This window comes from Magnetofaba australis IT-1 (assembly GCF_002109495.1).
Lineage (GTDB): Bacteria > Pseudomonadota > Magnetococcia > Magnetococcales > Magnetococcaceae > Magnetofaba > Magnetofaba australis.
On the sequence record NZ_LVJN01000015.1, the window covers coordinates 57,672 to 114,714 of the forward strand.

51 protein-coding genes (2 of these 51 only partly in view) are annotated in these 57,043 nt (G+C 62.6%); 36 read left to right on the forward strand and 15 right to left on the reverse strand.

What is annotated here, in order from left to right; all coding sequences use genetic code 11:
* From ispH to MAIT1_RS02625, 12 genes are all read left to right on the forward strand, one after another.
* Positions 1–293, forward strand: partial view of a 4-hydroxy-3-methylbut-2-enyl diphosphate reductase gene (gene ispH / locus MAIT1_RS02570; protein WP_085440455.1) — the 3' end only. Its footprint begins 637 nt before the window's first position; the window shows 293 of its 930 coding nt (coding positions 638–930); the start codon falls outside the window, past its left edge; it ends in the stop codon at positions 291–293.
* Positions 294–296: 3 nt separating this feature from the next.
* A complete protein-coding gene (locus MAIT1_RS02575; protein ID WP_085440456.1) occupies positions 297–1,469 on the forward strand; it encodes an FIST C-terminal domain-containing protein in 1,173 nt (390 codons plus the stop codon).
* Positions 1,466–2,080, forward strand: coding sequence for an Hsp20/alpha crystallin family protein (locus MAIT1_RS02580; RefSeq protein WP_085440457.1), 615 nt, complete (start codon positions 1,466–1,468; stop codon positions 2,078–2,080). The genes MAIT1_RS02575 and MAIT1_RS02580 overlap by 4 nt, the downstream gene beginning before the upstream one ends.
* Before the next feature lie 125 nt (positions 2,081–2,205).
* Entirely contained in the window at positions 2,206–3,177 is a 972-nt protein-coding gene (locus MAIT1_RS02585; RefSeq protein ID WP_158089267.1) for a polysaccharide deacetylase family protein, read from the forward strand.
* 230 nt (positions 3,178–3,407) lie between these two features.
* Entirely contained in the window at positions 3,408–3,698 is a 291-nt protein-coding gene (locus MAIT1_RS02590; protein ID WP_085440459.1) for a hypothetical protein, read from the forward strand.
* Positions 3,691–5,382 (forward strand): HAD-IIIC family phosphatase, encoded by a 1,692-nt coding sequence (locus MAIT1_RS02595; RefSeq protein ID WP_085440460.1) that lies wholly within the window; start codon positions 3,691–3,693, stop codon positions 5,380–5,382. The genes MAIT1_RS02590 and MAIT1_RS02595 overlap by 8 nt, the downstream gene beginning before the upstream one ends.
* Before the next feature lie 219 nt (positions 5,383–5,601).
* Positions 5,602–6,636: a hypothetical protein gene (locus MAIT1_RS02600; RefSeq protein WP_085440461.1), complete on the forward strand. Its 1,035-nt coding sequence runs from the start codon at positions 5,602–5,604 to the stop codon at positions 6,634–6,636.
* 217 nt (positions 6,637–6,853) lie between these two features.
* Positions 6,854–8,296 carry an SDR family NAD(P)-dependent oxidoreductase gene (locus MAIT1_RS02605; protein ID WP_085440462.1) on the forward strand — a complete coding sequence of 481 codons (1,443 nt, stop codon included), beginning with the start codon at positions 6,854–6,856 and terminating at the stop codon, positions 8,294–8,296.
* A 126-nt stretch (positions 8,297–8,422) separates the two neighbouring features.
* The gene (locus MAIT1_RS02610; RefSeq protein WP_085440463.1) at positions 8,423–12,640 is read left to right on the forward strand and encodes a response regulator; all 4,218 of its coding nucleotides are present in this window, start codon (positions 8,423–8,425) and stop codon (positions 12,638–12,640) included.
* Positions 12,641–12,653: 13 nt separating this feature from the next.
* Positions 12,654–13,655, forward strand: coding sequence for a response regulator (locus tag MAIT1_RS02615; protein WP_085440464.1), 1,002 nt, complete (start codon positions 12,654–12,656; stop codon positions 13,653–13,655).
* A gap of 33 nt (positions 13,656–13,688) precedes the next feature.
* Positions 13,689–16,109 carry a response regulator gene (locus MAIT1_RS02620; RefSeq protein WP_158089268.1) on the forward strand — a complete coding sequence of 807 codons (2,421 nt, stop codon included), beginning with the start codon at positions 13,689–13,691 and terminating at the stop codon, positions 16,107–16,109.
* Between the two features lie 153 nt (positions 16,110–16,262).
* Positions 16,263–16,724: a response regulator gene (locus MAIT1_RS02625; protein WP_085440466.1), complete on the forward strand. Its 462-nt coding sequence runs from the start codon at positions 16,263–16,265 to the stop codon at positions 16,722–16,724.
* Between the two features lie 395 nt (positions 16,725–17,119).
* Here the strand turns inward: MAIT1_RS02625 and secB are convergent, their stop codons facing one another.
* The 3 genes from secB to rpsT form a co-directional block, all read right to left on the reverse strand.
* The gene (gene secB, locus MAIT1_RS02630) at positions 17,120–17,605 is read right to left on the reverse strand and encodes a protein-export chaperone SecB (protein ID WP_085440467.1); all 486 of its coding nucleotides are present in this window, start codon (positions 17,603–17,605) and stop codon (positions 17,120–17,122) included.
* Positions 17,606–17,777: 172 nt separating this feature from the next.
* The gene (locus tag MAIT1_RS02635; RefSeq protein WP_085440468.1) at positions 17,778–19,346 is read right to left on the reverse strand and encodes a DEAD/DEAH box helicase; all 1,569 of its coding nucleotides are present in this window, start codon (positions 19,344–19,346) and stop codon (positions 17,778–17,780) included.
* A 213-nt stretch (positions 19,347–19,559) separates the two neighbouring features.
* Positions 19,560–19,841, reverse strand: a complete 282-nt coding sequence (gene rpsT / locus MAIT1_RS02640) for a 30S ribosomal protein S20 (RefSeq protein WP_085440474.1) — start codon at positions 19,839–19,841, stop codon at positions 19,560–19,562.
* A gap of 354 nt (positions 19,842–20,195) precedes the next feature.
* Here rpsT and murJ point away from each other — a divergent pair, with 354 nt between their 5' ends.
* Together murJ and MAIT1_RS02650 are read left to right on the forward strand one after the other, a co-directional pair.
* On the forward strand, positions 20,196–21,821 hold the full coding sequence (murJ, locus tag MAIT1_RS02645; protein WP_085440494.1) for a murein biosynthesis integral membrane protein MurJ: 1,626 nt from the start codon (positions 20,196–20,198) through the stop codon (positions 21,819–21,821).
* A gap of 48 nt (positions 21,822–21,869) precedes the next feature.
* Positions 21,870–24,311: an ATP-binding protein gene (locus MAIT1_RS02650; protein WP_158089269.1), complete on the forward strand. Its 2,442-nt coding sequence runs from the start codon at positions 21,870–21,872 to the stop codon at positions 24,309–24,311.
* Positions 24,312–24,752: 441 nt separating this feature from the next.
* Here MAIT1_RS02650 and MAIT1_RS02655 read toward each other — a convergent pair whose 3' ends face one another.
* The 4 genes from MAIT1_RS02655 to trpB form a co-directional block, all read right to left on the reverse strand.
* Entirely contained in the window at positions 24,753–26,792 is a 2,040-nt protein-coding gene (locus tag MAIT1_RS02655) for a sensor domain-containing diguanylate cyclase (RefSeq protein WP_158089270.1), read from the reverse strand.
* A gap of 186 nt (positions 26,793–26,978) precedes the next feature.
* Positions 26,979–27,170 carry a hypothetical protein gene (locus MAIT1_RS02660; RefSeq protein ID WP_085440497.1) on the reverse strand — a complete coding sequence of 64 codons (192 nt, stop codon included), beginning with the start codon at positions 27,168–27,170 and terminating at the stop codon, positions 26,979–26,981.
* 94 nt (positions 27,171–27,264) lie between these two features.
* A complete protein-coding gene (gene trpA, locus MAIT1_RS02665; RefSeq protein ID WP_085440498.1) occupies positions 27,265–28,059 on the reverse strand; it encodes a tryptophan synthase subunit alpha in 795 nt (264 codons plus the stop codon).
* Complete coding sequence (trpB, locus tag MAIT1_RS02670; protein WP_085440500.1) at positions 28,056–29,309, reverse strand: tryptophan synthase subunit beta; 1,254 nt, start codon at positions 29,307–29,309, stop codon at positions 28,056–28,058. The genes trpA and trpB overlap by 4 nt, the downstream gene beginning before the upstream one ends.
* A gap of 213 nt (positions 29,310–29,522) precedes the next feature.
* Between trpB and MAIT1_RS02675 the strand changes: the two genes are divergently transcribed.
* From MAIT1_RS02675 to MAIT1_RS02720, 10 genes are all read left to right on the forward strand, one after another.
* Entirely contained in the window at positions 29,523–29,912 is a 390-nt protein-coding gene (locus MAIT1_RS02675; protein ID WP_143814613.1) for a c-type cytochrome domain-containing protein, read from the forward strand.
* 140 nt (positions 29,913–30,052) lie between these two features.
* On the forward strand, positions 30,053–30,439 hold the full coding sequence (locus tag MAIT1_RS02680) for a c-type cytochrome domain-containing protein (RefSeq protein ID WP_085440502.1): 387 nt from the start codon (positions 30,053–30,055) through the stop codon (positions 30,437–30,439).
* Positions 30,440–30,585: 146 nt separating this feature from the next.
* Entirely contained in the window at positions 30,586–31,458 is an 873-nt protein-coding gene (gene galU / locus MAIT1_RS02685) for a UTP--glucose-1-phosphate uridylyltransferase GalU (RefSeq protein ID WP_085441206.1), read from the forward strand.
* Positions 31,459–31,602: 144 nt separating this feature from the next.
* Complete coding sequence (locus MAIT1_RS02690; RefSeq protein ID WP_085440504.1) at positions 31,603–32,919, forward strand: UDP-glucose dehydrogenase family protein; 1,317 nt, start codon at positions 31,603–31,605, stop codon at positions 32,917–32,919.
* Positions 32,919–34,322 (forward strand): phosphomannomutase/phosphoglucomutase, encoded by a 1,404-nt coding sequence (locus MAIT1_RS02695; protein ID WP_085440505.1) that lies wholly within the window; start codon positions 32,919–32,921, stop codon positions 34,320–34,322. Before MAIT1_RS02690 ends, MAIT1_RS02695 begins: the two co-directional genes overlap by 1 nt.
* Positions 34,323–34,563: 241 nt before the next feature.
* Positions 34,564–35,502, forward strand: a complete 939-nt coding sequence (locus tag MAIT1_RS02700; RefSeq protein ID WP_085440507.1) for a dihydroorotate dehydrogenase — start codon at positions 34,564–34,566, stop codon at positions 35,500–35,502.
* 6 nt (positions 35,503–35,508) lie between these two features.
* The gene (locus tag MAIT1_RS02705; protein ID WP_085440509.1) at positions 35,509–36,309 is read left to right on the forward strand and encodes a thermonuclease family protein; all 801 of its coding nucleotides are present in this window, start codon (positions 35,509–35,511) and stop codon (positions 36,307–36,309) included.
* Between the two features lie 168 nt (positions 36,310–36,477).
* Entirely contained in the window at positions 36,478–36,954 is a 477-nt protein-coding gene (locus tag MAIT1_RS02710; protein WP_158089271.1) for a protein tyrosine phosphatase family protein, read from the forward strand.
* Between the two features lie 105 nt (positions 36,955–37,059).
* Positions 37,060–37,857 carry an RMD1 family protein gene (locus MAIT1_RS02715; protein WP_085440513.1) on the forward strand — a complete coding sequence of 266 codons (798 nt, stop codon included), beginning with the start codon at positions 37,060–37,062 and terminating at the stop codon, positions 37,855–37,857.
* A 213-nt stretch (positions 37,858–38,070) separates the two neighbouring features.
* Positions 38,071–39,753, forward strand: coding sequence for a hypothetical protein (locus MAIT1_RS02720; protein WP_085440515.1), 1,683 nt, complete (start codon positions 38,071–38,073; stop codon positions 39,751–39,753).
* Here MAIT1_RS02720 and MAIT1_RS02725 read toward each other — a convergent pair.
* The 4 genes from MAIT1_RS02725 to queF are packed head-to-tail and all read right to left on the reverse strand — an operon-like array spanning position 39,745 to position 42,608.
* Positions 39,745–40,167: a very short patch repair endonuclease gene (locus MAIT1_RS02725; RefSeq protein ID WP_085440517.1), complete on the reverse strand. Its 423-nt coding sequence runs from the start codon at positions 40,165–40,167 to the stop codon at positions 39,745–39,747. The two genes, MAIT1_RS02720 and MAIT1_RS02725, sit on opposite strands and share 9 nt — an antisense overlap.
* A complete protein-coding gene (locus MAIT1_RS02730; RefSeq protein ID WP_085440519.1) occupies positions 40,164–41,090 on the reverse strand; it encodes a DUF4928 family protein in 927 nt (308 codons plus the stop codon). Before MAIT1_RS02730 ends, MAIT1_RS02725 begins: the two co-directional genes overlap by 4 nt.
* Positions 41,087–42,223: a DNA cytosine methyltransferase gene (locus tag MAIT1_RS02735; RefSeq protein ID WP_198947780.1), complete on the reverse strand. Its 1,137-nt coding sequence runs from the start codon at positions 42,221–42,223 to the stop codon at positions 41,087–41,089. The genes MAIT1_RS02730 and MAIT1_RS02735 overlap by 4 nt, the downstream gene beginning before the upstream one ends.
* Positions 42,224–42,236: 13 nt before the next feature.
* Positions 42,237–42,608, reverse strand: coding sequence for a preQ(1) synthase (queF, locus tag MAIT1_RS02740; RefSeq protein WP_085440521.1), 372 nt, complete (start codon positions 42,606–42,608; stop codon positions 42,237–42,239).
* A gap of 213 nt (positions 42,609–42,821) precedes the next feature.
* Between queF and coaBC the strand changes: the two genes are divergently transcribed.
* The 7 genes from coaBC (at position 42,822) to MAIT1_RS02775 (ending at position 48,031) form a co-directional block, all read left to right on the forward strand.
* Entirely contained in the window at positions 42,822–44,036 is a 1,215-nt protein-coding gene (coaBC, locus tag MAIT1_RS02745; RefSeq protein ID WP_085440523.1) for a bifunctional phosphopantothenoylcysteine decarboxylase/phosphopantothenate--cysteine ligase CoaBC, read from the forward strand.
* 85 nt (positions 44,037–44,121) lie between these two features.
* A complete protein-coding gene (gene dut, locus MAIT1_RS02750) occupies positions 44,122–44,586 on the forward strand; it encodes a dUTP diphosphatase (RefSeq protein ID WP_085440525.1) in 465 nt (154 codons plus the stop codon).
* Positions 44,587–44,774: 188 nt separating this feature from the next.
* Complete coding sequence (locus MAIT1_RS02755; protein ID WP_085440527.1) at positions 44,775–45,236, forward strand: RrF2 family transcriptional regulator; 462 nt, start codon at positions 44,775–44,777, stop codon at positions 45,234–45,236.
* A gap of 17 nt (positions 45,237–45,253) precedes the next feature.
* Positions 45,254–45,961, forward strand: coding sequence for a HesA/MoeB/ThiF family protein (locus MAIT1_RS02760; RefSeq protein WP_085440528.1), 708 nt, complete (start codon positions 45,254–45,256; stop codon positions 45,959–45,961).
* Positions 45,962–45,976: 15 nt separating this feature from the next.
* Complete coding sequence (cysK, locus tag MAIT1_RS02765; protein WP_085440530.1) at positions 45,977–46,909, forward strand: cysteine synthase A; 933 nt, start codon at positions 45,977–45,979, stop codon at positions 46,907–46,909.
* 9 nt (positions 46,910–46,918) lie between these two features.
* Entirely contained in the window at positions 46,919–47,515 is a 597-nt protein-coding gene (locus MAIT1_RS02770) for a ThiF family adenylyltransferase (protein ID WP_143814615.1), read from the forward strand.
* 282 nt (positions 47,516–47,797) lie between these two features.
* Positions 47,798–48,031 (forward strand): sulfurtransferase TusA family protein, encoded by a 234-nt coding sequence (locus MAIT1_RS02775; RefSeq protein ID WP_085440534.1) that lies wholly within the window; start codon positions 47,798–47,800, stop codon positions 48,029–48,031.
* Positions 48,032–48,175: 144 nt separating this feature from the next.
* Here MAIT1_RS02775 and MAIT1_RS02780 read toward each other — a convergent pair whose 3' ends face one another.
* Positions 48,176–50,416, reverse strand: coding sequence for a DUF6044 family protein (locus MAIT1_RS02780; RefSeq protein WP_085440536.1), 2,241 nt, complete (start codon positions 50,414–50,416; stop codon positions 48,176–48,178).
* A gap of 294 nt (positions 50,417–50,710) precedes the next feature.
* On the opposite strand from MAIT1_RS02780, the gene MAIT1_RS02785 reads away from it, so the two are divergent.
* Complete coding sequence (locus tag MAIT1_RS02785) at positions 50,711–51,109, forward strand: DUF302 domain-containing protein (RefSeq protein ID WP_085440537.1); 399 nt, start codon at positions 50,711–50,713, stop codon at positions 51,107–51,109.
* 174 nt (positions 51,110–51,283) lie between these two features.
* Here the strand turns inward: MAIT1_RS02785 and MAIT1_RS02790 are convergent, their stop codons facing one another.
* The 3 genes from MAIT1_RS02790 to MAIT1_RS02800 form a co-directional block, all read right to left on the reverse strand.
* Positions 51,284–51,571, reverse strand: coding sequence for a hypothetical protein (locus MAIT1_RS02790; RefSeq protein ID WP_085440539.1), 288 nt, complete (start codon positions 51,569–51,571; stop codon positions 51,284–51,286).
* A gap of 694 nt (positions 51,572–52,265) precedes the next feature.
* On the reverse strand, positions 52,266–52,472 hold the full coding sequence (locus MAIT1_RS02795; RefSeq protein WP_085440541.1) for a hypothetical protein: 207 nt from the start codon (positions 52,470–52,472) through the stop codon (positions 52,266–52,268).
* A 160-nt stretch (positions 52,473–52,632) separates the two neighbouring features.
* Entirely contained in the window at positions 52,633–53,247 is a 615-nt protein-coding gene (locus tag MAIT1_RS02800; protein ID WP_085441208.1) for a GDSL-type esterase/lipase family protein, read from the reverse strand.
* Positions 53,248–53,423: 176 nt separating this feature from the next.
* On the opposite strand from MAIT1_RS02800, the gene MAIT1_RS02805 reads away from it, so the two are divergent.
* From MAIT1_RS02805 to MAIT1_RS02820, 4 genes are all read left to right on the forward strand, one after another.
* A complete protein-coding gene (locus tag MAIT1_RS02805) occupies positions 53,424–54,620 on the forward strand; it encodes an SPOR domain-containing protein (protein WP_158089272.1) in 1,197 nt (398 codons plus the stop codon).
* Positions 54,617–54,886, forward strand: a complete 270-nt coding sequence (locus MAIT1_RS02810; protein ID WP_085440545.1) for a hypothetical protein — start codon at positions 54,617–54,619, stop codon at positions 54,884–54,886. The genes MAIT1_RS02805 and MAIT1_RS02810 overlap by 4 nt, the downstream gene beginning before the upstream one ends.
* 327 nt (positions 54,887–55,213) lie before the next feature.
* Positions 55,214–56,065, forward strand: a complete 852-nt coding sequence (locus MAIT1_RS02815; protein WP_085440547.1) for a phosphate/phosphite/phosphonate ABC transporter substrate-binding protein — start codon at positions 55,214–55,216, stop codon at positions 56,063–56,065.
* Between the two features lie 47 nt (positions 56,066–56,112).
* A protein-coding gene (locus MAIT1_RS02820; RefSeq protein ID WP_085440549.1) for a HAMP domain-containing sensor histidine kinase crosses the window boundary here: on the forward strand, positions 56,113–57,043 show its 5' portion. It continues 1,991 nt past the right edge of the window; the window shows 931 of its 2,922 coding nt (coding positions 1–931); it begins with the start codon at positions 56,113–56,115; its stop codon lies off the right edge, out of view.

Below are 57,043 nucleotides of genomic sequence, written 5' to 3' on the forward strand. Positions count from 1 at the left end.
GCCTGGTGCTGGTGCTGGGCGCGCCCAACAGCAGCAACTCCAACCGTCTGCGCGAAGTGGCCGAGAAACTGGGGACGCGCGCGTACTTGATCGAGACCGCCGCCGACATCCAGGCGTCGTGGTTTGACGGCGTGGATTGCGTGGGCGTCACCGCCGGGGCGTCGGCGCCGGAGATTCTGGTGGAGGAGTTGGTGAATCGTCTGCAACACGAATTGGGCGCGCAAGCGCCGGAACTGTTGTCGGTGAGTCAGGAGCTGATCGCCTTCCCCTTGCCGCAGCCGTTGCGGGATTGAGCCATGCTGGCGGCGGACCATTTCATTCGGGCGCTGGATCTGAGCGCAGCGGGCGTGGGCGAATCTCTGGACGCTTTTCTCACGGCGTGTGCTGTGGGCGCCGGGGGCGGCGTGCTGGCGCTGCTTCCTGAGGCGGAAACCGCAGCCATTCCCGCGCTGCAACAGGCGTGTTCGGCGCGCGGGTTGGCGTTGGCGGGCGGGGTGTTCCCGGCGTTGGTGGAAGATGCGGGATTTTCACAGCAGGGCGCGTGGTTGCTGGGCTTTTGTGCGATGCCGCCGTTTGTGTTGCTGGATCCCGCAGACGCTCCGAATGGGAGTTTGGACCGGGGCATCGCAGAATTCGTCGCCGCTCATATAGACAATGGGTCGACCACGCCGTTGCTGTTTATGCTGTTTGACGCGCTGTTGCCCGACCTGTGCCCGGTGCTGCGCAATCTGAGTGAACGGTTGGAGCGGGACGACCTTGACGTTCTGTATGCCGGGTGCAATGTGGGCAGCGAGAGCTTTACCCCATTGCCCTGTCTGTTTGATGACCAGCGCACAATCCAAGGTGGCGCGTTGGTCCTGCTGGCCCCGCAGGCGGCGGGCGAGATCGCCGTGGAGCATGGTTGCATCGCCCCCATGCGCCTCTCCACCGTGACCCGCAGCGATAACAATCGCGTCATCGAATTGGATGAGGAGCCGGCGTTCGATGTCTATCAGCGCATTCTTAAGACTGACTACGCCATGGAGATGGATCGCGACAGCTTCTACCAGCAAGCGGTCCACTATCCGTTGATGCTGATGCAGAAAGGCGTCTCGCCCAGTATCCGCATTCCGGTGGCGCTGGATGAAGACGGCGCGTTGATCTGTGTGGGCGAAGTCCCCGAAGGCACGCTCACGGCGTTGATTCAGGCTCCGGGGACGCTGGAGGGGAGCCACTGCGTGGAGCGGCTGGGCGCGAGTCTGAAAGGGCGTGTGCAGGGCCGACTGCTGACCTTCTATTGTGCCGGGCGGCGTTTGCAGTTCGGCGTGGAGGCGGCGCAGGAGGAGCTGCGCATGCTGGCGCATCAGGTGGGGGCGCATCAGGTGGCGGGCGCGCTCTCATTGGGTGAGATCGCCACGGATATCAATGATGAACCCGCGTTTCACAGCGCCGTGATTCTGTGTGGCGCGGCGGGAGGAGAGACGGCATGACGCCGGAGCAGCAAGAGCAACAACAACGGGTTCAGGAGCTGGGTAAGCGCATCAAGCGTTGGTTTCTCTTCAGCTTTCTAGGGTTGATGGCGCTGGGATTCGCTTCGCCTCTGATCTTTCAATGGTTTATGTTTAACTCCTCCGGCGGAGCGATGCAGGTCTCCATTGATAGTGACGGCGTGGTGATTGGCGGCGATGAACTGGATCACCCCACAGGCGCCAATGACCCGATGAAGCAGATTGTGCGGTTGATGCGTGATGGGGTGAAGGATCCCGAAGCGTATAACGCCTTGGTGCGCAAAATGCCCCAGTGGAGTCTCTCCACAGAAGGGGAGTATGCGGTGGCCAGCCGATCGATCCCCGGTCTGTTCGCCGAGACCGTAGCGGTCAAATTTGACTCGGACGACAACCGTTTGGAAGTGAGCGCCCAGGTCTCGCCGGATGCCGAGACGTCGGAGGGGAGCGTCACGGTGTCGTTGTCGCTGGGCAAGACGACGCGCTCCAAGCGCATCAGCTACGGTTTGCAGTTGCCCGGCGCGGTGGATCCCGCCACGCTCACCCACAGCGTGGATGGCGAGGTGGTGACGGTGCGAGCGCGTATGATCGACTGAGCGGAGGGCGTCCCGCCCTTTACGCGGGCTCGCTGGCGTGCATATTGCTTGGCGTAACGGACGTCTGCGGCGCTGCATCTGCAATGCGCCGCCGACGCTGTCTGCAACGCGCCTTGGGAGCCGTTATGCGCCAGCCGCTCACCATCGTCATGTATCACTACGTCCGGCCCATCGCCCGCAGTCGTTACGTGGGCATTAAAGGGTTGGAGAAAAACGATTTTCTTCAGCAGTTGGACTATCTTCAGCGTCACTATGTGATGCTCTCCATGGTGCAGGCAGCGGCGTGCCTGCGCGGTGATGAGACGTTGCCGTCCAACGCCGCGCTGCTCACCTTTGACGACGGCTATCTGGACCACTATCTGCACGTTTTTCCCCATCTGCTGGAGCGCGGGCTCACTGCCGCGTTCTATCCCCCTGTCTGCGCGGCGCGGGATCGGCAGGTGCTGGACGTCAATAAAATCCACTACATTCTCGCCTGTCAGCCCGATAGCAATCTGCTCATCGAACAACTCGATGCGGCGGTGGAGGCGGCGCGGGATCGGTTTGATCTGCTCCCCTTGGCGCAGTATGTGGCGGAGTGGAAAAAGCCGTTTGGTTATGACACGGCGGAGGTGATCTACATCAAGCGCATGTTGCAGCATGTGCTGCCTGCGGCGCTGCGGGGGGAGATCGTCGATGCGCTGTTTGCGCGTTGTGTCAGCGCCGATGAGGCGGCGTTCGCCGATGAACTCTATATGGACGTCGCCCAGCTCAAAACCATGATCGGCGCCGGGATGCACGTGGGCGGTCACGGCGCGGCGCATGATTGGTTGGATCGCCTGAGCGATGACGCGCAGGCGGCGGACATTGCGACGGTGCGCGACTTTCTCGGCGAGTTGGGTGCGCTGGACGAGTTGTTTACCTTCTGCTACCCCTATGGCGGGCACAATGCCACTACGCGGCGTCTGTTGCGTGAGGCGGGGTGTGCGCTGGCGGTGACCACCGAGCCGCGCGTAGCGCACGTGGGCGAAGAGGATGCGCTGACGCTGCCGCGTTTGGACACCAATGCGTTTCCGCGCCAGGCCGATGCGGCGTTCGTCGAGCCCAAAGGGTGGTAGGAGGGGAATGACTCCAGGTCCTTGAATTGCGTTACTACGTAACGCGAATGAAGCTGACGATTCAGAACTAGGCTGATTGTTCGCAACCAAGTAAACTAACGGGGGTGCAGGGGAATCATTCCCCTGCCGGGTCGAGGGCAGAGCCCTCGCGGGTCCAGGGCGGCGCCCTGGTCGGGGTCTGGGGCAAAGCCCCAGTCTCTTTACTCTTCAACACTTCTCAAATCAAAACTATGAGCCAAGACGCCATTGCCGCCATCGTGCGCGAATCGATCATCGAACTGAATCGCCAACTGCCGCCGGAGTCGCGGCTGGATCCCGACGCCGCCGACGTGGTGTTGATGGGCGAGGGGGGCGGGTTGGACTCCCTGTCGCTGATCAACCTGTTTGTGGCGGTAGAGGAGCGATTGGAGGAGCAGTTGGATCTGAGCCTGTCGCTGGTGGACGCCAGCGCCGAGCCCGAGGGCGCCGAGGCGTTCCACACACTCAGCGGCCTGATCGACTGGATCGTCGCGCGTGGCTGATTCCGCTCAGACGGCGCCGAGCCATGGCGAACAGACGCCGCTGACCCTGATCAGCGACTTCAACGCGGATATTCTGGCGCGTCTGCTCAATTTCGCCGAGTCGGGGCCAAAGATCATCGCCCACAGCGCGCCGTTTGGACAGGTATATCAATCCCTCGCCGGGCTGGAGCCGGATGCGAATCGCATGGTGATGGTGTGGAGCCGCCCCGAAGGGGTGCTGCCCAGCTTCGCCGATGCGCTGGCGTTCCATCCAGTGGCCTGGGAGGCGCTGGCGGCGGAGATCGACCAGTTCTCCGCCCTGTTGCGTCGCGCTGCAGACGCCTCGCGCCATCTGTTGGTGGCGACATGGGTGATGCCGCCGGGGGATCGCGGCTACGGTATGCTGGAGTGGCGCCCTGGCGTCGGCCTGCGGCATCTGCTGGCGCGGGCCAATCTCTATCTGGCGGAGAAGCTGGACACGTCTAATATCCACCTGCTGGATGCGCAGAACTGGCTCATGGCCGCCGGTCCCAAAGCCGCCGCGCCGCGCATGGCGTTCACCACCAAAACCCCCTACGCCAACCCCGTGTTCGACGCCGCCGCCGCCGATGTGCGCGCCGCCGTCACCGCTTTGCGGGGGGAGTCGCGTCGGCTGGCGGTGGTGGATCTGGACGACACCCTGTGGGGCGGGGTGATTGGCGAGACCGGTTGGCAGGGGGTGCGCCTGGGTGGGCATGACCATGTGGGCGAGGCGTTCGTGGCGTTTCAGCAGGGGCTCAAGGCGCTCACCCGGCGCGGGGTGCAGATCGCTCTGGCCAGCAAGAATGAGGAGTCGGTGGCGCTGGAGGCGTTTGATAAGCGCCCGGAGATGGTGCTGAAACGCGGCGATCTGGCCGGGTGGCGCATCAACTGGAACGATAAGGCGGCCAATATCGCCGCGCTCACCGATGAGATCAATCTGGGGCTGAAATCGGTGCTGTTCATCGACGACAACCCCGCCGAGCGCGGACGGGTGCGCGAGGCGCTGCCCGATGTGTTGGTCCCGGAGTGGCCTAAGCAGCCCACTGAATACGCCGCCGCGTTGCGCGCGTTGGACTGCTTCGATCAACCGGCGCTGAGTGGGGAGGATCGGCGGCGCGCCGAATTAGCCGCCGCCGAACGGGAGCGGCGCGAAGCCCGCGATGGGGTGGACTCCATCGACGACTGGTTGGCGACGCTAGGCGTTACTGTGACGGTTGTGCAGGCGCATGAGTCCCATGCGCCGCGCATTGCGCAACTGTTTAATAAAACAAACCAAATGAATCTCTCCACGCGGCGCTTAAGTGAGGCGGAGTTGGCGGCGTGGACGCAGCAGCCGAACCACTGGCTGCGCGCGGTGAGCGTGCGCGATCGGTTTGGCGATTCGGGATTGACCGGGGTGGTGGCGTTGGACGTTGACGGGGCCACGGCGCGGGTGAGTGATTGGATCCTCAGTTGCCGGGTGATGGGGCGCGGGGTGGAGGCGGCGCTGCTGCATCTGGCGGTGGCGGAGGCGCGCAGTCGTGGCGCCGAACGTTTGGAGGCGCGCTATCTGCCCACGCAGCGCAATGCGCCGTGTTTGCGTCTGCTGCGGGCGTCGGGCTGGCGCGAGGAGTCTGAGCATCTGTTTGTGTGGGATGCAAAAGAGGAGTATCCAAGCCCCGGTCATATTGTGTTGGATGCGTGATGGGACGTTCGGATAAGGCGGGAGCAAAAGGGATGCGCAGAACCAGACAGGGGGAAAATCGGGACATTTATGGCCCGATTTTTCGGGGTCTGGGGGCCGCGCCCCCAGCGGGTGTGGGCGGAGCCCACGGTGTGGAAGTTGATCTTCAGGGGAGTTTGAGGGCGCAGCCCTCAATATCTTTCCTCTTCCGACAACAGCCATCCTACCTGGAGCAAATTCATGAGCGGCGTTGAAATTCGCCTGTGCGCCGCCCATGAGCGTGAGCGTGTGATGGCGTTCCTGCGCCAATATTGGTCGGCCAAGCACGTTCTGGCGCATCATAAGGGGTTGTTTGAGTGGCAATACCGCTCGGTGGAGCGGGATGGCTATGACTACTTTCTGGCGTGGCGCGGGGAGGAGCTGCTGGGGGTGCTGGGCTTCATCGACAGCCGCCGCTACGACCCGCAACTGACCGGACGCAATGTGGCGTGGCTGGCGCTGTGGAAGGTGCGCGATGACGCGGGGGTAGCCGGGCTGGGGCTGCAACTGCTGCTCACCATGATGCGGGAGTTGTCCGCCGCCTGCTTCGGCGTGGTGGGGATCAACCCTACGCACCCACCCATGTATCGCGCGCTCCGTTATGTGAGCGACGAATTGACGCAATATCTGTTGCTGCGTCCCGATGCTCCAACGGTGCTGACCCACCGTCCCGACGACTTTGTGATTCCGCCCGGCGCGCCCGGCGCTGCGCAGTTGCGTCTGCTGGACGCCGCCGCCCTGGCGCAGTTGGATGTGAGCGCCATCGACGATGGGCAGATTCCCGCCAAGAGCGCGCGCCATTTTCACACCCGTTTTCTGGAGCATCCGTACTATACCTATCGCGTGTATGCGGTGGTGCGAGCGGACAAGCCGGTGGCGCTGTTGGCGGCGCGTCGGGCTGAACATGCGGGGGTGGGCGCGCTGCGGCTGGTGGACTTCTGGGGCGATATCGCCCATCTGGGCCAGTGCGGCGACGCGCTGCGCGCCGAGTTGGCCGAATTGGAGTGCGAATACGCCGACCTGTGCGCCGCCTTGCCCGATGACGCCCCCCTGGCCGAGGCGGGCTTCTTCGCTCTCGACCCCGATGGCGCATTCATCGCGCCCAACTATTTTGAGCCGTTCGAACAGCGCAATGTGCGCATTCGTTACGCCTTCAAAGGGGAGGCGGCGCCGTCGATCTTCCGTGCCGATGGCGATCAGGATCGTCCCAATCAGTTGTCAGCAGAGAACATGTGATACGCTCTGAATTCCAATGAGCGGCTGATTGGGGGAGGAAAGAGACTGGGGCTGTGCCCCAGACCCCACGAGGGCGCCGCCCTCGACCCGCAAGGGCTCTGCCCTTGACCCGCCAGGGAAATGATTTCCCTGGACCCTCATTAGTTTGCCTCTGAGCACGCAATGGATTGAGTGCGCGTTTCTTATAGTCTCAGTGTTATGCAGTATTGGAAAGTAAATGAGCGTTACGTTATCACGCCAATTCAGTCTCGATGATCAACAGGCGTTCGCAGAATTCTCCGGTGACTTCAATCCGTTGCATGTGGACCCGGTGGTCGCTCGGCGCACTCCTTATGGGGCGATCATGGTTCACGGGCTGCACCTGACGCTGTGGGCGCTGGACCAGTTGGCGGCGCATCGCGGCGCCGCGTCCTGGCGCACGGTGCGCGCCGCGTTTCATCAGCCGGTGTTTTTGGATGATCCCGTCACCCTGGCCGAACCGCGCCAGGAGTCCGACGGGGCCTGGTTGGCGCAGGTGGTGGGCGCTGAAGGGACGGCGCGCGCCAGCATCTGGCTGGAGCCCAATGCGGCGTTGGCGCGCTTAACGGCTGCACAGCCAGCCAGAGGGGACGCCTCCGCCACGCCGGAAGATCCGCCCTTCGCCAGCCTCAAAGGGATGCGCGGCGCCACGCCGTTGTTTCTGGATGCGCAGCGCTTGGAGGCGCTGTTCCCGCAATTGGCGGTCACCGCCGAACCGGCCTGGATCGCCGTTCTGCTGGCCACCACCCGGGTGGTGGGGATGCTCTGTCCGGGGCTGCACTCGCTCTTTTCCGGGCTGGAGCTGCAACGCGATGAGAGCGCCGAGGGCGCTTCACCAGCGTTGGAGTATGTGGTGAAACGCGCCTCTACCCCGCGCGCGCCCATCAAAATCGCCGTCTCGGGCGCACAATTGCGCGGAACGCTGGCGGCGTTCCATCGTCCGCCCCCCGCCGCGCAACCCAGCGCGGCGGAGATCTTCGCCGCCCATGGGCACAATCGCTACGCTGGACAGCATGCGCTGATTCTCGGCGGCGCACGGGGACTGGGCGAGATCTGCGCCAAACTCATCGCCGCAGGCGGCGGCGAGGTGATGATCACCTACGCCCATGGCGCCGACGACGCCCAGCGCGTGGCCGATGAGATCGGGCAAGCGGGCGGCCGCTGCGGGGTGATGGCGTGGGATGTCACCGCGCCGCCCGAGCCCGATGTTCTGGCCAATTTGACGGATGTGACCCATCTTTACTACTTCGCTACACCGCCCATCGGCGGCGGCGCGCATGGGGATGTGTTTGACGCTGATCGTTTTGCCATGTTCTCACAATTTTATGTGGTTGGGTTCTCTAACACCGTTACGCTATTGCGCCATGTTATCGGTTCAGACAAGCCGTTAACTCTATTTTACCCCTCGACGGTGTTTATTGAAGAGCAGCCCGAGGGAGTGGCGGAATACGCCGCCGCCAAGGCCGCCGGAGAGTCCCTCTGCGCCCATCTGCAGGCCCGCAACCCTCTCTTGCGCGCGTTTGCGCCGCGCTTGCCGCGGCTGCGCACCGATCAGAACCTGAGTTTATTAGGCCCAGCTCCCGCCGAGCCCCTGGAAACGCTCGCGCCCTGGGTGGAGCGACTGCACGCGCCCGTAGTCTGAAAACCTGCTCGTCGCATCGCTGTTTGCATTTCCCGGCGTCTCGGTTTAAGTTTTTAATCACATTCTGTAACGGGGGTTTGCGGCAGCAAAACCCACCAATGCGGTCTATTCGCCGCCCGGGTCGAGATGATCTCCAATTCCAACACCGCCGACCCCTCCTCGGCTCGGGTGCTGTTCAGCGCCCTACGGCGCGCCCTCCTGGTATGGGCGCCAATGATGGCGCTGCTGGGCGTGGGCGCCTGGTATCTCTACGACAGTGAAGTGGAGAAGCAGCGCAGCGATGTGCGCGTGCGCGCCCGCATCGCCATGAGCAACACCTTCAACGCCATGCGATTCCGCTTGGCGTGGATCGAAAAAGACACCCTCTATCTGTCGCACCTTGAACAGATGATGGAGGGCTTCACTGATGATCCCGTTGCGCGCAACAAGCTGATTACCGAAACCTTCCGTTCCTTCGTCTTCTACCGCCGCAATATCTATGACCAACTGCAGCTGCTCGATGGCGACGGACAGGAGATGGTGCGCATCAACAACCGCAATGGCCGCATCGACGCCGTCACCGCCGACCAGTTGCAGAACAAAGGCGATCGCTACTACGTCAAAGAGATTCAACAGCTCAACCGCGAGCAGATCTACCTGTCGCCGTTTGACCTGAACGTTGAACGGGGACAGGTGGAGATCCCCTTCCTGCCCATGATCCGCTTTGGCGCGCGCACGTTTGACGGCCAGGGCAAAACCAAGAACATGGTGGTGGTCAACTATAAGGGCGCGGATCTGATCAGTCGCCTTTCCAACAACTTTCGCGATGCTCTGGGGGAGTTTTGGATCATCAATCAGAATGGCTATTGGCTCAGCGGCGCCAGTCAATCCGACGAGTGGGGCTTTATGTTCCCGGAGCGTCGCCATTTGACCGTGGCCAACCGCCATCCCGATCTGTGGCGGATCATCCAAGAGAATCCCCTGCGCGGCCAGCGTGAGATCAATGGCGCGCTGCTCACCTATCGCACCTTCCAGCCCACCCGCGAACTGGCCGTCAACGGCGTGGCTCTGCGCGCCGACGCCAAAGAGCAGTGGACCTTGGCGCACTACATCCCTGCTGAGGTCTACCAGGAGTTGAGCGCCTCTTTGCGCAGCGCTTTCATTGTCGGTTACCTGTTGATTGCGCTGATGCTGGGCATTCTGGTGTGGTACAACGCGCAGATCTGGGCGCGGCGTCAGATCACCATGGGCGAGTTGCAGGAGTCGCAAGAGCGCTTCCGCTCCCTGCTGGAGTCCACCCCCGACGCCATTGTGGTGAGCGACGCCCAAGGGCGTATTGTGCTGGTCAATAATGAGGTGGAGTCGCTGTTTGGCTACAGCCGCGAGGCGCTGCTGGGCGCGCCGGTGGAGATCCTCATTCCCAAGCGTCATCAGGGGGGGCACGTCGCCCTGCGCAGCGAGTTCCTGCAACATCCGATTAAACGCGATATGGGCCGGGGCCGCGACGATCTCTATGCCTTGCGCCGCGACGGCACCGAATTTCCGGTCAAGATCAGCCTCAATGTGAGCGGCGAGGGCGATAAGAAACTGGTGATCAGCGAAATTCGCGACATCACCAGCGAACGCGCCGCCACCAACGTCATCCGTAACCTCAACGCGGAGTTGGAGGCGCAGAATATCAAGCTCAACCAGGTCAAGGAGCGGCTGGAGCTCTCCACCCGCGCCGGCGGCATTGGCATTTGGGACTGGGAGATCGGCGTCGACCGTCTGCACTGGGATACGCAGATGCTGGAGCTGTTCGATCTGACCAGCGACGCCTTCGATGCGCGCCAGGGGGCGTGGACCGAGCGCATTCTGGAGGAGGATCGGCGCGACTTTTTGAACGCCATCGAAGCCGCCCTTAAGTGGGGCGCGCCGCTGGATGAGACCTTCCGCATTCGCCTGGATGACAGCGCCATCCGCCACATCAAGACCCACGGCGTGGTGTTCCGCGACGACTCCGGCAAAGCCTACCGCATGCTCGGCGTCAGTTACGATGTGACCGAGCGCATGTTGCTGGAAAAACAGCTTATTGAGCACAGGGATGAGCTGGAGTTACGGGTCGCCGAACGCACCGCCGAGCTGGATGCCGCACGCCGTAACGCCGAGCGATTGAACAAAGTGAAGGGTGAGTTTCTGGCCAATATGAGCCACGAAATCCGCACCCCCATGAACGCCATTCTGGGCATGGCCTATCTGCTGCAGAAGCAGGAGCTGCCTGGCGACGCCAACGCTATGGTGCGCAAGGTGGTCAATGCCGGGCGCACCCTGTTGCTGATCATTAACGACATCCTCGACTTCTCCAAACTGGAGGCGGGGCGTTTGGAGATTGAGCGCGCCCCCTTCCTGCTCAATGATGTGCTGGAGAATCTCTCCACCATCATGGCCTCCAATGTGGGCGAAAAAGATTTGGAGTTGGTGATCTCACCGCCGCCCACCCAGGCCAATCTATTGTGTGGCGACGCCCTGCGCTTGGAGCAGGTGCTGATCAACCTCACCGGCAACGCCATCAAATTCACCGAGCGCGGCCATGTGGCGTTGCGCATCACCCTGGAGGATCGCACCGAGCGCTCCGCCACGCTGACATTCTGTGTGGTGGACACCGGCATCGGCATCTCCGAGCAGGCGCAAAAAGAGATCTTCGCCCCCTTCTCCCAAGCCGACACCTCCACCACGCGGCAGTTTGGCGGCACCGGGCTGGGGCTGGCCATCAGCCGACAACTGGTGTCGCTGATGGGCGGTGAGATCACTCTGACCAGCGAATTGGGCAAGGGTAGTCAATTTTGCTTTACACTGACATTCGAATGCGCCGAAGATATTCAACTATCGCAGCCGGATATGTCGGAAATAGACATGGTGGTGGTGGATGATAGCCCCGAAGCGCGGGAAGCCATTGCCCAGACCGCGCAGGGGTTGGGGTGGTCAAGCACGATAACCGCCAGCGGCGAAGAGGCGCTGGATGTGGTGCGCAAGCTCGCTGGCGGCAAGGAGCAGACCGACGTGCTGGTGGTGGATTGGCGCATGCCGGGCATGGATGGTCTGCAGGTGGCGCAGCGGGTCCACGAGATGTGCGCTGTTGAGCGCACGCCCATTGTGGTGATGGTGACCGGTCATGCTCTGGAGTCGCTGAGCAACGCGCCGGAGTTGCGTTATGTGGATGCGGTGCTGAGCAAACCGGTGACGCCGTCCACCCTGTATGACGCCGTGGTCAAAGCCAAGAAGGCGCAGAATCCGGCCAACGCCACGCGCACCGCGCCCTCTGGGGCGCCCAGCCGCCGCTTGACCGGTTTGAACCTGCTGGTGGTGGATGATAGCGAGATCAACCGCGAGGTGGCGCAGCGCATCTTTGTGAGCGAAGGCGCCGAGGTGACGCTGGCCAACGACGGTCTGGAGGCGGTGCAGAAGGTGCGCCACGCCGCGCGCGCATTTGACATCATTTTGATGGATGTGCAGATGCCGGTGATGGATGGCTACGCCGCCACCCATGAGATTCGCGCGCTGCCCGATATGGAGTCTCTGCCGATTGTGGCGTTGACGGCGGGCGCATTCAAAAATCAGCAGGATAAAGCCAGCAAGGCGGGCATGGACGCCTTTATCGCCAAACCGTTCGATGTGGAGATGGCGGTGGGGCTGATCCAGCGGATGACCGGCTGGGAGCCGCCGCAGCGCGAGCCGGAGGGAGCTGACGCGCAGACGCCGCCGCCCGAGACGCCCACCGCGTCGGAGCCGGAGGAGGAGCACAGCGATCTGGCGGGACTGGATGTGCAGGGGGCGCTGCAGGTGTGGCGTGACAAAGCCGTCTACCAGCGCTACCTCACCCGTTTTGCAGCGGACTACAAAGATGTGGTGACGCAGATTGAGGACGCTTCTCCAGAGCAGGGCTCGGCGATTGCCCACAAGCTCAAAGGGGCGGCGGGCAACCTGGGGTTGCGCGATGTGGCGCGCTATGCGGGCGAGGCCGAGGAGGCGCTGCTGGAGGGAACAAGCGCGCAAACGATTTTGTCCAATCTTGGCGAAGCAATCACCATAGGATTGGACTCAATTTCACGCTACGCGCCGTCGGCGGCGGACGCGAATGCGCAGGATCTCGGCGCAGCGGCTGATGCGGTGGACGCCAAGGCCGTGGAGCCGTTGTTGCGCGACATGTTGGCTGCGCTGGCCACACATGATCCAGAGCCGGCCGAAGCGGTGCTGGAGCGCATCGCGCAACTGGCTCCAGAGAGTCTGTTGAAGGGGGTGCGCGAAGGGCTGGAAGGGTTTGACTTCCAGGCTTGCGCACAAGCTGTGCGCGATTTGGCCGACACATTGAAGATTTCGTTGGAGTGAATGGAGCGTGGGCATGCCGTATGGCGCCTTACTAATCGTCGATGATGAACCGCAAAATCTTGCGGCCATGCGTCAGATTCTGTCGTCCAAATACCGTCTGCTGTTTGCCCGCGGCGGCAATGAGGCGTTGGCGGTGGCGCGACAGCAGCGTCCGGCGATGATTCTGCTGGATATCAAAATGCCGGATATGGATGGCTATGCGGTGTGTCGCGCCCTCAAAGCCGACCCCGAGACCGAGCATATTCCGGTCATCTTTGTCTCCAGTTTATCGGACGTGGGCGATGAGGCCGAAGGCTTTGAAGCCGGATGCGTCGACTACATCATCAAACCGCCGTCGCCGCCCATCGTCCTTGCTCGAATCAATACGCATCTATCGCTGGTGCGCGCCATCCGCTTGGAGGATAGCCACCGCGACGCCATCTTCATGCTGGGCGCGGCCGGGCACTATAATGACTCCGACACCGGCGTGCACATCTGGCGCATGGCCGCTTATGCTGGCCTGTTGGCGCGCGAATGTGGTTGGAGCGAAGAGGAAGCCAAGCAGATCGAGCAAGCCGCACCCATGCACGATACCGGTAAGATCGGCATTCCCGACGCCATCTTGCGCAAACCGGCCAAGCTGGACGCCGATGAGTGGCGGGTGATGCGGACCCATAGCGAGATCGGACACGGCATCCTCAAGAACAGCAAAGCGCCGGTGTTCCAAATGGCCGCCCAGATCGCGCTGTATCATCACGAAAAGTGGGACGGCAGCGGCTACCCCAACGGGTTGGCGGGGGAGGATATCCCCGAAGCGGCGCGCATTGTGGCGCTGGCCGACGTGTTCGACGCTCTGAGCATGAAGCGGCCCTATAAGGATCCGTGGCCTATTGATCGCATCATCGACGTCATGGGTGAAGGCTCCGGCTTGCACTTTGAGCCGCGCTTGCTGGAGGCGTTTCTGGGTCTGATGCCGCAGTTGCTCGAGATTAAGCAGAAATGGGATAGCTTCGAACAGCGTCAGAATGTGGCCTGAGCCGCATCTTCATGCGCAGTACAAGGGAGCATGATGAATAGCGCCCATCGCAGTGACGCCGAAGATAACAAGAGCCTGATTCTGGTGGTCGATGATGAGCCCAGCAATCTGCAGGCGTTGCGCGGCATTTTGCGCGACGACTATCGCCTGATCTTCTGCTCCAACGGCAATGAGGCGCTGAAGCTGGCCGCCGAGCGGCAGCCGGACATAATCCTGTTGGACGTCATGATGCCCGGCATCAACGGTTACGACACCTGCGCCCGCCTCAAAGAGAGCTCCAGCACTTTTGAGATTCCGGTGATCTTTGTCACCGCCAAGGATGAGGATCTGGAGCAGGAGCGCGGTCTGGAGTTGGGCGCGGTGGACTACATCGGCAAGCCCTTCAGCGCCGGGATTATCCTGGCGCGCATCCGCACCCACCTGGGCATTCGCAACTATCAGCGCAGTTTGATGCGCGCCATGGACGCGCTGCAGAGCGCCAAAGAGGAGGCCGAACGCGCCAACCACGCCAAGAGCGCGTTTCTGGCCAATATGAGCCATGAGATCCGCACCCCGCTCAACGCCATCCTCGGTCTGGCCAATCTGCTGGCCGACTCCGGCCTGCCGGAAGACGCCAGCGGCATGGCCAGCAAAATCTGCACGGCGGGCCAGTCTCTACAGTTTCTCATCAATGACATCCTCGATTTCTCCAAATTGGAGGCGGGGCGACTGGATATCGAACAGGCGCCGTTCTCGCTCTACGCCATGCTCGATAATCTGGGGGTGATCCTCAACGCCAATCTGGGCGACAAGCTGGTGGAGGTGACCATCACGCCGCCGCCCCAGTGTGACAAGCTGATTGGCGACTCTCTGCGTCTGGAACAGGTTCTGATCAATCTGGCCAACAACGCCATCAAGTTCACCGCCGAGGGACATGTGGCCGTGGTCATTGAGAGTCAGCCCGCCGAGCCTGGGCGCTGTGTGTTGAGGTTCGCTGTCAGCGACACCGGCATCGGCATGACGCCGGAGCAGCAATCGCGGATTTTTGCGGCGTTCTCCCAGGCTGATAGCTCCACCACGCGCCGTTTTGGCGGCACCGGACTGGGGTTGACCATCAGTCGCGAGTTGACAGGCTTGATGGGCGGCGAATTGTCGGTGGCCAGTGAAGAGGGCAAAGGCAGTGAATTCTTCTTCACCCTGGATTTGGCTTGCGACGCCGACTTGGAAGAGGCGCCCCCGGCGATTTCGGACGCGAAATTGCGCGTGGGTCTGGCGATTCAGACGGCCCACTCCCAATCGGCCATTGCACAGTGTGTAGCGGCCTTGGGCTGTGATGCGGTGGATCTGACTCCGTGTTTGACCAGTTCCAAGGATCCCGCCGCCACCCCCGCCATCACCCTGGATGAGGGGGTGGACGTGGTGTTGGCCGACCAGTGCGTGCTGGATGGCGAATATGGCGATCCGGCGCATGCCGAATGGGCGGCGCTGGGGCGGGAGCAGAGCGATGAGCCACCGCTGCTGATTCTGCTCACGCGCCGCGAGACCGGTCCGCTGTCGACCACCTTCAACGGCTCTGCGCCCGATGCGCGTTTGGGTAAGCCGGTCACTCCGTTGGCGCTGGCGCGCGCCATAGAGCAAGCGCGCCGCCGTCGCTCTGGGGAGGAGCCCGCATCGGGAGCGCCGCCGCGGGTTGAGCGTCTGCAGGGAATGCGCATCCTTGTGGTGGATGACAACCCGGTCAACCGGGAGGTGGCGCAACGGGTGTTTCACCGCGAAGGAGCCCATGTCGACCAGGCCGATGGCGGTGAGAACGCCATCGCCATGGTGCAGGCCGATCGCGGCTATGATCTGATTCTCATGGATGTGCAGATGCCCGGCATGGATGGCTACGCCGCCACTCAGGCGCTGCGCGCGCTGCCCGGTGGCGAGAAGATCCCCATCATTGCGTTGTCGGCGGGGGCGTTCAAGAGCGAACGCGGCATGGCGCTGGATGCGGGCATGGATGGGTTCGTCGCCAAGCCATTGGACGTGGAGCTGGCGGTGGCGCTGATTTTAAAACTCACCAATTGGCGGGTCAGCGCGGTGGATTCTGCGGAGGTGGAGAGCGATGCGCCGAAAATCCCTGAGAAAATTGCGCTAGCAACCAGTGAACTGAATGTTGCGCGCAGTCTCAAACTGTGGGGAGATGACGAAGTTTATCGTCAGTTCCTCTCGCAGTTCCTGGTGGATCATGACGGCTTTGTCGACAGCGTGGCGCAGATGCCGCCGGAGGCGGCGGCCTCGGCGCTGCACAAGCTGGCGGGCGTGGCGGTGAATCTGGGTCTGGATGAACTGAGTGAAACGGTGCGCGCGGTGGAGATGCGTTTGCGTGAGTCGCCCTCAGCGATGACATCCCAGGAGCAGACGCAAGCGGCGCAGGCTCTGCGCGCAGCGTATGCGGCGGTACAAGCCTATTTGGATGCGGGAGCGCAATGAGTTTCGTTCGCTTCTTTTGCAGTAAAAAACTGAATTATAGCGTTGATTTCTTAGCTGTTTTTAGCGCAGTATGAAACTATCGTTTTGGGGGAAAATAACCGGGAAGGTCGGTCGATCCGTCGCCGACTTCCCGCTGGCGCGAAAGGGCCTGACATGAAGCTCGATGATTTCGTCAACCGTCTGAAACCGCGTATTAAGCAGGGCGCGCGCGTGTTGTACGCGGAAGATGATACCGGCACCCAGTACATCTGGCGCAAGCGGATTTTGGAGCCGCTTGGGTTCCATGTGACGGTGGTTTCCGATGGCCAGGAGGCGCTGGATAAACTCAGCAGCGAGTCGTTCGATCTGATGATCACCGACTTCGACATGCCCAAGGTGACCGGCACCGAGCTGCTCAACCAACTGCGCGCGGCCAACAGCCGTATGCCGGTGCTGTTTCTGACCGGTTTGGCCACCCTCAAGGCGATCAACACCCTCAACGATCCCCATGTTTCGGTGGTGGCCAAGCAGGAGATCCACCGGCTGGTGGATGAGGCGCAATGGGGCGAGGAGCAGCGCGATAAAGCGGTGGCCGATATGGAGGCGTTCTTCCGCAAGGCGGGCGTGAGCGTCTAACCCTCTGCGCGATGTGCGGGACTCCCCCCTCGTCACAGAGCGTGGGTTAGAGCCGTGTGGCTGATGACAGGGCTCAAAAGGTGATGAGAATATATAGTCGCTTGAATCCAGAATGACACACATCCAAAGCGCTCAATGTTTGCGTGACGCAGGCTGAACTTGCGCTGACTATGGGACAAATTTCCAACGGAAATTTGTCGGGATTCTTAAGGGTCTGTGACCCTTAAGCTGGTGTGGGCGGAGCCCACGGTTTGGATGTTGACCTTGGGAGCTCGAGGGCATAGCCCTCGATATCTTTCAGCGCCCAAATGTTCACTATTGAATGCTAGCGACTATAAAAAAAGGCGCGACCCTTTGGGGTCGCGCCTTTTTTGTGCGTGTGTGCGAAGCAGCGCTTAGTTGGCGGCCTGCTGCGCGGCTTGCTGCTGTTGTGCTTGCTGGAACAGAGCAGCGAAGTTGATGGGGTCCAGCACCATCGGCTTGAAACCGCCATCCTGCACCACCGAGGAGACCAGCTGACGCAGGTAGGGGAAGAGGATGTTGGGGCACTCAATGCCCAGCACCATGGGCAGATGCTGCTCAGGGATGTTCTTGATCAGGAACAGACCGGCATACACCACTTCCGCCAGGAACATGGTCTTCTCGCCGCTGGCGTCTTTCACCGTCACCGTCACCTGCAGGGTGACTTCATAGTGATCGTCGGACTTGCGCGCGGCTTTGGTGTCGAGGTTGAACTCCGCTTTGGGCTCGCCGGTTTCGCCAAACGCGTCCGGGGCGTTGGGGCTCTCGAAGGAGAGATCTTTCAGGTAGAGTTTGGCGACGTGAAACACCGGCGGTTCCTGTCCGGCGGCGGCGTCTTGCGGGTTCTGGACTTCAGACATGATTGCGCTCCTTGGTTGGCGACCCCGCAGCGGGATCGTGTTGGCGTCGTATTTGACAGGCTGTGGCGAAACCGCCGTGGGCGGCGGTGCGGCCAGCAGCGATCAATGCGCGGCGGCATTGAAGGGCGTCGCACAGAGGTGTTCGCCCCCGGCGCGACGCCAATATCTGAGATTATTCGCTTGAACCCGCGTCGTTGGACGATTCGCGGGGGGAACTGGCGGATTGATCCTCGCCCTGGCCACCGCTGTTGGTGGTTTGCGCCTGCCCATCGGCGGGTTTGCGCCGCCGTCTGCGGCGACGTTTCTTCTTCGGCGCCTCGCCGTCAGGCGCCGCTTGCGGCGCGCCCTGGGGGGTGGAACCGGCGGCGCTCTGCGCCGCCTCTTGAGCGGGTGCGGCGGCTTCGCCTGAGGCGTCATCGCTCTTCTTGGGGCGACGTCGGCTCTTACTGCGCTCGCCACTCCCGCGCGAGGGGCCGCCGCTGCGCTTGTCATCGCGGCGTTTGCCGCCGCGCTCGTCACGCTCCTTGCGCGGCGGTTTGGGCGGACGCTTGAGCTCCGCCATCAAGGCGTCTTCGGCCCAGGCGGTCTCGATCTTCATGCCGATGTACTTCTCAATCGCCTCGAGATTGTAGGCGCCCTCCTCATCCACCAGGGAGATGGCGTCGCCCTGGGCGCCAGCGCGCGCGGTGCGGCCGATGCGATGGACGTAATCCTCGGGGTTCTCCGGCATATCGTAGTTGATGACGTGGGTGACGCCATCGATGTGCAGACCGCGCCCGGCCACATCGGTGGCGATGAGCACCGCCAACTCGCCCTCTTGGAAGCGGCGCAGAACCTTCAGGCGTTTGACCTGGGGCACGTCGCCAGAGAGATAACCGGTGCTGATGCCGTTGAAGTCCAGCCAGCGTTTGACCCGCTCGCCGGCGCGCTTGGTGTTGACGAAGATCATCGCCCGCGAGCCGGTGATGCCCTCTTCGTCGTCGTGCTGCATCTCCTGGCGCAGGATGCCCGCCAGCAGGGAGATCTTGTCGCTGCCCATCACATGGTAGAGCGCCTGGGTTACCCGTTCGGCGGTCTTCACGTCCACCGTGGTGGAGAGCACCTCGGGCATGTCCATGTATTCGTAGGAGAGCTCCTGGGCGCGATAGGAGAGGGTGGCCGAGAACAGCATCGACAACCGTTCCTGGTAGGGCGGCATGCGTTTGAGCATGTAGCGCAGGTCGTCGATGAAGCCCATGTCGAACATGCGGTCGGCTTCGTCGATGACCAGCACCTCGATGCCTTTGGCGATCCACGCCTTCTGCTTGAAGTAGTCGATCAAGCGGCCTGGGGTGCCAATGAGGACATCTACACCGCCATCGGTGAGCGCATCGCGCTGCTTGTCGTAATCGATTCCGCCATACACCGCCAGGATATTGAACTGGGTGTGGCCATTGAGGCCGATGGCGTCCTGTTCGATCTGCGCCACCAGCTCGCGGGTGGGGGCGATCACCAGCACGCGCGGCGCGCTATGATGGCCCGCTTTGGCCTCCAGCTTACGCGGTTCGTTGACCAGGCGGGAGAAGGTGGCGATCAAAAATGCGGCGGTTTTGCCGGTGCCGGTTTGCGCTTGTCCGGCCACGTCCTTGCCCGCCAGCGACAGCGGTAAGGTGGCGGCTTGAATGGGGGTGCATTGGGTGTATCCGCAGTCGCGGATGCCGGCTTGCACCAGCTCGGGAATGGGGAGCTTGGCGAATTCCATGAGGTCTCAATTTTCCAGCGCGACGACGCAAGCTGAACACGCAAAAAGCCGACCGGGGAGTTCCCGGTCGGCTCATGCGCTTGGTTCAGATCACAATGCGCTCCGCGCTCTGGGCTTGTGCGCGTTCACGGATGAGGCGCAGTAAGCGGCAGGGGGAGGGGTTGGGCGCGCACGGGCCAATAGCCTGTGGCGACCACACCGGCGCATGGTCGATCAGGCCGCGGCTCCGGCGGTGACCATCTTCTTGACGCGGGCGTTCAGACGCTTGACCCGACGCGAAGCTTGGTTCTTGTGGATGATGCCCTTTTTGGCGGACAGATCCAGCACCGAGATGGCGTCCTGCAGGCTGCTCTTGGCCTGGTCCACGTCGCCAGCTTCCACCGCAGTGGCCACACGCTTGGTGATGGTGCGCATATGGGCTTTGGCTTGGCTGTTGCGCTCGGTGCGCTTGGCGGTTTGACGGATGCGTTTGAGGGCGGATTTATGATTGGCCACTTGCGCGGACTCCTCTGGTATACAAACGGTAACGTTCGGTCTTTGATCGTATTTTGACAGGCGCGCGCAGGTCAGGGGTCGAAGCGGTTAGCCTGAGTTCCCAACTTCCAGACGATTTCAACGCCTGGCCTTGCGCGCGCATGGCGGTGAACCTACTCTGTGCGTTCATTTGAACGGACAGATCCGTGCGCCCATTGGGCTGCGTGACTTGATGTTCCGCGCAGGGCGAAAACCAAACCTGCGCGCATCCCAGCACAAACCGGCGCCACGGAAACGCGCAGACTAGGCGATCATGACCCCATTCGTCAACACTTTTCTCCCAACGCCTTGCGCTTGTGGTCGAGGCGACCGTCCATGAACGACGCACAGGAGACGACCGAAGAGGCGTCCGGCGGCGCGGCGCGGGCGCTGCGCCGCAACCGTTTGGTGCGGGCGGTGGGCACCATCAGCTTCTTTACCCTGTTGTCGCGCATCCTCGGTTTTGTGCGCGATATCGTCATCGCGCGGGGCTTTGGCGCGGGCATGGGCGCCGACGCCTTCTTCGTTGCGCTGAAGCTCCCCAACTTTTTGCGCCGTCTGTTTGCTGAAGGGGCGTTTAGCGCCGCCTTTGTACCGGTCTTCTCCGATTATCTGGCGCGGGGCGACGAAAACGAGACCCGCCGCGTGGCGCAGGCGGTGTTCACCACCCTGCTGCTGGTGCTGGCTGGGGTGGTGCTGATCGGGCAGGTGGCCATGCCGCTGCTGATTACGGTGGCGGCGCCGGGCTTCTATGATGATCCCGAGAAGTTTGAACTGACTGTGCTGCTCACCCGCATCACCTTCCCCTATATTCTGTTTATCTCATTGTGCGCGCTGGCGGGGGGCATTCTCAACAGCCACCACAAATACGCCGTGCCCGCCGCCACGCCGCTGCTGCTCAATGCGTCGCTGATCGGCTGCGCCACGCTGTTGGCGCCGCGTCTGGAGCAGCCTGCGGTGGGGTTGGCCATCGGCGTGTTCCTGGGCGGCGTGTTGCAACTGGCGCTGCAGTGGCCTGCGCTCAAACGCATCGGCCTGCCGTTTCGCCTGCGCTTTGACTTCAAGCATCCGGCCATCAAGCGCACCCTCCTGTTGATGGGACCGGCGATTCTGGGGGTGTCGGTGGCGCAGATCAATCTGCTGTTCGATGTGCTGCTGGCCTCGCTGCTGCCCGACGGCTCCATCTCCTATCTCTATTACGCCGACCGTCTGGTGGAGTTTCCCCTGGGACTCATCGGCATCGCCATGGGCACGGCGATTTTGCCCGCTCTGTCGGCCCATGCGGCGCAGAATGACATCGACGGGCTGCGCCAGGACCTCTCCTTCGCTCTGCGCCTGATCGTGGTGATCAACATCCCCGCCGCAGTGGGGCTTATCGTGCTGCGCGAGCCGATTCTGGCGCTGCTGTTTGAGCGCGGCGCGTTCACCCCCGAGACCACCGCGTTGACCGCCCAGGCGCTGCTGGCCTACGCCACCGGCTTGGTGGCGTTCTCTGCTGTCAAGGTGGCCGCGCCCGCCTTCTATGCGCGCAAAAACACCAAAACCCCGGTGCGCATCGCCATGTACTGCATGCTGGCCAACATGGTGTTCAATGTCATTCTGATGTTCCCTTTTGCCCACGCCGGGTTGGCGTTGGCCACGGCGCTGGCCTCCTATCTGAACATCGCCCTGCTGCTGCGCGCGCTCAAGAAGGATATCGGCTTCTCATTGAATGCGGAGATCTGGCGCGCGGCCTGGCGCGCGGGGTTGGCCTCCATCGGTATGGCGGCTGCGCTGGCGTGGGGTGTGGAGCGTTTTTGGCGGGCCGGTGAATTGAGTGGCGCTGAGCGCGCGATTGTCTTGCTTCCCCTGATTATCGGGGGCATTCTGGTGTTTGCGCTTTTGGCCAAAATCCTGCGTTTGCAGGAGATTGAGCAGTTGTGGGGCTTGCTGCGGCGCAAACGGAGTCGAGGGGCGTCATAACGCCCGATGAGGGGATTTGCGCGCTACTGGCGCCGGAACGGAAGGACGATGGCGGAGCCCGATTACCATGCCATAGCGCTCAAGCCGGCCATTGGCCATGCGTTGCTGCAACGCATGGCCGGGTTGGTGGGCGTCTTGTTGCTGGCGTTGGGCGCCCTGTGGGTGCGCAGCGAGTACGTCGATTTCCAACATCAGACCCACTCCCTGCGCGATGATCACCTGCTGCATCTGCGCACCGACCTGAAAAACCGCGTCGAGCACGTACTGTCCCACATCCGCTACACTCGCCAGGGGTTGGAAAACGGTGTGCGCGAGCGGCTGAGTTTGCGCGTGGATGAGGCGGTGACCATCGCCAGCCATCTCTACGCCATGCGCGATCAGGATGCGCCGGAAAACCAGATCCGCTTTGATATCCGCCAGGCGCTGGATCCCCTGCTTTACAACCGCACTCGGGGCGAATTGTTTCTCTACTCTCCTCGCGAGCAGAACGCTCTGGTGCTGCCGTCTCAAATCAGCGTGAGCGAGCAAGAGCACTTTCTGCGTCCGGATCAGGACGCCGCGTTTCATGTGATTCCCAACGCCAACTCGTCGTTGGGCGAAAGGCTGCTCTACGCCAAACGTTTCAAACCCTTTGGTTGGGTCTTCGGGGCTGGCGCGCGCATGGCCGAGGAGACCGAGAAGCTGCAGCGGGAGACCATCGAACGGGTGTTTGCGGCCAATATGGAGCAGAGCTCGGTGCCGTTTTTCCTCATCTCCGATTTGGGCGAGAAGCTGCTGCGCGATGGCGCGGCGGACTTCCTGCCGGATCTGCAGCGCCCGTCGGGCAAACGCATGCTCGAGCGGCTGATGCACTTTGGCGACTCTGGCGGCGGCTTTCTGTTCGATCCGGAGTTGCCGCTGCACGATGACTCGTTGGAGAGTTTGCATCAGCGCCGCCTATTTTACGTAGCGCGCGCGCCCGGCTGGAATTGGCTGGTGGGCGCCAGCGCCTCCCTGGCCGCCAGCGAGCGTGAAATTCGCCAATTGGAGTCGGAGCTGACGCTGTCAATTCTCAAAGGGTTGGCCGAGGGCGCTGCGGCGTTGCTGCTGCTGCTGCTGGGGCTCTCCTGGGTGGCCAAACGCTTCGCCGAACGGGTGCAGCGCGACAGCGACGAGTTCCGCGCCTTCCTGCGCACCGTGGCGCTGGGGGAGGCGGCGCACTTGGATCCGCTGAGCCTGGGCTTTCGCGAGCTGAGCGAGATGGCCGCCACCGCCAACAGCATGTCCCAGGCGCGCGCCAAGATCGATGCCGAGTTGCGCGAGGCCAAGGAGGAGGCGGAAGCCGCCAGCGAGGCCAAGAGCCGCTTTTTGGCGGTGATGAGCCATGAGATCCGCACCCCGATGAACGCTATTCTGGGGCTGGCGGAGTTGATGGGCGAGGCCGACAATCTGGCTCTGGGCGAACGCGAGCATGCGCGGGTGATCCATCGCAATGGGCGCGCGTTGCTGACGCTGCTGGATGATATCCTGGATGTCTCGCGTCTGGAGTCCCATCAACTCAAACTCAGCGCCGAGGAGTTCGACCTGCGTCTGTTGCTGGAAGACGCCCTCTCCACTTTCCGCCATCTGGCGCAGGAGAAGGGGCTCTCCATTAGCCTGGAGTGGGATGAGCAGGTCTCGCCCTATCGGGTGGGCGACCCCGACCGCCTGCGTCAGGTGCTGGTCAACCTGATGGGCAATGCGCTGAAGTTCACCCCCAGCGGCGGCATTGTGCTACGCGCTTCGCTACAGGAGCGCCAGGCCGTGCTGTTGGAGGTGATCGACACCGGCGTGGGGATTCCCGAGTCTCACCAACAGGCGATCTTCCAACGTTTCCACCAGGTGGATGGGTCGGCCACCCGGCGCCAGGGCGGGGTGGGGCTGGGGCTGTTCCTATGCCATCAACTGGTGGCGGCTATGGGCGGGGAGCTGCGTTTACAGAGCGAGCCGGGGGTGGGCAGCCGCTTCTACTTCACGCTCAATACGCCGTTGGTGGAGAAGTCCGCCGCCGTCGAAATGGAGCGCGCCCACCAGCCGATTCCTTCATCGCCGGAGCATCACTCCGCAGGCCAGAGCGCTTTGAGCCATCGCCGCATCCGCCTGCTGCTGGCGGAGGACGCCGAGGACAATGTGTTGCTGGCGCGGGCCTATCTGAAATCGCGACCCAACGTGGAGTTGACGGTGGCCCCCAATGGCCGCGAGGCGGTGCGCTATATCGAGTCTGAACGCTTTGATCTGGTGTTGATGGATATTCAAATGCCGCTGATGGACGGCTTGAGCGCGGCGCGTTCGGTGCGGCGCTGGGAGGCGGACATGGGGGTGACGCCCACGCCCATTGTGGCGCTGTCGGCCCACGCCATGCGCGGCGACGCCGAAAAGAGTCTGGACGCCGGCTGCGACGCCCATTTGAGCAAGCCCATCAGCAAGCGGCAACTGCTCGACGCCATCGATCGCTACGCGCGCCATCTCTAGCAATACGAAACCAAAATTGAACGGAACGGCCAATGTTTGCGTGACGCAGGCCCCGCTTGCGTTGACTATTGGCCGCCGACTGGTCGGCGGCGGGGTCTGGGGGCCGCGCCCCCAGCGGGGTGTGGGGCGGCGCCCCACGGTGTGGTCTTTGTCTGTTGGGGAGTTTGACGGCGCAGCCCTCAATATCTTCTCGCTTCAACGGTCTATTTCTATTTTGCGGCGACTAGATAACCCCTTTAATCTCAAATTTCAGGCAAAAAAAAAGCCCATCCGTGGGCTTTTTCCCCCTGTTGCGGGCGGGTCATCACGCCGCCCTCTGATCCCCGGCCCGAGGGGCTCCCACCCTCGGACCAGTGTTGCCCCATCCTGGGGCCAGACATGGGTGTGCTTCCACACCCTGCTCATGCGAACCTGCTGTTTTTGTTATTCTGTGCGCGCTGATTACGCCGCAGTGCGCTCCTTGTCGTCCCCGGCCACGCGATTGCGGCCGCGGGACTTGGCCAGATAGAGGGCCTGGTCGGCCTGTTTGACCAGATGTTCGGCGTCGGGCAGCTCGCCCTGACAGGCGGAGACCCCCACGCTGATGGTCAGCGGGCGCCCCTGGTAGCGCCGTTTGCCCAACGCGCGCCCCATGGAGGCGACGCCGCTGCGAATGCGCTCGGCGTACTGCATGGCGTCGGCCATCTGCGCGCCGCGCAGAATCACCATGAACTCCTCGCCGCCGAAGCGACCGGCCACGCCATCGGTGCGGGTGAGCGCGCCCAGGGTCCCGGCCACCATTTTCAGCACGTGGTCGCCCTCCTGGTGGCCGAAGTCATCGTTGAACTTCTTGAAATGGTCGATATCCATCATCACCAGCGCCAGCGGCGCGTTCTGTTTGCGCGCATAGGCGAACTCCTGGGCCAAGCGTTTATCCATGTAGCCGCGATTGTTGAGGCCGGTCAGGGCGTCGCGCTCGGCGCTTTGCCGCATGCGGGCGTACTGCCGCGCATGGTCCAGCGCCGCGCCCATTTCACGACACACCGCGCCCAGCGCGCCCAGCTCCAGCGCCTCCAGTGGGCGCCCGCGTTTGCCGTTATGACATAACATCACGCCGTGGGCGGAGCGGTCGCTGTGAATGGGCGAGACGCCCAGCTCGCGCGCGCCCAGGGCGTCGAGCATGCGCCGCTCCAGGGCGTTGGCGCCTTGAATCAACCAAGGGCGGCGGCGGCGTATGGCGGTGAGCAGCGACTCGGCGCCCTCCTCCAGCGGGATCGACGCCAGTTGCTGTTCATTGGCGTGCTCCTGCGGGCCGTCCTGGGCGAACAGTTTGAGAGTCTTGCGATCCGAGGCGATGCGATAGAGCAGCACCCGGCCAAATTGGAAATCCTTGCGCACCGCCTTGGCGGTGGAGCGAAAGATTTCGCGGAAGTCGAGACTCCGGTGCGGCGCCAGAAGACTGGCGCGCGGGGCCGGGTTGGCGAAGGTGTCCGCCGACGGCGTATGGCCCTTGTGCTGGGCGGCGTGCTTGAGCTGCGCATTGACCCGGCCCAACTGAATGTTGGCTTTGAGCAGATTTTCGCGCCAATAGCCCGGACCCGGCAGGTCGATGGGGTAGAACCCGGCCAGCCGCGTCATCTCGCCATGAATGCGTTGCAGCAGTCCGCTGGTGGCCAGCCGCTCCGGTTGCATCAGACGCGTGACCGCCTCCGATAGCGTCGGGTGACGGCGCTCGGGCACCGAGCCCATGCCCAGAATCCAGGCCAGATAGTCGCTCAGTTGCAGCACGGCGGTGAGGCGCAGAGTGGGCTCGTCGGGGCCTGCGTCCTCCTCTTTGTCGTCCAACTCGTGACGGTCGGCGATGGCGTCCACCACATGCGCCGGGAAGCCCCACTGGTCGGCCATGAAGGCGCTCAGTGCGCCGTGACTGACGCCGCCGAGGAGGCGTTCGGCTTCATCCACCTCCCACGGGGTGGCTTGCGCGATCTGTTCGATCATCACCGCATCGGCGCCCAGGCCGATGTAGAGCGGCGTCTTGCCGATGTCGTGCAGCAGTCCGCTCATCCACGCTTCGCGCGGGTCGGCCAAGCCGGTGCGTTCGGCCAGGGTTTGCGCCGCCACCGCAGTGGCCAGCGCATGACGCCAGTGCTTGAGCCCCTGGTGAAAGCCGCCGGGGATGTCGTTGACGGTGATCTCATATAGCAGCGCCTCAATGGCCAGTCGGGTGAACTGGGTGCGGCCCAATGCGTCGGCGATCTGGGGAATGCCGTTCTCCGGCTTCAGGCTGGCGGGCCAGTCGTAGAGCAGGCGCGCCTGCAGCCGTTCGCCCAAAGTGGCGGTGTTGGCGAATTGCGCCGCGCAGTCCGCCGCTTTGGCGTCGGGGCTGCGGGACAGTTTGTTCAGCGCGCTCAGTTGCGCTTTGTACAGCGGTTCGGCGTCGCCGTAGGCATTCTGCAACGTCTGACGCGCTGCGTTTTCTGTTTTGTCGAATGAAGCGTTCATGGCTTGCATCCTGATGCGACTCTTGGCGGTCGTCGGAGTGTAAAAATTGTGTGCAAACTCTCGTGACGCCAAATACTAACGCAGGATATGGGCCAATCAGTTAATCATAGTAAAAACAGCATGATGAGGTTTTTGTGGAGAGGTTTTGTCAAGGAGGGTTTACGCTTGTGCGGAAAAGGCGATTGACTACTTGTCGCGTTTGAGGCGGCTCACGCCCCAACCGGCCAGGAGGATGGCGATAAGCGCGTAGAGGGCCGACATGGGGTTGATGTGGCTGACCAGATTGCGCGCAATCTCGAACGCTTGATCCCCCATCAGCGCGGCGGCGGCAAAGGTGATCGCGAGGAAGAAGATGACGCCGGTGATGATCATGCGCATGGGCTGAACTCCTGCTGAGAGGGCGAATCGGGTCGGCCTGCCTGGGCGGCGCCGGGCGCCTGCATCAGGCGTCCAGGCGGCGCAGGTGACGGGTTCAGTCTGCCGGGCGCAATCCGCGGAAGAAGCGGCCCACGGCCTCGGCGCCGCCTTCGCGATGGGCGGCGATGGCGGCGGTGCCGACCACGGCGATCTCCGCTTTGCCTTGCAGATAGGCCACGTCTTCGGCGTTCTTGACCCCGAAGCCCACCGCCAGCGGGGCTTTGGTTGCGGCGCGACAGCGGGTAACGAATGCGCCCACGCTGTCATCAAAAGAGGTGTTCTTGCCGGTGACGCCGCGTCGGGCCACGCAGTAGACGAAGCCATCGGCCTCGGCGCCGATGGCCGCCAGGCGGTCGTCGTGGCTGGTGGGGGTCATCAGTTGAATCCAGTCCAACCCGGCTTCGCGGCTCCAGGCGATGGCTTCCCCGGCCTCCTGCAGCGGCAGATCGGGCACGATGAGCCCTTTGACCCCAGCCTTGGCGGCGTCGCTGATGAACTGACCCATGCCGCGCGCGTGCAGAATATTCACGTAGGTCATGATCAAAAACGGAATGTCGTGGGTCAGGGTGATCTCGGCGATGGCCTCCAGTCCGGCATCGACGCGGAAACCGGCGTCGATGGCGGCCTGGTTGGCCTGGGCGATGACCGGACCGTCGGCGATGGGCTCGGAGAAGGGGATCTGCAATTCGATCAGATCCACTCCGGCGTCGACCATCTGTGCGATGACCTTTTTATTCTCCTCAATGGAGGGGTAGCCGAGCACCAGATGCGCCATCAGGAGAATCGGCTTCTCGCTCAGCTTTTCGCGGATGATGGGCTCGATGGCGGAGGTGTGGGCGGCGGCGCTCATGAGGCGTCTCCCGGGTTGTTCGCCCGTTTGGCGTACTGGTCGGCCTTCTCCTGAATGAAAGCCTCCCATTTGGGGTCGTGCAGGGCGTCGGCGATGGTGAAGATGTCCTTGTCGCCGCGCCCGGAGAGGTTGATCAGAATCACTGTATCCTCGGGGGTGTCGGGCAACTCGCGCAGCGCCCCGGCGACGGCGTGGCTGGACTCCAGCGCGCCGATGATCCCTTCGGCCTTCATCAGCCGCTTGAGCGCCTCCACCACTTCGGCGTCGGTGGCGGCGATGAAGCGGGCGCGACCGGTTTCGTGCAGATTGGCCAGAATCGGCGACACCCCCACGTAGTCGAGTCCGGCGGCCACCGAGTGGGTGGTCTTCATCTGGCCGTCGTCATCCTGCAGGAAGTAGGTTTTGTAGCCTTGGGCGATGCCCACCTCGGCGTCGGCGCTGGCCAGACGCGCGGCGTGCAGACCCGTGGCCAGACCCAAACCGCCCGCCTCCACGCCGATCAGCTCGACATCAGGCGCATCCAGGAAACCCTGGAAGATCCCCATGGCGTTGGAGCCGCCGCCCACACAGGCATAGACGCGGTCGGGCAGGCGTCCGGCCTGTTTGAGAATCTGCCCACGCGCTTCGCTCCCGATCACCGATTGGAACCACGACACCATCTCCGGGAAGGGGTGGGCGCCGCAGGCGGTGCCCAGCACATAGTGGGTGCCGTCCATACTGCCGACCCAGTCGCGCATGGCCTCGTTGACGGCGTCTTTCAGAGTCTGGTCGCCGGAGGTCACCGGGATGACCGTGGCGCCCAACTGCTCCATCCAGAACACGTTGGGGCGCTGGCGGGCGACATCCTTGGCGCCCATGTAGATGGTGCACTCCAGTCCCAATCGCGCGGCCATGGTGGCGGTGGCCACGCCGTGTTGACCGGCGCCGGTTTCGGCGATGACGCGGCTTTTGCCCATGCGTTTGACCAGCAAACCCTGGCCCATCACATTGTTGGCTTTGTGCGCTCCGGTTTGATTCAGGTCCTCTCTTTTGATATAGATGCGTCTGCCGCCGAACGCCGCAGAGAGGTTTTCGGCATAGGTCAGCGGCGTGGGACGGCCGGAGTAGTTCTCCATAACCGTCAGATATTCGGACCAGAAATCGGCGTCGGCGCGCGCCGCTTCATAGGCGGCGGTCAACTCGGCGAAGGTCTGATGAAGGATTTCGGGAATAAACGCCCCGCCAAAGGCGCCGAAATAACCCTGGGACATGGCATCACCTGCTGGTCGTGTTCGGATTGCTTTCCAAAAAAGGGCGCGCAATAGAGCGCCTGCATAAGGCGTGCGACGCGCTTGCGCAGTGTAGTCGCACAGCGATTGCGGCGCCAGGGCGGGCGTGGGCGAACAGGGCTTGGAGATGACCTTGACGCCATTCACCCCGCCTCCGGGCGCCGCCGAATTCATCATGAAGAGGAGTTGTTGGAGATGAACGTGAGCAAATACATCGTGCGCTTTCTGGGCGCTGTGGGCCTGTTTTTGGGCCTGACCGGCGCCAGCATGGCGGCCGGAGCGAACAATATGGTGAGCTATAAGGAGGACGTCTACCCCATCATCCAGTATCGCTGCCTGGGTTGCCACAAGGCGGGCGGCGCGGGCGAAATGGCCTCCGGCTTGAATATGGAGACCTATGAAGGGCTGATGAAGGGCACCAAGCATGGCGCGGTGATCATGCCGCACAACGCGCTGGCCAGCACCCTGGTGCGTCTGATTACCGGCGAGGCCGCCATTCGCATGCCGCACAACGCCAAGCGTTTGAGCTCTTGCGAAATCAGCACCTGGAAGCGCTGGATTCTGCAAGGCGCCAAGGATAACTGATCAATGCGTCGATGAATCCGCTCGAGAGGGCGGCGCGCGGGGTCGCAAGGCCAGGGGGGCGGCGCGTTCATGCGCCATGTTGCGGCGCAAAAATCCATGGTATAGTACAAGAAATCTCTACGCTAAAGGAGGATGTCGCCATGCGCAATTCCCGTCAATTCGCCCGCACCCTGGGCGCCGCCGCTCTGGCCCTTGGGCTGTTTAGCGGCATCGGTTCCGCCAGCGCCGCCACGGTCACCTATGTGGAGGACGTGGAGCCCATCATCCAGTATCGCTGTCTGGAGTGCCATCGCGCCGGCGGGCCGGGCGTGGTCTACTCGGGCCTGAACCTGGAGTCCTATGAAGGGCTGATGGCCGGCACCCGCCATGGCCCCGTGATCACCCCGGGCAGCCCCATGACCAGCAACTTGCTGGTGCTGGTGGATGGCCGCGCGGGCATCCGCATGCCGCACGACCGCAAGCGCCTGACCAAGTGCGAGATCGACATCCTGCGCAAATGGATCGCTCAAGGCGCCAAAAAAGAGTGATCGCCTCGCTGTGATCAAACGCCTGGAGCGGTTTCGCTCCAGGCGTTTTTGTCTGACGCGCAATGCGCCAGACAGGAGATTGGTGCAGAACGACAGACCAAACGGAACGCCGCAGGCGTCCGCACGATTCTGAAGGAAAGCACATGATGAAAGTTCGTAAAGCGGTCTTCCCCGTAGCGGGATTGGGCACGCGCTTCCTGCCCGCCACCAAAGTTGTCGCCAAAGAGCTGCTGTCGGTGGTGGACAAACCCCTGATTCAATACGCCGCCGAAGAGGCCTTTGCCGCCGGGATTGAAGAGATCATCTTCGTCACCGGGCGCGGCAAGAGCCTGCTGGTGGACCACTTCGACCACGCGTTTGAACTCGAGCACACCCTGCGCGCCCGTAACAAGGATGCGCTGCTGGCCATGGCCAAGGCGATGGTGCCGGAGTTCGGCTCGGTGGTGGCCACGCGCCAGCAGGAGCCCCTGGGGTTGGGCCATGCGGTGTGGTGCGCGCGGCAGATCGTCGGCGACGAGCCGTTTGCGGTGATGCTGCCCGATGACCTGTGCCACGGCGCCAAACCGGTGCTGCAGCAGATGACCGAACGCTTTGCCGAGCTGCAATCCTCCATGGTGGCGGTGATGGAGGTTCCCCGCGAGGACACCTCCAAATACGGCGTGCTGGATGCGGGTCCCGAACAGAGCGGCGTGTGGCCGGTGAAAGGCATGGTGGAGAAGCCCGATCCCGCCGATGCGCCGTCGAATCTGGCCGTCATTGGGCGTTACATCCTCACGCCACAGGTGTTCGATCTGCTGGAGAACCAAAAGCGCGGCGCAGGCGGTGAAATTCAACTCACCGACGCCATGGCGGCGCTGCTGGACACCGAGAATATCTACGGCTTCCGTTTCGACGGCGTGCGTTACGACTGTGGCGATAAAGTGGGCTTCCAACAGGCCAATCTGGCGTTGGCGCTGGAGCGCCCGGAGCTGCGTGAGAAATTGATTCCCTATATGCGCCAACTGCTGGAGGCGTACTGAGCGCGGCGCCATGTGACGGCGCGCGCGTTCGTTATCTGATTTGTGGCAAGACATTGTGGCGGGCGGGCGTCCTTATGCTCCGGGTGACGGGGTTTGGGCGCGCGCCCTTTTCATCACACCCTTTGCAAAACGGTAGCAATCGCCATGCGCATCACGCTTATTGGCGCCGGATATGTGGGACTGGTCTCCGGCGCGTGCTTCTCCGAGTTCGGTGTTGACGTCACCTGTGTGGATCTTGACCAAGGCAAGATCGACGGCCTCAACAACGGCAAGATCCCCATCTACGAACCGGGCCTGGATCAACTGGTGATCCGCAACCATCAGGCTGGCCGCCTGCACTTCACCACCGACACCGCCGCCGCCGTCAAGCAGAGCGACGTGGTGTTCATTGCGGTGGGCACCCCCGAACGGCGCGGCGACGGCGCAGCGGATTTGAGCTACGTGTTCGACGCCGCCAAGACCGTGGCGCGCAACATGGACGGCTTCACCGTGGTGGTGACCAAATCCACCGTGCCGGTGGGCACCGGCGCGCGGGTGGCGGAGATCATCCGTCAGGAGAATCCCGACGCGGACTTCGCCATGGCCTCCAACCCCGAATTCCTGCGCGAAGGCTCCGCCATCGAGGACTTCATGCGTCCGGACCGGGTGGTGATCGGTTGTGAGAACGAAAAGGCGCGCGCCATTCTCAAGGAGCTGTATCGCCCCTTGTATCTGATCGAAACGCCGATTCTGTTCACCAACATCCCCACCGCCGAGCTGACCAAGTACGCCGCCAACGCGTTCCTGGCCACCAAAATCATGTTCATCAACCAGATCGCCAATCTGTGTGAGGCGGTGGGCGCGGATGTGCATCACGTCTCCAAAGGGATGGGGCTGGATCGTCGCATCGGCGGCAAGTTCTTGCACCCCGGTCCCGGTTACGGCGGCTCCTGCTTCCCCAAAGACACCGCCGCTCTGGCCAGCACCGCCCGCGAGCATGGCGAATCCATCTCCATTGTGGAGAACGTTATCGAAGCCAACCGTTGGCAGAAGCAGCGCATGACCACCAAGGTGCGCACCGCCCTGGACAACCAGGTGCGCGGCGTCACCATCGGCGTGCTGGGGCTGACCTTCAAGCCCAACACCGATGATATGCGCGACTCGGCGGCGCTGACCATTCTGCCCGCCCTCATCGCCGACGGCGCCACGGTGCGCGCGTACGACCCCGAGGGGATGGAAGAGGCCAAGGAGAAGATGCCGGATCTGGTCTACTGCCAGGACGCCTATGAGGCGTGCCAGGGGGTGGACGTGGTGATCATCCTCACCGAGTGGAACCAGTTCCGCAATCTCGACCTCAAGCGCATTCAGGCGGGCATGAAAGCGCGCCCCGATGGCCGCTATCTGTTCTGCGACTTCCGCAACATCTACGAGCCGCCGACCATGGTGGCGGCGGGCTTCCACTACGTGGGCGTCGGTCGCTGATGAACGCGCCGGATCACATCTTCCGCGCCTATGACATCCGCGGCGTGGCGGATGAGACGGAACTCTCCGAGCCGCTGGCCGAGAAGTTGGGGCTGGCGTTCGCCGCCGAGACCCGGCGACTGAGCGACAAAGCGGGCGAGCCGCCCATCATCGCCGTGGGGCGGGATGGGCGCCTCTCTTCGCCCGGTTTGGCGGCGGCGTTGTGTCGGGGAATCCAACAATCCGGCGCCAAAGTGCTGGACGTGGGGCTGGTCCCCACGCCTGCGCTCTATTTTGCCGTGCCGCATCTGCAGTGCGATGCCGGCATTATGGTGACCGGGAGTCATAATCCTGGTCATTACAACGGCTTGAAAATGACCGTGGCGGGGCGTCCCTTCTTCGGCGACGACATCCAGCGGTTGAAAAAACGCGCCAACAGCGGCGATCTGCCCACCGCCCCCGGCGGCATGGCGCTGCAACGCCCCATCATCGATGATTATGTGGCGCGTCTGGCGGCGGATCACGAGCCCGGACGTAAGCTCAAAATCGTCATCGATTGCGGCAATGGCGTCTCCGGCGCGGCGGCGCAACCGCTGCTCAACGCCCTGCAGGGGATCAGCGGCGAGGTGCTGTTTCCGGAGATCGACGGCTCCTTCCCCAACCATCATCCCGATCCCACCCATCCGGAGAATCTGGTGGATCTGCGCAATCGCATGTTGCAGATTGGCGCGGATTTGGGCATTGCCTTCGATGGCGACGCCGATCGCATTGGCGTGCTGGATGAGACTGGCCGCGTGCTCTGGGGCGATCGGCTGATGGTGCTGTTCTCGCGGGAGATTCTGTCGCGTCACCCGGGTGCGGCGATTCTGGGTGATGTGAAGTGTTCCGACGTGATGTTCGACGCCATCAATGCGGCGGGCGGGCAGGCGGTGATGTGGAAGACCGGCCATTCGCTGGTGAAGACCAAAATGCGCGAGACTGGCGCGCTGCTGGCTGGGGAGATGAGCGGCCATCTCTTCTTTGCCGACCGCTATTACGGCTATGATGACGCCCTCTACGCCATGGTGCGTCTGCTGAATATCGCCGCCGCCACCGATCAGCCGCTGTCGGCGCTATTGGCGGATTTACCGGAGGTGTTCGCCACCCCGGAGCTGCGCATTGATTGCGATGACGCGCGCAAGTTCGCCGTGATGGAGAGCCTGAAGGCGCAGGCGGCGCATTTGGGCGACCATCGGGTGGATATCGACGGGCTGCGGGTGCACTACCGTGACGGCTGGTGGTTGATTCGGGTTTCCAATACGCAACCGGCTTTGGTGGCGCGGGTGGAGGCGCACAGTTTCGACCGTTTGCATGCGCTGGCCGATGAGCTCAATGGCCTGCTGAAACAGCAGGGTGTGGCGCTACCCAAGTGGGAATTGGCGTAAATTCAGCCGTTACCGAATAACGCCAACATTCAGGTGTTGGAACGGCGATGAGCGCGTAGAGTGAGACAAGCGCACAAGGGTTCATGCGCTGCGCCGAAGCCAACTCACCGAGGTCCAGGAGGGCGTCCCTCCTGGCGGGTCCAGGGCGGCGCCCTGGCGGGTTGAGGGCAGCGCCCTCATGGGGTTTGGGGCGAAGCCCCAATATCTTCAATCTTCCAAATTTTGTCATAGAGTGCGCGTGATGACCGAATCCGCCAATCCGCTGGCCGTAGAGATCGCTGGCATCGCCATGCGCACCCCGTTTGTGCTGCTCTCCGGCTGCGTCGCTTTCGCCGAAGAGCTCCTACAGATCGAGGGGTTCGATTTTAACGCCGTGGGCGCCATCTGCCTGAAGGGGACCACCCTGGAGGCGCGCAAGGGCAACGCCCCCCACCGTCTGGCGGAGACGCCGTGCGGCCTGCTCAACGCCATCGGCTTGCAGAACCCCGGCTCCCGCGTGGTGGTGGAGGAGATTCTGCCGCGTCTGACCGCGCAGATCGACACCCCACTTATCGCCAACATCTCCGGCGCTACGGTGGAGGAGTATGGCGAAGTGGCGCGGGTATTCGATAACAGCCCGGTCAAAGGGATCGAAATCAACATCTCCTGTCCCAATGTCAAAGAGGGCGGGGTGGCGTTCGGCTCCGACCCGGAGATGGCGGCGCGGGTGGTGGAGGTGGTGCGCGGCGCCACCAGCAAACCGCTCATCACCAAACTCTCGCCCAACGTCACCAGCATCGAAGCGGTGGCGCGGCGGGTGATCGAGGCGGGAACCGACGCGCTGTCGGTGATCAACACCCTGATGGGCATGGCCATCGACGTGAAAAGCCGCAAGCCGGTGTTGGGTAATATCCAGGGCGGGCTCTCCGGCCCGGCGGTGAAGCCGGTGGCGCTGCTCAAGGTGTGGCAGACCTACCAAGTGGCGCGGGAGAAGAATATTCCCATCATCGGCCAGGGCGGCTGCGAGAGCGCCGAGGATGTGTTGGCCTTCTTCCTCGCTGGGGCTTCGGCCACCGGGCTGTGCACCACGCTCTTCTCCGATCCGCTGGCGCCGCAGCGTCTGCTCAAGCAGACCCGCGAACTGCTGGCGGAACAGCAGGTGGCGCAAATCGCCGAACTCACCGGCGGACTGCGGGTTTGAGCGGCCATGAAGCGTCGCCTGCAACCGGTTGTTGCGGCGCTCATCGCCTCTCTTCTGACGTTATCTCCTAACGCCATGGCCGCCTCTGCGGGCAAACCGTCGATGCCGGACCAGTCGGTGGTGGTCAAACAGGTGTGGGATGGCGACACCCTGCGCACCACGGATAACGTCAAAGTGCGTCTGCTGGGCATCGACACGCCGGAGTTGGGCGACGCCAAACGGGGCGAGGCGGCCGAGCCGTTTGGCGAGAGGGCCCGCGAGCGCGCCAAAGAGCTGGTTGAGGGGCAAGCCGTCACCCTGCATCATGGCGTGCGTAAGACCGATGACTACAAGCGCCGCTTGGCCCATGTGATTCTCTCCGATGGGCGCAGTCTGGGCGAGATTCTGGTCGCCGAGGGGTTGGCGCTCACCTATGTGCGTTGGCCCGACATCGCCCACGTCAAGCGCTTCATGAAGGCGGAGAAGCGCGCGCGCAAGAAGCGTCTGGGCGCGTGGAAGAGGGCCCACTGGCTCATCGATCATCTGCAGGCGCGCAAGCAGATCGGCGCGTTTCGCATCGTCACCGGGCGCATCCTCAGCGCCAATCGGGTCAACGACCGCATCTATCTCAATTTCGGTGAAGACTATCGCAAGGATTTCACCATCCTCATCCGCAAACGGGATTGGAAGGCGCACTTCAAGCCTGCCGGGTGGAGTCTGAAGAAGCTCGAAGGCAAGATGGTCGAAGCGCGCGGGCGGTTGCTCAAAAAGGGCGGTCCGGCGCTGTGGGCCTCGCATCCGTTGCAGTTGACCTTTATTGAGAAGTAAGTTCACGATTTTTGGCTGATGTTAAGAGACTGGGGCTTTGCCCCAGATCCCACCAGGGCTTTGCCCTGGACCCACGAGGGCTCTGCCCTCGACCCGGCAGGGGAATCATTCCCCTGCACCCCCGTAGTTTTGCTCCGAGTTTGCATCAGGTTCTCTCGGGGTTCTGTGATGCTGGGTTCGACAGAGATGACCACATCGATCTCCTCCTTGCCGGGGTATCTTCTTTTGGCCGCTGACCTCCACACCAGCGGCCAGCCCATGGGCGCCGATCTGCACGCCGCCGCCCAGGCCGGGGTGGCGGCGGTGATCAATCTGGCGCTGCCGGAGTCGATCCCCCATCTACCCGGCGAAGCGCAGATCGTCGCCGAGCTGGGTATGGACTATCACCCCATTCCGGTCCCTTTTGACGCCCCCGAAGCCGCCCATCTGCAACGCTTCTATCGCGTGATGCAGAGCTGCAAACGCCCGGTGCTGGTTCACTGCGCGCTCAATAAACGGGTCTCGGTGTTCACTGCCCTCTACCGTTATCAGGTGATGGGCCTGCCATGGCCCGAGGCGTGCGCCCACATCGCCCAGATCTGGCGGCCCGACCCCATCTGGGAGGAGTTCATCGAAGAGTCGATCGGGCTTGCGTACCCCCCGTGAAGATTTCCTCTCCCACCTGCAAAAAGTGATGGCGAAACCCCGCGCAAAGGCGTAATGTGCGCGGCCAATGGAACTCCCCTCTCCCTGCCTGCAAGGCTGCCTGCCATGACCATTCCCACCCTGCCTCAACGTGACCGCATTCCGGTGACGGCGCTCTATCTGGGCGAGCGTCTGGAGCATCGCGAGATGGAGCGCGAGGATACCGAACTGGGTTGGGGGCGTCACATGTTGCCGGTGGGCGAGGGCGGCTGCGCGGTGCTGTTCCGCTTCGGCGTGGTGGTGCTGTTCGGCGTGGAGGAGAGGGATGAAGCAGCTTTTCTCGAGCGTGTTCAACCGCTTTTGCGTAAATCGTTCGAAACCCCGTGGCGTGAGGAGATGACGCTTGTAATCGGCGCGCTGGACCAGTTGGGGCCGTCCAGTTCGGTGCAACTGGCGGGCGGCGATGTGGCGCGCCTGGCGGTGGTGGCCGACGCCCTGGCCAAGAGCGTGGTGCTGGAGCGCTATGAGAGCGAGGTGGAGGACGCCTTCGAGCAGATCGAGCCCATGGCCGAGGCGCTGCGTCACGGCGGACGGGTGCGCGCGGGCAGTCGCGAGCTGTTACGCCACATTGGCGATGTGCTGCTGGCTGAACAGCGCACCGTGGGGCGCGCGGCGGTGAGCGAACGGCCCGATTCACTGTGGGAGCATCCCGAATTGGAGCGGCTGCACCACGAGCTGGCCGAGGAGCTGGAGCTGCGCGAGCGCGATCATGCCCTGGAGCGCAAACTCTCCACCATCTCCCATGCCTCAGAGCTGTTGCTGGAGTTGCAGCACACGCGCAGTTCGCTACGGGTGGAGTGGTACATCACCATTCTGATTGTGGTGGAGATCGGCCTGACGCTTTATGAGATGTGGTGGAAATAAAGCGCGCGCGTTTCTATAACGGCGGGGCAGGTTGACTCGATACACGTGGGTTGATAGCTTCTGTGACGATTTTCAATTCAGTCTGCGGCTTTTGCTCCATTCTCAGGCGGGCGGGTAGCGACGGTTTCGCGCCAGTTCATCAGAGTGCGCGCTCTCTCCCAGGTTGCCGATTCAGGTGACGACGCTCAAGTTGCGCCACAGGGGATAATTCAAGTGATTCAAGCTCTGCGCGGATTGGTGATCAGCCTCTTTCTGGCGACTCTGGTAACGTTTGTCGCCTATAAAATCGTTACGCCGTGGAATCTTCATATCGCGCAGGATACGTGGTTCTATACCGATGTTCAGCACGTGCTCAACGATGAGCATGCAGGCTGGTTCGAAAAGTATGTTGACCCGTTCTATACGGCGCGGATTCTGACTTTTCCGGAGCCGGACAATGCGCGTCCGGTTTTTGTTGTCCTGGTGCGCGCCTGGAGCGAGTTGTATGCATCGCTGTTTGACGTGGATGTTTTCCCGGATCGGGACGCCTATTTCAGCGGAATCTTTTTCAGCTTCTGGCTGATGTTTCTCACCATCTGCTACTTGGGCTATCGGGGCGGAAATCTCACCATCGGCATTGTCGCCGCCACCCTCTCCGTGGTCAGCCCCTGGGCGCTGATCTATCTGTACTATCCAAGCTATACGCCGATATCGATTTTTCTGTTTACAGTCGGTATTTTATTTATTCTCAGGCGCACGCTCCCCAGTTACTTCCTGGCGGGCGTCATGTTCTGGATGACCATTCTGGTCAACTCCTCGCACATCGTCTTTATCGCCGCCGCGGGCTGCTTGATTCTCTATTACGAATTCTCCAACAAACGGCGCTTGATCTATGCCGGGTTGTCCTGCTTTGCCGGTTTCATCCTGCCGTTTCTGCCGTTTGATCTCTATCGCGTGCTGTTTTGTGAAAACAAGGATCTGTTGGATGGGCCGTTGTTCACGTTGGCCAAATACTACCGACGCTCCATTCTGCATAATAAATTCGGCTCAGTCGTCACGCCTTACTATACGTTCTATTTATGGACCCTGCTGAAGTACGCGTCCTGGACGGCGTGGGCCTTCGTTACAGGCGGCTTGGCGTATGCTTTGACGGCGCTGGCGCGCAGAAAGCTGGGGGAGAGAACATTCGATCTTCCCAAGGCGCTGCTATTGGTCAGCTTTGTCGGGATCTTCCTGATCGAAGTTCGTCACAGCGTCCAGTTTCCGCGTTCGTACTATATCGTCTACCCGATGATTTTGTTGGGGCTACTGCTGATTCTTCAGCAGAAATTCGGCGCCAAACGCTATTTCCCCCATTTTTTGGCGGCCTTGATGGCGATCCATCTGGTCGAAGCCGGGGTGCGAATCCAGGAGCAACATACGGCGTTCCACCAATTTTCTCAGGATATGCAGGAGTTGACCGCGCCGGATGAGATGGTCGCCATGCTCGATCAAGATCTGTATGGCCATTACGAGCTTCTGCAACAGGTCCTGGAAGATGACTATCTCAAGCCGACCGATCTGGTGGATCCGCTCAGGCATTCCAATAACATTCAGAAATTCATCTTTCTTGACTCTCTGGATGAACTGGCTGACTTGCGCGAGGTGCGTTACTTTCTGACCGGGCCGCGGGTCATGAATAAATTGGCCGGGACCATTGAGGATGTGGATAAACTGATCGCCGACTTCAATGCGCGGCAGAACCGTGTGCGTCTGGTCCTTGCGCATGAGTCGCCCTATTTTGAGATCTACCCGCTCTATCTGTTTGAAGATGAGATGCAGCAATATCGCATGCTACAGAAAAAGTTGTGGGGACCGGACGCCTATAAGGGCAAGGCTGGCGCGGTCTCCATCTGGCGGATTGAACATCTACAGTAGTTTTGTCAGCGACTTGTCCGCCGCCAGGAAAGCGGCAAGACGCGCCGTCAGTTGAGTCTCCGCTTTCAGTTCACACTCCCACACCACCAGCACGCGCCAGCCCATGGCGTCATATTCGGCCAGATGCCGCGCATCGCGGGCGATGTTGCCGCCAATCTTCTGTTGCCAATATTCGCGGTTCTCCTTGGGTATGCGCGCGCCGCGTTTGCAGCTGTGGCCATGCCAGAAACAGCCATGCATGAAGATCGCCCATTTGCGCGCGGCGTTGGATAGATCCGGCTTGCCGGGCAGACCTTTGCGATGTAGGCGATAGCGTACGCCTAAGCCATGCACGAGGCGGCGGAGCTGAATCTCCGGCTTGGTGTTCTTGCCGCGCACCGCGCGCATGGTCGCGCTGCGCGTCGGAGTGGTCATGCGACGTCGATCTTGAGGCTGGGGTCGGTCTCCACGGCGTCGATGATGGCGTTATAGCGTGATGCGATTTGGGTCACGGAGGCGGCGGCGCTGGCGGCGTTGAAACCGCTGAGTAGGGTGACGCAGATGGCGCAGAACTGCTCGATGTCCCAGATATCCAGACGTTGGCGCAGGGCGGCGTTGTCGGCCAACCCCTCGGCCAGGGCGAGCTTCTCCGGCAGGGTGATGAGTAGCGGGCGCAATCCGGCGTCGCAATTCTCCCGACAACGCGCCATCACCGCTTCGGAGGGGGTGGTGGTGACATGGATGGCGATGCCGCCGATGAGAAAATCCCCGGCGCGCCCGCTCTGGGCGTCAGAGGTGGAGAAGCTGTGGTGATGCAAACTTTCAGGATCGGGCAGGTGGCTGGCGATAATGGCGCCAGTGAGGTGTTGCAGCACCGCGCCCAGATAGTGGGTTCCGCCGCTCTCTTTCTGCCGCGCGCGGGCTTGCTCCAATAGCCCAGCGACCCAGGCGCGCAGGCTCTGGGCCGGGTCCATGCGCAGTTTGAACGGTTTGCCGGCAAAGAACTCCCGCACCCGTGCGATCCAAAACGCCTCCACCGCGTCCAGGTCCGGTGCGGGCAGGCTGTTGAGAAACTGCACGTAGTCGAGCATGCGTCCCAGGCTGCCGCGACTGGTGCGCCCGCCCTCCGCAGCCAACACGCGGGTGATGTCGTGACGCGCCAGAATCGCCTGCACCGCGCCGCGTCCCAATCCCAACACCTGTCCGCCGCCGTCGGTTTTCAGGGCCTCGGGATCCAATGGCAGGCCCAGTTTGCGCGCGTGCTGGGTCACCACCAGCGCCAGCGCCAGCGGCCCCTTGCCGCGAAAGCGCTTCTCCTGGGCGAATTGGGTCAGAGCGGCGTGCAGGGCGTCGCTCATGGCGTGTTGGAGAGCAGCGGCTCCAGCAGATGCGCCGCCAGATGGCGAATCAGCGGCGCCACCAGGCCGTCGCCGGTGAGATGGTAGGCGTCATTATAACGCGCAGGCAGGCGGTAGCTGTCGGGCAGCCCCATCAGACGCGCGGTCTCGCGGGGTGAGAGCAGGCGGGTGCGCACCTTGTCGCCATCGGCAATGAGCAGGGTTTGGCGGCTGGAGCCTCCTGCCGGGGTGCGCAGGCAGCCGGCCACATCATCCTGACGAATCTCCGTTCGCACATGGCGACCGCCATCGGCGTCGGGGCGGGTGCGGCGATAGAGGGTGCGCGCCACCGGATGACCGGCTTGCTGCATCTGTTTGAGTTTGGCGCGATTGACGTCGCTCATCTGGGCGATGAGTTTGGCGGTTTTCTCTGGCGCATCCCACGTCACCCCGGTGGGGGGATCCTGCAGAATCGCCGACAGCGGCGGCGGCGGCGCAGACGGGGCGGGCACGCGCCACCAGCGCCATACCGCTTTCAATTCAGCGTGCAATTTATTGTGCGCAGTAATCAAGGAGGCGCTGTGCCATAAGGGGTTCGGCCCCGTCTCCAACACGCTTTTCGGCGTTATGACATCACCCGCGGCGGCGACGATGAACAGGCGCGGACGCGACTGCGGCACAAAGTGGATGGCGTCCATCACCAGCGCGCCAAAGGCGTATCCCAGCGCGTGGAGGGCCTTGCCAATGGCTTGAAAATCCCGCCCGCCATGGGAGGTGAGGGCGCCGCAGACGTTCTCCAGCACGATCAGGCGCGGCGCGCGCTTCTGGCCATGCAGCGCCGTCATCAGATTATAAAACGGCCAGAAGCTGCCGGAGCGCTCGGCCTGGAGTCCGCCGCCCAGGCCCGCCAAAGAGAGGTCCTGACACGGAAACGACGCCCACGCCAAGTCCGCCCGGGTCGGGATGCGCGCGGGGTCGATGGCGCGCACGTCATCGACGATAAGCGTCTCATCGCCCCAGTTCTCGGCGTAGCTGGCGGCTTTCTTGGGGTCGATGTCATTGGCCAGCAGACAGCGCCAGCCATCGCCCAGCCCCGCCCGCGCCATGCCGCCGCCGCAGAAAAACTCCAGAAAGGTTGGCGCCGCAGCGCTCACCGTGCGGCCAACGTCACTTGTCAGGGTAGCGCACGGTCACCGTGGTGGTGATGCCGCCGCGCACTTTGAACGCCCCTTCCACCGTCATCTGACGCGGCGACGTGGCCGCCACCAGATCGTTGAGAATCTGGTTGGTCACCTTCTCATGGAAAGCGCCGCGATCGCGGTAGCTCCACAGGTAGAGCTTCAGAGACTTCAATTCCACACAGGTCTGGTCCGGGGTGTAGATGATGCGGATGTCGGCAAAATCGGGCTGGCCGGTTTTGGGGCAGACGCAGGTGAACTCCGGGCACTGCATGTCGATCTCATAGTCCCGTTCGGGATTGGGATTGGGGAAGGTCTCCAGCAGGGCGGCTTGATTCTCCACCGAGGCGGGGCTGGTCATGGCGACGACTCTCTCTTTAACAGGGGGAAACGGGGGTGTGTCAGCCACTCTCTTTACCTTCCGCAGCGGGCGTTTGTCAAAGGCGGTGGGGCGGTTGGGGGTTTGTCCGGCTAAATTACGCAAAAAATCGTAAAAACTATTCGGCAAACTGATTGACATACACAAAAATCAGTGGATAATCAGACGCTGAAAAAACAGCAGGGGAGGAATCCGTTGGGATTCTGGCGCAATAGACGCATCGTGGTGGGGGTTTGCGGCGGCATCGCCGCGTATAAGACGTTGGATCTGATCCGCCGTCTGCGCGATGCGGGCGCGACCATCAGCGCGGTGGTGGCCACACACAGCGCGCTGGAGTTTGTGACGCCGCTGACCCTGGGCGCGCTGGCCGAAGCGCCGGTGCACACGGAGTTGATGTCGCTCACCCAAGAGCGCGAGATGGGACATATTCGATTGGCCCGCGAGGCCGATCTGGTGGTTGTGGCGCCGATCACGGCGCATACGCTGGCGCGGCTGGCGAATGGATTGGCTGACGATCTGCTGACCGCCATGCTGCTGGCGCGGCGTGGGCCGACGCTGCTGGCGCCCGCTATGAACGCGGGCATGTGGGAGAATCCGGCCACCCAGCGCAACGTGGCGCAGGTGGTGGCCGATGGCTATCTGCTGGCGGGGCCGACCAGCGGCGCGTTGGCGTGTGGCGAGAGCGGCGTGGGGCGCATGGCCGAGCCGCTGGATATTCTCGAGGCGGCGCGCCGGGCGTTGAGCGACAAGCCCCTGGCTGGACGACGGATTCTGATTACCGCCGGGCCCACCCGCGAGGCGGTGGATCCGGTGCGCTATGTGAGCAATCACTCTTCCGGGCGTATGGGTTTCGCCATCGCCCAGGCGGCGCTGCGCTTGGGCGCCGAAGCGGAGTTGGTGCATGGTCCGGTGAGTCTGCCGCCGGTGCTGGGGGCGCAGATGACGGCGGTGACCTGCGCCGAGAAGATGCAGGCGGCGTGTCTGGCGCTGTGGCCGCGCTGCGATGCGGCGGTGATGACGGCGGCGGTGGCGGATTTCCGTCCTGAGTCGGCGCCGACGTCGAAGATTAAGAAACAGCCGGGGCAGGAACGCATGACCCTGGAACTGACGCGCAACCCGGATATCCTCGCCGCCGTCTGCGCTGCGCGCCGCCCAGGCCAGGTGGTGATGGGGTTTGCCGCTGAGACCGACGATCTGTTGGCCAATGCGCAGGCCAAGTTGGCGCGCAAAGGGTGTGACCTACTGGCGGCCAACGATGTGTCGGATACGCGCATCGGCTTTGGCTCCGAGCGTAACCGCATTACGCTGTTGGCGCCGGGAGCCGAGCCGCAGGCTTGGCCGGAGATGGACAAGGAGACGTTGGCCGAGAAGCTGTTGCTGGCTCTGGCGCAGCGTTGGGACGCCGCATAACGCGTTGAGGGTTTGGGAAGGCCTATTTCGCCCTCCCTGTTTGTGTGATTTGAGCAACCAATAGGACTGGAAAAGGGGAGTTCCCATGCCGCTTTCGGTTACCCGCGTCAGTGTTGCGTTTTCGGCAATGCCGCATGGTCAGGATCTGGAGCCGCCCGCCTATGCGAGCAAATTCGCCGCCGGCATGGATCTGCGCGCGGCGGTGTCGGACTCGGTCAAACTGTTCCCTGGCGAGCGCAAGCTGATCCCGACCGGCTTCGCCATGCAGATGGAGCCCGGCTATGAGGCGCAGATTCGTCCGCGCTCGGGGCTGGCGCTCAAGCACGGGGTGACTGTGTTGAATGCGCCGGGCACGGTGGATGCGGACTATCGCGGCGAAGTGGGCGTGCTGCTGATCAATCTGGGCGATCAGCCGTTTACCATCGAGCGCGGCGATCGCATTGCGCAGATGGTGATTTCGCCCATGTGTCAGGCGCGTTGGGAGATTGTGCCGACGCTGGAGAGCAGCGGTCGCGGTCGCGGCGGCTACGGCCATACCGGGGTGCGGTAGGGTTTCTTGAGTTTAGCATTCAGTTAGGTTTTCCATAGCGGCATGCAAGCGGGGGCGTGGCCCGATTGCATGGCGACGGGTCGGTCGGCTGCGTTGGACGCAGGCGCTGACGAAAAGCGGTAAGGCGTTGGACGCGCGGGGATGATCGGGGCGGATCGCCCACAAGTGCGTCTTTCAGGAGAGAAGCGGTGTTGAAGTTCTCCAAGAAATTGCTGTACGCCATCGAAGCGGTGGTGGATATCGCCTATAACTCCGGTGGCGAGCCGGTGCAGATTCGCGAGGTGACCAGCCGTCAGGGGGTGCCCCAGCGCTATCTGGAGCAGGTGATGCAGCGTCTGGTGAAAGCGGGCATCCTCAAGGGGATTCGCGGCCCGCGCGGCGGCTATCTGCTGGCGCGCGAGCGCGCCAAGATCACCGTGGGCGATATCGCCCGCGTGGCCATGGAGGTGGGCGATGGCGAGGAGTCCGGGTTGCCCTCGGATGTGGCCACCGGCCCCATCGGTCAGGCGGTGATTCGCCCGTTGTGGACCGAATTCCAGGAGCAGATCCTGGTGATGATGGATGAGATCACGGTGGAGGAGTTGACCACCCGGGCGTTCCGTAACGGCGTGCCCAGCGAGGTCTACAACCGCATCACCTACACCATTTAATTCGCGCGCATTGGCTTATGTCCGCGTTCATTGCGCAGCAGAGCGATTCGCTCGCCTATGACGCCGTTCTGATCGGCGCGGGCGGGTTGGGCTCGGCCACGGCGCAGGCGCTGCAGCGCATGGCGGTGGATGCGCGCGTGCTGATTGTGGATGACGACGATATCGAGCGCTCCAATCTGCCGCGGCAGACCGCCTACCGCAGCGGCGATGTGGGCGCAGGCAAGGCCGAGACGCTGGCGCAGCGCGTCAGTGGCGGGACGTTGCGCGCGCAGGCGGCGCGCATCCGTCTGAGCGATGTTGAACAGATACGACAGTGGGCGCGCGGGGCGCGTCTGCTCATAGATGGATCCGATAATTTTACCACCCGTTTTGCCGCCAATGACGCCGCTGTGGCGCTGGGGATTCCCCTCGTTCATGGCGCGGTGGTGGGGTGGATGGGGCAGGTGATGCGCATCACGCCGGGGCGCAGCGCCTGTTTGCGCTGTCTGTTTGGCGGCCCGCCCAGTGACGAGGGCCCCACCTGCGCCGGCGCCGGGGTGATGGGGCCGGCGGTGGCGGAGATCGGTTGGCTGATGGCCATTGAGGCGTACAAGGCGCTCAGTGGGCAGGGCCAGGCGGTGGAGAACGGTCTGTTGACCATCAACATGCTATCCGGCAAACGGCGCATTGCGCCAGCGCCGCGCCGTGGCGACTGTCCCGGTTGTGGCGTAAGCGGAACCATTTGAAGGGGCGCAACCCATATGAGCGGCAGAATCTACGATAACATCACCGAGACCATCGGCCATACGCCGCTGGTGCGTCTGCACCGCATCGCCGAGGGCCTGAATGTGGAGATTCTGGCCAAACTGGAGTATTTCAACCCCATGAGTTCGGTCAAGGACCGCATCGGTCTGGCGATGATCGAAGAGGCCGAAGAGGCGGGGTTGATCGATCGCGATACCCTCATTGTGGAGCCCACCTCGGGCAACACTGGCATTGCGCTGGCCTTTGTGGCGGCGCAACGCGGCTATCAGTTGATCCTTACCATGCCGGAATCCATGTCCATTGAACGGCAGAAGCTGTTTGCTCTGCTGGGCGCGCAGGTGGTGCTGACGCCCGCTCTCGACGGCATGAAGGGCGCTATCGACAAGGCCCATGAGATCGTCAAAAGCGCGCCCAAGGCCTACATGCCCAATCAGTTCGACAACGACTCCAACCCCCGCGCCCATGAGAAGACCACCGCCGAGGAGATCTGGGCCGACACCGAGGGCAAGATGGACGCTCTGGTGTGCGGCGTGGGCACCGGCGGATCGCTCACCGGCATCGGTCGGGTGCTTAAGCAGCGCAACAAGGATATCCGCATCGTCGCGGTGGAGCCGGAGGAGTCGCCGGTGCTCTCTGGCGGCATGCCCGGACCGCACAAGATTCAGGGCATCGGCGCCGGGTTCATCCCCCGTGTGATGGATCGCGATCTGGTCGACGATGTGGTGCGGGTGGGCAATGAGTGCGCGTTTGAGATCGCCCGCCGCATGGCGCGGGAAGAGGGCATCGCCTGTGGCATCTCTTCGGGCGCGGCGGTGCGCGCGGCCCTGGAGTTGGGCAAGCGTCCCGAGTATGCGGGCAAGCGCGTGGTGGTGATTCTGCCCAGTTTTGCCGAGCGCTATCTCTCCACCGAACTGTTTGGCGGTTTGTGATTGTCCGCCATGTTGGACGCGGCGCGCATTGATCGCTACAGTCGCCAGATTCTTCTCAAAGAGGTGGGCGGCGGCGGTCAGGAGCGTCTGCTGACGGCGCGGGTGGCCATTTATGGCGGCGGCGTGGCTGGACATGAGGCGGCAACGGCGCTGTTGGCTGCGGGGGTGGGCGCGGTGGCGCTGACGCCGGCGCCCGGCGCGACCCACTGGGATCTGGCGATGCTCAATGGCGTCAATGAGGATGCCCGCGCCACCTTGCATGCCGATGGTGAGCAGGCGGCGGACCTGCTGCTGGTTTGTGGCGTGAGTCTGGCCGAACTGTGCGCTTGGGATCGTCAGGAGGCGGGACGCTCGCGCTGGCGTTTTGCCAGCTTGGGTTGTGGTGTGCTGTTAGGGCGTAACGGTGAAATGGCGCCAGAGCCGTTGTATGACGCCGCTCTGCGCGCAACGCCGCTGGCGCCCACTTGGGAGCGCGCCGCCGCCGGGACGCTGGGCGCGGTGATCGCCACCGAGGCGTGCAAGGCGCTATTGGGCGTAGGCGAGCCGCTGTTGGGGGCGCGGCAGTTCGACCCGGCCAGCGGCGTGTGGATGAATCTGACTGCCTGATAGCGTTGCGAATTCAAAACTGCACAGAACGGCCAATGTTTGCGTGACGTCGGCGCCGCGAGTGCTGACTATTGGCCGCCGACAGGTCGGCGGCGGGGTCTGGGGTCTGCGACCCCAGCGGGGCGTGGGGCGGCGCCCCACGGTTTGGCTTTTGACCTTTGGGAGCTCGAGGGCAAAGCCCTCGATATCTTATAGCGCCCCACTTTTCACTTCAAAAACCTAACGATTCCAAGCGGAACGCTCTTTCTGTCGTTTCTCTGTAGGTACGCTTCTGAGATCCCCATGTCCGACGACGCCTTTCTCGATATCACCGCCGACCACTGCCCCATGACTTTCGTTAAGGTGAAGCTCAAACTGGAGAGTCTGCCGCCGGGCAGTGTCCTGCAGGTGCGTCTGAGCGATGGCGAGCCGTTGCACAATGTGCCGCGTTCTCTGCTGGAGCAGGGCTTTGAGTTGGTCAGCCCGCCTGCGGAGGATGGGACGGGGGCTTATCTCCTCAGCGCTCGTCGGGCGTAGTTAGGGCCTGTTAACACTCCCCGTCTTTTCGCCCCTGGCGTCGTTGAAATACGATTCGAAATGCTCACGTACTTGATGTACGCTCCGCTTTCTCATCGAATTTCGCCTAGCCAGGAACGAAAATCCGGGTAGTGTTAACAGGCCCTAGAGACCCAGTGGACGATAGGTCAGCGTCAGGCGATGTCTTCCCGCCGGGATCGCCGCGCCGGTGAAGAGGTGATCCACCGGGAACAGCGCCACCGGAGCTCCGTCCAGTCGACCGCGCCAACCCGGATGAAACGCTTGCGCCGCCAGTAGAATCCCCGCGCCGCTAAACTCCAGATCCAGCTCGATTCTATTCGGCGAATAGCGCAACACCGTGACGTTCGCCACAGCTCCTGATTCCAGCTTGAGGTCGGCGGGGGCGTCCCCGGCTTTGAGCAGCGCCACCTCCTGCAACATCTTCTCCGGGGCATGCCCCAGCGCCGTCAAGACATTCTCCTGAGTTGCATATGTCCGCTGCGCAAACACCCCGCGAAAACGCGGTTGGAAGGTATCCAGCGCATAGATGTAGAGCGTTTCCAGGCGAGGAAGATCGAAATCCAGTAACCGATTGGCAAGCCACGCGCGTCCCGGCGTGGGCGGTTGCAGATAGGGCGTGGTCTCCCGCAGTTGCAAGTGGGGATCGCTGAGCGGATAGCGCGACAGCACATAACGCACATTGCCCAATCCCAATAGGATGGCGTTGGCGCTGTGGGCCAGCGCATAAGGCTTGAGCGGTTGGAAAGAGGCGCGGCGCCACAGGGCGTCCAATCCCATGATGGGGTAGAGATAGCTCTTATGGACGCCATGTATAAAGTCAGCCTGGGGTGAATTCAACGCGCGAGTGGTCTGCGCCCAGTAGTCGTTGAAGCGCGCCGTGTGCATCGCCGAGTAGCCGCCAAAGGTCTCCATCCCCAGGCTGTTGACGAAGGCCGGGTGCAGCAGCAGGGGGAAGGCCTCCACCCGATAGGGTTGGCGCGCCTGGGCGTTGGCGGCGTCGAAGAAACGGCGCAGGCTGGGGTTGTCCAGAATCTCCTGCATGGTCCCATAAGCGGCGCTCTGCTTGAACTCTTTGATGGCGTACCGTTCGGCCCCGCCCCACAGGGCAACCAGCGCCAGGGCGGCGACAAAGCCCCGCCGCGCCCAGGCCAATCGGGTCACGCCGCGCGCTTCAGGCGGGTCGTCCAGCGCCCGCGACAGATGGCGTCCCGCCACCACAATCAGCGCCAGATTGAACGGGAACAGAAAGCGCAAAAAGCGAAACGCCGAGAGCGCATGGAGCGGGAACAGATAGAGAACCAGAGCGCTGAACAGCAGCGGCGCAACCACCAGAAACAGGAACACGCTATCCATGACGGGACGGCGCAAACGGCGCCAGCCGCGCATACGATAAGCCCCGCCCGCCATGCCCGCCAGCATGCCGCCGGTGAGCAGCGCGCCAAAAGTCGTCAGCGCCTCCTGCGACAGCAGAGGGCGCGATTTGACCGCAAAGCGCGGCAACTCCTGAATAAAGGAGAGGGTGTTCCAGTAGCCGAATTTCAGGTTGCTGATGAGCGCCGCGATGAGGGCGGACCACTGGTTCTGCGCCATGTGGCCCAGTAGCGAAATCGTCTCTCCCTGCGCTTCATGGGCGGCGCGTGATGACAGCGGTAGGTTGTTCAGTAGAGAGATCAGATGCGGCAGCATGGGCAGAACGCTGGCGCCGCAGAAAAGCGCAAATACCGTGATGGCGTGACGGTGATATTGGCGCTCGAACACAAACAGGTAGAGCAGTAGGAACCAGTAGCCGGGGACCAGCGTGGTGGTGGGACTGACAAACAGCGCGCCGAAAACCAGCCCGCCAAGGAGACTCAATAGCGCTGCGCGGCGTGTGGAGACCGCTCCGTCAGCCAAGCGTTCGGAGAGTGCGGCCAGCAACCCCGCCGCCGCCGGCAGCACGGCGAAGAAATCGTTGTAGTAGAGATTATTCAGACCCGAGACGAGCACCCCATAAGCGCCCGCCAGCCCTATCGCCAACAGCGGCTCGCAGCGGATGCGGCGGCGCAGCAGCAGATAGGCGAAGCCCATGGCGGACAATAGATAGAGCAGCTCATGCAGGGGGTAGGCGAAGGTCGTGGGCAGGGCGGCGAATAGCAGATCCGCCAGATTGAGGGAGCCCTCCTGCGCCAACTGATCCGACCCAGCCATTTTGACGCCGTGCCAAAGGGGGATCTCCCCATGCGCCAACAGGGCTCCTTTCCAGACATGGTAGGGAATATTGCTGTCTGCGGCGTCACCCAAGGGAATGGCCGACTGTGGCCAAAACAGCCAGTAAGGGGCGCTAACGACCAGCGCGCAGCCGAGCAGGATAAACACAATGCGCATAGGGAGCGCTCTCTGTTGGTCAAGCAGGCGCACACGCTGCGCTTGACGCCAATATCAATGGGGTTTAACGTGGCCTCGTGCGTTGGCGCAAACCGCAATCATCGCGCGCCACGCCGGGGCGGAAAAGCGCATTTTCAATGGGTTTGCGCATCATGAATGGCTTGAAGTTTGTATCGCGCCACGGCGCCGACGACAATGCTGTTTTCTGAACATCACCCCACCCATCTTGATGGATGTCGCCGCTTGTTTCTCTTCCTGCGCACCATTCGCCAAAACACTATTTGGAGATAACTGATGAACCTGGTCAATAGCGTCCTGTTTGATGGCGCCTTCGATGACGCGGTCAGCGCCGCGCGTGAAGCGCTTGCCGCCAATGGCTTTGGCGTCCTCACCGAAATCGATGTCGGCGCCACGTTGAAAAAGAAGCTCGATGTGGAGCATCCGGCGACGCTGATCCTCGGCGCCTGTAACCCGCCGTTGGCGCATCGCGCCTTGGTGGCCGAACCTGATGTGGCGGCGGTGCTGCCGTGTAACGTGGTGGTGCGGCAGTTGGCGTCGGGTCAAATTGAAGTCGCCGCCATGGACCCACAGATCATGGCGCAGATGGTCGATAACGACGAGATCAATGCGGTGGCCAAAGAGGTGGACGCGCGCATGCAGAAGGTGCTTGCCGCCATCCAAGGCGCGCAATAAGGTCATGCGCCGGGGCTTGCACAAGGCCCCGGCGTTGCTCTTCCATCGTCCTGCCCCGCCCACAACAGCGTCGTTCTGGCGCGTGGCCTCCTCAGGCAGAGCAACCCGTCAATAAATTGCGTCAAGGATTGGCCATCTCCAGGGGGCGCTGCGTTGTAACCTCCGCAATGCCCGTTAGAGCGGGGTGCGCCAATCGGCATCAACTTCCGCGTCAATATCCAGCAGCAACTCCTGATCCCAGGACTCCCACTGCGCCGCCAGTTGCAGCAGCGCAAAGCGCGCAGCGTAGGCGCTCTCAAAGCGGCGTAACAGCGGCGTTTGAGTGGTGTCGCTCAGCAGCGCCGCCCAGCCGCCGCTGGATAGGGGTTGAATGTGCCCGATCATGCGCCCGTCGTGCATAACGGCTTGGCGCTGCGGGTGAAGCGGGTCCAAATTGGCGAATGCTGGGGGGTGTGTGCTCATCGCGGCGACCTCAAAGACAGAAATATATGTTCAGCCTGATGTCGCGACAGCGCGGAAACGCGCCGCCGTCGCTGTTGCTGGATGTTTTGCTGCTTCCTTACCGTTGCAATAATTGTGCAATAAAAGCTTGTCGAGCCCAGGGCGTCAACCTACAAAAAAACCGCACACACTACGTAGTACGTTACGTTCGGTTGGTTTGGTTGGTTTAGGTTAGGTTAGGTTAGGTTCGGTTACGGTCGGTTACGGTACGGTACGGTACGGTACGGTACGGTACGGTACGTACGTACCGTACGTTACGTACGTTACGTACGGTTCGGTACGGTTACGGTCGGTTACGGTTACCGTCGTTCGTTCGTTCGTCGTCGTCGTCGTCGTCGTCGTCGTACGTACGTCGTACGTACGTACGTCGGTACGGTCGACGGTACGACGACGACGACGACCGTCCGTACGTCGTCGTCGTCGGTCGTACGGTCGTCGTCGGTCGTACGTACGTCGTACGTACGTCGTACGTACGTAGTACGTACGTACGTACGTACGTACGTACGTACGAACCGTAACGTAACGTAACGTAACGAAACCGCACAAACATTGTGTGGTTTGCGGTTTTTTTGTGGTGTTGGGAGTATGCCGACGCGTTATTGGGAACAGGCGCGCCGATCTTCCCATTATTTGCTGGGCGTCCGGGACGGAGGTTTTACTCCTCGCTTTTGACGCTGCGCGGCTCCATGTAGCCAATGCCGCGAATGGGGTCCAGACGCAGCACCACCGGTCCTTGATGGGGGTGCAGCGCGTTGTAGACGATCAGGTCCTCATCGGCAAAACGCTCTTCCAACAATCCTGTTTCATAGAACGTTTTGACCAGGAGTTCGAAGTCGGACCGGCTCAGCTCAAGGCTCTTCATCAGAATGCTCCTTAGCGTTGGGGCGCGTCTTGAGAAGAACAGCAGATTCGACTCTATAACAAACGTAACGGCATTGGAAATGGGAAAAGCGATGTTACGTTTTCCCTCACCGCGTCGTCATGGTCATCTGGTCTGGGTGAAGCGTCGTGTGTGGACGCCTTTATGCGCCGCACGCCAGGGCGCTGTTGCGCCAAGCCCGCCACTGTTCGCTGGCGGCAATATGCTCCGTCCACGCGGTATAGCCGGACGCCCCCGGGTGCGCGCCATCCCAGGCCGCGACCTGTTGCCTCCATGTGGCGTCTTGCCCCAGCGTCACAAAACATGACAGGTAGGGGACGTTCAGCCGAGCGGCCAGCGCCGCATAGAGACGGTCTAGATCCGCCGTGCGCGCGGCGATGTCCGGCTCGGCGATGGGCGGCGGGCCGATCATCAACGTCGGCGCCAGGGCATGCGCTTGGCTCAGGATCTCCTCAGCGGCGGCCAGGGAGTCCTGCGGGGCGACGCGGACGCCTGCGCCATCGGCGGCGGGGCAGCAGTCGTTGACGCCAAAGCTCAGAAGCAGCGCCGCCTGTGGCCGCAATGCCGTGCGCGCGGCGTATTCGGCGCGCCAGCGCTGGCGGATATCCACGCTGGTATCTCCGCGCACGCCCAAATTATACAGGGTCAGATCGCGTTGAGCGTTACGCGATTGCGCCGCCAGCCGCCCCACCCAGCCCAACCCCTGCGGGTCGCCCACTGCGGCGACAAAACTGTCGCCAAACGCCAGCCATGCCATTGATCTCGCCTCCTGGAAACCGCCTTTGTCGCATCATAGCCGACCTGCGTGGCGGCTCCAATGCGCCACGCCTTGACCGCGCCCACTACGCGCCTCAACATCACTCTTTTGCCCTATTGATTTTTCGTCACGCCCGTCTCACTGGCGGAGCGATGGAAGAGATTGAAGGACGCGCAATGAGCCGAGCAGTGAAAACAGGGGGCTTGAACCCATATCGCGCTCTTGTTGGCGTGCGGCGTCGCAGTACGCCCTGGGTGAAGGTGTGCGCCGCGCTGTTGGCGATGTGGCTGGGCGGCTGCGCGGAGCCGGGATTGGCGCCGCCCAGCGAGGATGCGCCGTCGCCGCCGCCGCCGGAACCCATGCGTCTGATGCTGCTGCCGCTACAAGCCGAGCAGCCAAGTCCGGAGGATGAGCAGGCCGCCGAGATCGTGCGTCGGTTTGTGGCGGATCGCTCCATCAGCACGATGACGCTGACGCAGTCGCAGCCGCCTGATGCGCGACTCGATCCTTCCGCTTTGGGCGGTGCGCGATTGCTGGCGACATTGGGGGCGCAGAGCGCGTTGCAGTTGCGTATTGAGAATGTTGGCGGGATCAAAAAGGCGACCCTCTCCCTCTATGAGCCACCGGGTTTAACGCCGGTGTGGCGGCAGAGCGGGCGCTATGTGGCGCAGCGCGATATGAGCATCGTTCTGCGCGTGTTGTTGGACCGTCTCAATCGTCAGTTGGGGGATGCGGTCTGGGTGCAGTTGGCGTTCCCGGCGGGGTCACAGCCCATGGCGCGCGCCCAGGGCGAGGAGGATGCCGTCGAACAGGGCGGCGTGGGCGCGGCGCTGGGGCGGGTGGAGCATCTGAATGAGAGCGTGAATACGCTGCCGTTGCCCGCCTTTCTCAACGCCAAGTTGGCGGGTTCATTGCCGCCGCCGCAGAGCCCTGCGCCAGCGGCGAAAACTCCGCAGCAAGGCGTGCCGACGACGCAAGCGTCGGAGTCGGCGGCATCTTCCCCTGCCCACAGCGCAGAGCCTCCGGTGGACGCGGCGCCGCAGAATCTGGCGCAGATAGTGAGATATGAGGCGCAATTGGGTGCGTTCGCCTCCCCGGCTGGGGCTGAACGGATGGTGACGGCGCTGGGAAAGCTGGGGCTCAAGGGGCGCATCCGTCCGCGTGAGGATAGCCGCGGCAAAGTGTGGCAAGTGGTGTGGTGCGGACCCTACCGTCAAGCCCAAGAGGCGCATGTGGTGCGCAAGTTCGTCGCTGCGAAGTTGAAAGCGGAGGGCTATGTGCGGCGGATTAATGAGCCGACACTGCTACGTTTGCCGATTCAACCCCCCTTCGTTACGCCAGCCGCCGCCGCTATCAAGGGGAGCGCGCCATGATTCGCTTTGCTCTGCTAGCCCTGTTGGTTTGGCTGCTGTGGCGGTGGGGCGGCCAGCTCCTGAGCAAACAGCGCGTGCGCCGCGCCCAGCAGCGCGACGCGGCGGCGCGTGGCTCGGATCGACGCGCGCACCCGCTATGCGCTTGCGCCCAATGCGGCGTGATGATCCCCCTGGAGCGGGCGGTGGTGGATCAAGCCGGGCGCCCCTATTGCGGCTCCGCCTGTCGCGCTCGCGGGGCCAAGCGTACGGCGGCGCGGAAAAAGTAACCTGCCTGTGGCTATGCGCGTCGCGATCAAAACTCTGTGGAACGCATCCGTAACCTCATTTCGCGCTGTTGTTGTGTTGACGAAGTCTCCCCGTTCAGCGCGACCGCCGGGCTGTGAGTATAGGGCCGCCCGGCTCAGTTCTCGGGTGGGAACAAAAAACACCCAAATCCTCTCTTTTGGGGAGTTTTCTTCCAATAAAACGACGGATTGCGCTATCGTGGAGCAAAGTCTGCGAGTCGCTTATGCAGTTTGCCTGGCCGAGGGTGCGGCGATGCGTTAACTCAGCGCGCGCCTTCCCAGAACACGCTTCCAATGCACGGAGACGGCATGTTTTCAAGCCCATCGCGCAAAGTGCGGGTTGCCCTGTTGGGGCTGTGCATGGCGCTACTGCTGGCAAGCGCGGGCGCCCATGCGGCCCCAGTCGGCTTCTCGTTTGGCGTGGTGCCGCAGTTTGAGCCGCGCAAGCTGGCCAACATCTGGTTGCCGATTCTGCGACGTCTGGAAGCGCGCACAGGGTTTGCCTTTCACCTGGATGGCGCGGCGCGCATCCCGGAGTTTGAACAGGACTTCATGCGCGGCGACTTCGATTTCGCCTACATGAATCCCTATCACGCCTTGCTAGCGATCCGCGCCAACCAATACAAACCCTTGGCGCGGGATTATGCGCGCCAGTTGTATGGCGTGTTGGTGGTGAAAAAGGGCAGTCCCATTACGGAGTTGAGCCAACTCCAGGGCAAGAGGCTGGCGTTTCCCTCGCCCAATGCGTTGGGCGCTTCGCTGCTGATGCGCACGGAACTGATCCGTGAACACGGTTTGGATTTTAAGCCGATCTACGTCAAGACCCACTCTTCAGTCTATCTCCATGTATTGCTGGGTCGGGCTGATGCAGGGGGCGGCGTGATGAGTACGCTGCAGCGTCAAAAACCCCAGGTGCGCGACAACCTGCGCGTGCTGTATCGCACCCGCAGCGTCAACCCCCATCCCATCATGGCGCACAACCGCATCTCCGAGCCGGTGCGTCAAGCGGTGCAGCGCGCGTTGTTGGCCATGGGCGAAGATGAGAAGGACCGCAAACTGCTGTCGCGCGCGCCCATTTTGCAAATTGGTCCGGCAACTTTGTCCGACTACGCTCCGCTTGGCGACTGGGGGCTGGAATCCTTTTATGAACGCCCGTTCTGACTCGCATCCTGTGATGCGCGCCATGCGGGGGCGGGAGTGATCGCCGGATGCGTCTATCTCATCGGCTGATACGCGCCAATGCGCTGGGCGCCAAGTTGACCGTTCTGGGCATCTTTATGCTCATCGGTCTGCTGCTGGCGCTGTTTGTCGGCTGGAGCCCCATCGCCCATGAGCGCGCCGCGCAGCGACAACGCGACCAGCTGGCGCAGAGTCTGGCTGTGGCGGCGGACGCCACGGCGTCCTATCTGGCTCAGGATCAGTTGGCGGCGATTCATGAGATGTACGATGAATTGCTCAGCGCCAACGCCATCTGGCGCGGGCTGTTATTGCTCGACGCCCAGGGGCGGCGCATCTATCCGGTGTTTCTGCCCGAGGGACAGGATCAGGAGAATTGGGAGCGGCTGGAGCGCAGCATCAGCGTGCGCGGCAATGTGTTGGGGCGGCTGACTCTGTTTGCCGACTTTACCGCGCTTTACGCCGACATTAGCGCTGAGACCCAACAGTTGGCGCTGTTGATCGCCTGTGGTGGCGCAGTGTTCGTGTTGATGGTGATTCTCGCTTTGCGGCGCTGGGTGGCGCGTCCATTGGCGCGCTTGGGCGTCGCTGCTGAGAAGCTTTCGGGGGGGGATTTCGACGCCGCCCTGCCCAGACCGGAAAGTTTTGAGGTGAGCCAACTGGTGGGCGCATTCGAGAGCATGCGTGAGCAGTTGCGCACGCAGCAGGAGGCGTTGGTGGCGGCCAAGGAGCAGGCTGAACGCGCCAGCAGCGCCAAGAGCGAGTTTTTGGCCAATATGAGCCATGAGATTCGCACCCCCATCAACGCCATCATGGGCATGACGTTTCTGGCGCTGCGCGCGGATTTGACTCCCAAACAGCGGGAGTATGTGACCAAAGCGCACCGCTCCGCCGAGATTTTGCTGGGCATCATCAACGATATTCTCGACTTTTCCAAAATTGAGGCCGGCAAGCTGGAGTTGG

Excerpts from the sequence above, each read along its gene's own strand:
- MAIT1_RS02575 (WP_085440456.1), top strand. The coding sequence starts at position 297 with ATGCTGGCGGCGGACCATTTCATTCGGGCGCTGGATCTGAGCGCAGCG.
- MAIT1_RS02580 (WP_085440457.1), top strand. The coding sequence starts at position 1,466 with ATGACGCCGGAGCAGCAAGAGCAACAACAACGGGTTCAGGAGCTGGGT.
- MAIT1_RS02585 (WP_158089267.1), top strand. The coding sequence starts at position 2,206 with ATGCGCCAGCCGCTCACCATCGTCATGTATCACTACGTCCGGCCCATC.
- MAIT1_RS02590 (WP_085440459.1), top strand. The coding sequence starts at position 3,408 with ATGAGCCAAGACGCCATTGCCGCCATCGTGCGCGAATCGATCATCGAA.
- MAIT1_RS02600 (WP_085440461.1), top strand. The coding sequence starts at position 5,602 with ATGAGCGGCGTTGAAATTCGCCTGTGCGCCGCCCATGAGCGTGAGCGT.
- MAIT1_RS02605 (WP_085440462.1), top strand. The coding sequence starts at position 6,854 with ATGAGCGTTACGTTATCACGCCAATTCAGTCTCGATGATCAACAGGCG.
- MAIT1_RS02610 (WP_085440463.1), top strand. The coding sequence starts at position 8,423 with ATGATCTCCAATTCCAACACCGCCGACCCCTCCTCGGCTCGGGTGCTG.
- MAIT1_RS02615 (WP_085440464.1), top strand. The coding sequence starts at position 12,654 with ATGCCGTATGGCGCCTTACTAATCGTCGATGATGAACCGCAAAATCTT.
- MAIT1_RS02620 (WP_158089268.1), top strand. The coding sequence starts at position 13,689 with ATGAATAGCGCCCATCGCAGTGACGCCGAAGATAACAAGAGCCTGATT.
- MAIT1_RS02625 (WP_085440466.1), top strand. The coding sequence starts at position 16,263 with ATGAAGCTCGATGATTTCGTCAACCGTCTGAAACCGCGTATTAAGCAG.
- secB (WP_085440467.1), bottom strand. The coding sequence starts at position 17,605 with ATGTCTGAAGTCCAGAACCCGCAAGACGCCGCCGCCGGACAGGAACCG.
- MAIT1_RS02635 (WP_085440468.1), bottom strand. The coding sequence starts at position 19,346 with ATGGAATTCGCCAAGCTCCCCATTCCCGAGCTGGTGCAAGCCGGCATC.
- murJ (WP_085440494.1), top strand. The coding sequence starts at position 20,196 with ATGAACGACGCACAGGAGACGACCGAAGAGGCGTCCGGCGGCGCGGCG.
- MAIT1_RS02650 (WP_158089269.1), top strand. The coding sequence starts at position 21,870 with ATGGCGGAGCCCGATTACCATGCCATAGCGCTCAAGCCGGCCATTGGC.
- MAIT1_RS02655 (WP_158089270.1), bottom strand. The coding sequence starts at position 26,792 with ATGAACGCTTCATTCGACAAAACAGAAAACGCAGCGCGTCAGACGTTG.
- MAIT1_RS02660 (WP_085440497.1), bottom strand. The coding sequence starts at position 27,170 with ATGCGCATGATCATCACCGGCGTCATCTTCTTCCTCGCGATCACCTTT.
- trpA (WP_085440498.1), bottom strand. The coding sequence starts at position 28,059 with ATGAGCGCCGCCGCCCACACCTCCGCCATCGAGCCCATCATCCGCGAA.
- trpB (WP_085440500.1), bottom strand. The coding sequence starts at position 29,309 with ATGTCCCAGGGTTATTTCGGCGCCTTTGGCGGGGCGTTTATTCCCGAA.
- MAIT1_RS02675 (WP_143814613.1), top strand. The coding sequence starts at position 29,523 with ATGAACGTGAGCAAATACATCGTGCGCTTTCTGGGCGCTGTGGGCCTG.
- MAIT1_RS02680 (WP_085440502.1), top strand. The coding sequence starts at position 30,053 with ATGCGCAATTCCCGTCAATTCGCCCGCACCCTGGGCGCCGCCGCTCTG.
- galU (WP_085441206.1), top strand. The coding sequence starts at position 30,586 with ATGAAAGTTCGTAAAGCGGTCTTCCCCGTAGCGGGATTGGGCACGCGC.
- MAIT1_RS02690 (WP_085440504.1), top strand. The coding sequence starts at position 31,603 with ATGCGCATCACGCTTATTGGCGCCGGATATGTGGGACTGGTCTCCGGC.
- MAIT1_RS02695 (WP_085440505.1), top strand. The coding sequence starts at position 32,919 with ATGAACGCGCCGGATCACATCTTCCGCGCCTATGACATCCGCGGCGTG.
- MAIT1_RS02700 (WP_085440507.1), top strand. The coding sequence starts at position 34,564 with ATGACCGAATCCGCCAATCCGCTGGCCGTAGAGATCGCTGGCATCGCC.
- MAIT1_RS02705 (WP_085440509.1), top strand. The coding sequence starts at position 35,509 with ATGAAGCGTCGCCTGCAACCGGTTGTTGCGGCGCTCATCGCCTCTCTT.
- MAIT1_RS02710 (WP_158089271.1), top strand. The coding sequence starts at position 36,478 with ATGCTGGGTTCGACAGAGATGACCACATCGATCTCCTCCTTGCCGGGG.
- MAIT1_RS02715 (WP_085440513.1), top strand. The coding sequence starts at position 37,060 with ATGACCATTCCCACCCTGCCTCAACGTGACCGCATTCCGGTGACGGCG.
- MAIT1_RS02725 (WP_085440517.1), bottom strand. The coding sequence starts at position 40,167 with ATGACCACTCCGACGCGCAGCGCGACCATGCGCGCGGTGCGCGGCAAG.
- MAIT1_RS02730 (WP_085440519.1), bottom strand. The coding sequence starts at position 41,090 with ATGAGCGACGCCCTGCACGCCGCTCTGACCCAATTCGCCCAGGAGAAG.
- queF (WP_085440521.1), bottom strand. The coding sequence starts at position 42,608 with ATGACCAGCCCCGCCTCGGTGGAGAATCAAGCCGCCCTGCTGGAGACC.
- dut (WP_085440525.1), top strand. The coding sequence starts at position 44,122 with ATGCCGCTTTCGGTTACCCGCGTCAGTGTTGCGTTTTCGGCAATGCCG.
- MAIT1_RS02760 (WP_085440528.1), top strand. The coding sequence starts at position 45,254 with ATGTCCGCGTTCATTGCGCAGCAGAGCGATTCGCTCGCCTATGACGCC.
- cysK (WP_085440530.1), top strand. The coding sequence starts at position 45,977 with ATGAGCGGCAGAATCTACGATAACATCACCGAGACCATCGGCCATACG.
- MAIT1_RS02770 (WP_143814615.1), top strand. The coding sequence starts at position 46,919 with ATGTTGGACGCGGCGCGCATTGATCGCTACAGTCGCCAGATTCTTCTC.
- MAIT1_RS02775 (WP_085440534.1), top strand. The coding sequence starts at position 47,798 with ATGTCCGACGACGCCTTTCTCGATATCACCGCCGACCACTGCCCCATG.
- MAIT1_RS02780 (WP_085440536.1), bottom strand. The coding sequence starts at position 50,416 with ATGCGCATTGTGTTTATCCTGCTCGGCTGCGCGCTGGTCGTTAGCGCC.
- MAIT1_RS02785 (WP_085440537.1), top strand. The coding sequence starts at position 50,711 with ATGAACCTGGTCAATAGCGTCCTGTTTGATGGCGCCTTCGATGACGCG.
- MAIT1_RS02790 (WP_085440539.1), bottom strand. The coding sequence starts at position 51,571 with ATGAGCACACACCCCCCAGCATTCGCCAATTTGGACCCGCTTCACCCG.
- MAIT1_RS02795 (WP_085440541.1), bottom strand. The coding sequence starts at position 52,472 with ATGAAGAGCCTTGAGCTGAGCCGGTCCGACTTCGAACTCCTGGTCAAA.
- MAIT1_RS02800 (WP_085441208.1), bottom strand. The coding sequence starts at position 53,247 with ATGGCATGGCTGGCGTTTGGCGACAGTTTTGTCGCCGCAGTGGGCGAC.
- MAIT1_RS02805 (WP_158089272.1), top strand. The coding sequence starts at position 53,424 with ATGAGCCGAGCAGTGAAAACAGGGGGCTTGAACCCATATCGCGCTCTT.
- MAIT1_RS02810 (WP_085440545.1), top strand. The coding sequence starts at position 54,617 with ATGATTCGCTTTGCTCTGCTAGCCCTGTTGGTTTGGCTGCTGTGGCGG.
- MAIT1_RS02815 (WP_085440547.1), top strand. The coding sequence starts at position 55,214 with ATGTTTTCAAGCCCATCGCGCAAAGTGCGGGTTGCCCTGTTGGGGCTG.